The following is a 57,671-nucleotide window of genomic DNA, read 5'->3' as shown; positions in this document are numbered from 1 at the left end:
CACGCTCATCTGACCTCTGCCGACGGGTAACGGCACCGCGGTCGATCGCCACCGTCAAAAGGTTCTGACACTTCCCGTACAGAACCTCAGAATGGCTCTGTTCTGCCTTTTTTGAAGCATGGCGCGGGCCTTCCTGTGCCGAACACGTTAATTCGCTGTTAAATCCGCAATACACCCGGCGTCGTGTTCCCTTCCGGCCAGTAGGGTCCGGAGCGTGCTGATCAGCCCACATGAACAGGAGCGCCTGCTGCTGCACGTCGCCGCGTCGGTCGCGCAGGCGCGCCGCGGTCGCGGTCTGCGGCTCAACCATCCGGAGGCGACCGCGGTCATCGCGGTCCACGTGCTGGAGGGCGCGAGGGACGGGCGGTCGGTCGCCGAGTTGATGGAGTCCGGCCGGACGGTGCTGACACGGGAGGACGTCATGGAAGGCATTCCGGAGATGCTCGACTCGGTGCAGGTCGAGGCGACCTTCCCCGACGGCACCAAGCTCGTCACCGTCCACCGGCCGATCCCGTGAGCGGGCGTCCCCTCGTTCCGGGCGAGGTCGTCCCCGGAGACGGGCCGCCGGTCGCCCTCAACCCCGGACGGCCGCGCACGGCCGTCACCGTCGTCAACACCGGCGACCGGCCCGTCCAGGTCGGGTCGCACTACCACTTCGCGGTGGCGAACCCGGCACTGGAGTTCGACCGGTCCGCGGCCTGGGGACACCGGCTCGACGTCCCGGCGGGCACGTCGGTGCGGTTCGAGCCGGGCCTGACCCGGGAGGTCGCGCTGGTGCCGCTGGCCGGGAACCGGGTGGTGCCGGGTCTGCGGCCCGAGCAGGCCGGAGCGCTGGATGGCTGACCTGTCGCGGGCCCGGTACGCGCAGCTGTACGGCCCCACCGCCGGAGACCGGATACGGCTGGCCGACACCGACCTGTTCATCGAGGTGACCGAGGACCGGAGCCGCGGCGCGGGAGCGGGCGACGAGGCGGTCTTCGGGGGCGGCAAGGTGATCCGCGAGTCGATGGGGCAGGCGCGCACCACGCGCGCGGACGGCGCCCTCGACCTGGTCGTCACCGGGGCCGTGGTGCTGGACCACTGGGGCGTCGTCAAGGCCGACGTCGGGATCCGCGACGGCAGGATCGTCGCGCTCGGCAAGGCCGGCAACCCCGACACCATGGACGGCGTCCACCCGGACCTGGTGATCGGGCCGTCCACCGAGGTGCTGGCGGGCAACGGCCGCATCCTGACCGCCGGGGCGGTGGACTCCCACGTCCATCTCATCTGCCCGCAGCTGCTGGAGGAGGCGCTCGGCGCCGGGGTCACCACCGTGATCGGAGGCGGGACCGGCCCGGCCGAGGGGACGAAGGCCACGACCGTGACCGGAGCCTGGTACCTGGCCCGGATGCTGGAGTCGCTCGACTCGTGGCCGGTGAACGTCGCCCTCCTCGGCAAGGGCAACACGGTCGGCGAGGAGGCGCTCTGGGAGCAGCTGCGCGCCGGGGCGTCCGGCTTCAAGCTGCACGAGGACTGGGGTTCGACCCCGGCGGCCATCGACGCCTGCCTGCGGGTCGCCGACGCGTCCGGGGTGCAGGTCGCCCTGCACTCCGACACCCTGAACGAGGCGGGGTACGTCGAGTCGACGCTCGGCGCCATCGCCGGCCGGTCGATCCACGCGTACCACACCGAGGGCGCGGGCGGCGGGCACGCGCCCGACATCATCACCATCGCCGCGCACCCCAACGTGCTGCCCTCCTCCACCAACCCGACCCGGCCGCACACCGTCAACACCCTCGACGAGCACCTCGACATGCTCATGGTGTGCCACCATCTGAACCCGTCGGTGCCCGAGGACCTGGCCTTCGCCGAGTCGCGCATCCGGCCGACGACCATGGCCGCCGAGGACGTCCTGCACGACCTCGGAGCGATCGCGATGATCGGGTCGGACTCGCAGGCCATGGGTCGGATCGGCGAGACGGTGATCCGCACCTGGCAGACGGCGCACGTCATGAAGCTCCGCCGCGGCTCACCGGGCGAGGGCGGCGCCGCGGAGCCGGCCGACAACCTGCGGGCCCGCCGCTACGTCGCCAAGTACACGATCAACCCGGCCATCGCGCACGGCCTCGACGGCGAGATCGGCTCGGTGGAGCCGGGCAAGCTCGCCGACCTGGTGCTGTGGCATCCCGCCTTCTTCGGCGTCCGCCCGCAGGCGGTCGTCAAGGGCGGGGTCATCGCCTGGGCGGCGATGGGCGACGCCAACGCCTCGATCCCCACGCCGCAGCCGGTGCTGCCCCGGCCGATGTTCGGTGCCGCGCCGCGCACCGCCGCCGCCACCTCGGTGCACTTCGTGGCCCCCGCCGCGATCGACGCGGGCCTGGCCGACCGGCTCGCGGTGGACCGCGCTCTGGTGCCGGTCAAGGACACGCGCCTGGTGGGCAAGGCGGACATGGTGCTCAACGACGCGCTCCCCCGGATCGACGTCGACCCGGACACCTTCACGGTGTCGATCGACGGCGACGACGTCGAGCCCTCCCCCGCGACCGAGCTGCCGATGGCGCAGCGCTACTTCCTGTTCTGATGGCGCTGCCGGCACCGCTGCTCCTTCTCGCCGACTCCCGGCTCCCGGCGGGCGGCCACGCCCACTCCGGCGGGCTGGAACCGGCGGCGGAGGCGGGCGCGGTCACCGACCTCCCGACGCTCACGGCCTTCCTGCGCGGGCGCCTCGCCACCACCGGACTGGTCGCCGCCGCGCTCTCGGCCGCCGCCTGCGCCCACGCGGCCCGCACCGTGGACGGAGCGGCGCGTACGCGCGGCGAAGCCGGCGGGGACGACGGGGACGGCGGCCTTGGCGGGCACGAGGCATGGTCGGTGCTCGACGCCGAAGCCGACGCCAGGATGCCCTCCCCCGCCGGGCGCGGGGCCTCCCGGGCCCAGGGCCGGTCGCTGCTGCGCGCCGTCCGCGCCATGTCGCCGCACCCGGTACTGGACGCCCTCGCGGCCTTCTCCGCTCCGCACCACCCGCTCGTCCTCGGCGCCGCCGTCGCCGTCACCGGAGGCTCCCCCGCGGACGCCGCCTCGATCGGCGCGTACGGGGCGGTCACCGGTCCCGCGTCCGCGGCCGTGCGCCTGCTCGGGCTCGACCCGCTGGCCGTGCACCGCGCGCTCGCGGAGCTGGCTCCGCAGGTGGACGCGGTCGCCGCCGAGGCCGCCGGGCACGCGCGGGGTGATCCCCGGGAGCTTCCGGCCGCTTCGGCGCCCGCCCTCGACATCTTCGCCGAACTGCACCTCCAGGCGGACCTGCGCCTGTTCGAATCCTGACCCCGCGGCAGAGACCACCACACACGGCCACCACACGAGCAGGGCGGCGATCGTCCCGACCGGGACGCGCCGCCGGAGAGGACCTCGCGAATGGGCGCGAACCACGATCACGATCCCCACCCGGCGCCGCCGGCCCGCGGGCGGGCCCTGCGGCTGGGCGTCGGCGGTCCGGTCGGCAGCGGCAAGACCGCGCTGGTGGCGGCGCTGTGCCGGACGCTCCGCGACGACCTCCACCTCGCTGTGGTGACCAACGACATCTACACGACCGAGGACGCCGACTTCCTGCGGCGCAACGCGGTGCTGTCGGACGACCGGATCGCGGCCGTCCGGACCGGATGCTGCCCGCACACGGCCATCCGCGACGACATCTCCGCCAACCTCGACGCCGTCGAGTCGCTGGAGCGACGGCACGCGCCGCTCGACCTCGTCATCGTGGAGAGCGGCGGCGACAACCTGACCGCGACGTTCAGCCGGGGACTCGTCGACCGGCAGATCTTCGTCCTCGACGTCTCCGGCGGCGACAAGGTCCCCCGCAAAGGGGGGCCCGGGGTGAGCGGCGCGGACCTGCTGGTCGTCAACAAGACCGACCTGGCCCCGCTCGTCGGCGCCGACCTGGGCGTGATGGACCGCGACGCGGCGCAGGTGCGCCGCGGAAAGCCGGTGATCTTCAGTTCGCTGCGGGAGCGTCCCGGTGCTCCGGAGGTGGCCGGCTGGGTCCGGTCCGTCCTCGCCGAGACGCACGCGGCCCGGTCCGAGGCGGGCACCGCGCGGCCGGCGGTCGCTCCCGGGGCTCCGTGACCCGGCACTACACGGCGCGCGCCGCCGTCCACGTCGAACTCGACGCCGACGGGCGGACCCGGCTGACGACGCTGCGCTCCGACGGGCCGTACGCGCTGCGCGCCGCCCCAGACGCCGTCTACCTGGTCGGGGCCGCCGCGGGGCCCCTCGGAGGAGACGAGCTGCACCTCGAACTGGACGTCGCGGCGGGCGCCGCCCTCGCCGTCCGGTCCGTCGCGAGCGCGCTGCTGCTCCCCGGCGCCGGCGAGTCCCGAGCGTACGTGCGGGCCGCGGTCGGACCGGGCGGCCACCTGGACCTCGCCTTGGAGCCGGCGGTCGCGGCGGCGGGCTGCCACCACCGTTCGGTCACCGAGATCGCGCTCGCGGACGGCGCCACCCTGCGGTGGCGCGAGGAGCTCGTCCTGGGCCGGCACGGCGAACCGCCGGGCCGCTACACCGCCCGCGTCGACGTCACCCGCGGCGGCGACCCGGTCCTGCGGCATGAGCTGCGGCTGCCCGACCGCACCCTGCACACCAGCGGCGCCGTGCTGGGCGGCGCGACCTGCACCGGAAGCGTGCTGCTCGTCGGTCCCGGACTGGCGAAGGAGCCCCATGCCGCCGAAGGGCTCGCGGTCATGCCGCTCGCGGGACCGGGGGTCCTGGTCGCCGCGCTCGCGGCCGACTCCGCGGCGCTCCGCCGCCGGCTCGTCCACGGCGAGAGCCTCGCGAGCGGCTGAGAACACCGGGCCTGCACCGGGAAAGCCCCGCCTGTGAGGTTCAGTTGACGCACCGGATACAAAGCAGAATTACCGAGGACACAGCTCGCGGCTTGCATTAACCCGACTCACACGGTGAGCGATCCGCCCACCGGTTTCGGGGCCTGTCCGCAAGGAGTGGTACGTGCTCAGGAAATCTCTGCCGGTATTGGCCTCCATGGCCGCCGCGACACTGCTGTCCCTGGCCGCCTGCGGCGACTCGGAATCATCGGGCGGAACGGCGGCGGCGAGCGGGAACACCATCAAGGTCGGTGTCCTGCACTCGCTGAGCGGGACCATGGCCATCAGCGAGGTCACCGTCAAGAATTCCGAGCTGATGGCGATCGACGAGATCAACGCCGCCGGCGGAGTCCTCGGCAAGAAGCTCCAGCCGGTCGTCGAGGACGGCGCCTCCGACTGGCCCACCTTCGCCGAGAAGGCGCAGAAGCTCATCCGCAAGGACAAGGTCGCGACCGTCTTCGGCGGCTGGACGTCGGCCAGCCGCAAGGCGATGCTGCCCGTCTTCGAGCGCAACAAGGCACTGCTGTGGTATCCGGTGCAATACGAGGGCCTGGAAAGCTCGCCGTACATCTATTACACCGGCGCGACCACGAACCAGCAGATCGTGCCCGCCCTGGACTACCTCAAGGAGAAGGGCAAGAAGAAGATATTCCTCGTCGGCAGCGACTACGTCTTCCCGCGCACCGCGAACAAGGAGATCAAAGCCTACGCCAAGGCCAATGGCATGACCATTCTCGGCGAGGAGTACACCCCGCTGGGAGCGACGGAGTACAGCACGCTCGTCAACAAGGTCATGCAGGCGAAGCCGGACGCGGTGTTCAACACCCTCAACGGTGACAGCAACGTCGCGTTCTTCAAGCAGCTCAAGAGCGCCGGCGCGACGGCGTCGTCCCTGCCGGTGATGTCGGTGAGCATCGCCGAGGAGGAGGTCAAGGGCATCGGGGTGGACAACGTCGCGGGCCAGCTCGTCGCCTGGAACTACTACATGACGACCCCGGGCAAGACCAACGACGCGTTCGTGAAGGCGTTCAAGGCCAAGTACGGCGCGGACAAGGTGACCTCCGACCCGATGGAGGCGGGCTACAACGCCGTCAAGCTGTGGGCGGCGGCCGTCCAGAAGGCCGGGACGACCGAGGTCGAGGCGGTGAAGAAGGCCGCGGGCGGCATCTCCCTCGACCTGCCGGAAGGCAAGGTGACGATCGACGGCGCCAACCACCACATGTACAAGACCGCCCGCATCGGCGTGATCCAGCCCGACGGCACGATCAAGGAGGTGTGGGACTCCGGCAAGCCGATCGCACCGGACCCCTACCTCAAGAGCTACCCGTGGGCCGCCGGCCTGTCCTGACCCGTCCCGCCGCCGTCATCGGGCGGGGCCCCGGCCGGCCCGATGACGGCGCGGCCCGACGGACCCGTCGACCAAGGGCACCGAGGAGTCGCATGGAAGCCCTGCTCAGCCAGTTGCCGATCGGCCTCAGCATCGCAGCCGTCCTGATGCTGGTGGCCCTCGGCCTGACCTTCACCTTCGGCCAGATGGGCGTGATCAACATGGCCCACGGCGAGTTCATGATGGCGGGCGCCTACACGGCGTACGTCCTGCAGGACTGGACCGGAAGAGAGGCGGTCCTGGCGGCGCTCCCGGTCGCGTTCGCCGTCGCCGGCGCGATGGGCCTGGTCCTGGAGCGGGCGGCCGTCCGCCGCTTCTACGGCCGGCCGCTCGACACCCTGCTGCTCACCTGGGGGGTCAGCCTCGTCCTCCAGCAGCTCGCGCGCGACATCTTCGGCGCGCCCAACGTCCAGGTGCGCGCCCCCGGCTGGCTGGACGGCGGCGTCCGGATGTTCGGGTCGCAGCTGCCCTACACCCGGCTGTTCATCATCGTCCTCGCCGCGGTCTCGGCGCTCGCGATCTGGGGCTACCAGAACCGGACGCGGCAGGGCCGGCGGATGCGCTCGGTGATGCAGAACCGCCAGCTCGCCGCGTGCAGCGGCATCAACACCGGACGGGTCGACCAGCTCACCTTCTTCATCGGGTCCGGCCTCGCCGGGATCGCGGGCGTCGCGCTGACGCTGATCGGCCCGATCGGCCCCAACCTCGGCACCTACTACATCGTCGACGCCTTCCTGGTCGTGGTCGCCGGCGGCCTCGGCCGGCTCCGCGGTGCGGTCATCGCCGCGCTGGCCCTCGGGCTGCTGGACTCCTACGCCGAGTTCTGGACCGACGCCAGCCTGGCCAAGGTGATCGGCTTCGTGGCGATCGTGGTGTTCCTGCAGGCACGCCCGCAGGGCCTGTTCGTCCTGCGCAGCCGGGCGCTGACATGACCGCGCGGATGCGCGGACCCGCGCTCTTCACGGCCGTCGCGCTGCTGGTCCTCGTGGTCGCGCCGGCCGTCCTGGACCCGTTCCGGCTGGGCCTGCTCGCCAAGTACCTGTGCTTCGCGATCGCCGCGCTCGGCATCGGGCTCGCCTGGGGCCAGGGCGGCATGCTCACCCTCGGGCAGGGCGTGTTCTTCGGGCTCGGCGGCTACTCGATGGCGATGTACCTCAAGCTCCACGACGCCGGGCCCGGCAACCTCCCCGACTTCATGGTGTGGAGCGGCGTGGAGCGGTTGCCGCTGCTGTGGAAGCCCTTCTCCAGTCCCGTGTTCGCCATCGCGGCCGCGGTGGTCGTGCCCGCCGCCGCGGCCGCGCTCCTGGGACTCCTGGTGTTCCGCCAGCGCGTGCGCGGCGCCTACTTCGCCATCCTCAGCCAGGCCTTGGCGGCCGCCTTCACGATCTGGCTGGTCGGTCAGCAGGGTCTCACCGGCGGCACCAACGGGCTGACCCACTTCTACGACGTCTTCGGCCGGGACCCGGAGACCGACGGCGCCAAGCGCGTCTTCTACTTCGCGGTGGCCCTCGTGCTGGGCGCCCTGTACCTCCTCGCCCGCCAGCTGATGAAGAGCCGCTTCGGCCGGCTGCTGGTCGCGGTGCGCGACGGCGAGGACCGGGTCCGGTTCCTCGGCTACAACCCCGCCACCGTCAAGACCGTGGCCTTCGCCGTCTCCGCCGCGATGGCGGGCATCGCCGGCGCCCTGTACGTCCCGGTCGTCGGCATCATCTCGCCCTCGCTGCTCGGCGTCGTCCCGTCCATCGAGCTCGTGGTCGCGGTCGCCATCGGCGGACGGTTCTCGCTGGCCGGGGCGGCCCTCGGCGGGGTCCTGCTCAACTGGGCGCACACCACCTTCAGCGAGCAGTACCCGAGCGGCTGGGTCTACCTGCAGGGCCTGATGTTCATCCTCGTCATCATGGTGGCGCCCGGCGGCGTCGCCGGTGCCGCCCGCTGGGCCGGCGAGGCGATCGCACGGCGCCGGCAGGGTCCCGGTCCGTCCTCCGTCCCGGAACCGGCGGGGTCCACCGCGCACGGACAGAAGGAGGTGGCCGCTCCATGACGTCTCCCTTCCCTCCCGCCGAAGCACCCGCGTCCGACGCCCCCGCGGACCCGGCGGCCCCCGCTCTTCTGGAGATCCGCGGGCTGGAGGTCGTCTTCGGCGGGTTCCGCGCCCTCAACGGCGTCGATCTCACCGTGCGGCAGGGCGAACTCCGCTTCCTGATCGGGCCCAACGGAGCCGGGAAGACCACGCTGATCGACGTGATCACCGGCCTGACCCGGCCGGCGGGCGGATCGGTGGGCTTCGCCGGCACCTCCCTACTGGGACGGCGGGAGCACCGCATCGTGCGGCTCGGAATCGGGCGGACGTTCCAGACCTCCGTGGTCTTCGAGGAACTCACGGTGGCCGAGAACATCGACCTGGCCGCCTGCTTCCGCCGCCCGCTGGCCACGCTGCTCCGGCAGCGGCGCGGCACGTCCGAGGCCGTCGCGACCGCGCTGGAGCGGACCGGGCTGGCCGACATGGCGGACCGGCCCGCCGGAGTGCTGTCGCACGGCCAGCGGCAGTGGCTGGAGATCGGCATGCTGATCGCGCAGCGGCCCCGGTTGCTGCTGCTCGACGAACCCGTGGCGGGCATGAGCCGCACCGAACGCGAGCGGACGGGCGAGCTGCTCGTCGAGATCGCGAAGGACCACACGGTCATCGTCGTCGAGCACGACATGGAGTTCCTCCGGATGTACGCGTCCCAGGTGACCGTCCTGCACGAGGGCAGCGTGCTCATGGAAGGGGACGTCGCCGCGGTCCAGGCCGATCCCCGCGTCCAGGAGGTCTACCTCGGCCGGTCGAGAGATGAGAAGACGCCATGAGCGACGTGAGCGGGAAGCAGCGGGCGCCGCTCCAGGGAACGGGCGGCGGCCTCAGCACGAGCGGGGAGGCGGCATGGCCGAGATGATGCTCCAGGTCAGCGGACTGCAAGCTGCGTACGGACGGTCGCAGGTGCTGTTCGGAGTGGACCTGACCGTACGTCCGGGCGAACTCGTCACCGTCATGGGCCGCAACGGGGTCGGGAAGACCACCCTGCTCAACTCGATCATGGGTCTCCTCCCCCCGACGGCCGGCACGGTCACCTTCGACGGCACCGACGTGACACGGATGCGCACCTTCCAGCGCGTCCGCTCGGGCATGGGCTACGTGCCGCAAGGGCACGAGACGTTCCCGCAGCTCACCGTCTGGGAGAACCTCCAGGTGACCCTGGAGGCCACAGGGCGGACCGACCGGACCGCCATCGACGACGCCCTGGAGGTCTTCCCACGGCTCACCGGGCTGCTGAAACGCCGGGCCGGATTCCTGTCGGGCGGGCAGCAGCAGCAACTCGCGATCGCCCGCGCCCTGGTGACCCGGCCGCGCCTCCTCATCCTCGACGAGCCGACCGAGGGCGTCCAGCCGTCGATCATCCGCGAGATCGAGGAGGCCATCGAGGGACTCCACCGGGACCGCGACCTCGCGGTCCTGCTCGTCGAGCAGTACTTCGACCTGGCCCTCCGCCTGGCCGACGCCTTCGTGATCCTCGACGGCGGCACGGTCCGGCACTCCGGAACGGCCGCCGACCTGCACACCGACGAGGTGAAGGACCTTCTCGCCGTCTGAACGGACACGGACGCCGGCCGCGCCCGCCACGCGCGAGAGCGAGGAAGGGCGCGGCCGCCACGGCGCGGCTCATGGGTGCGGGGTTGGCCCGCGACGCCCAGACCCGTGACGGCGAACAGGACCTCGAGAGCCTGTTCCGCGACTTGAACCGAACGGCGAGCGAGTTCCTCCCGGCTGTGACCGGCAAGGCCGAAAGGGCAGGGGCGCCACCCACGGCTGCCCGGACTTGAGCACTCGGGTGAACTGGTTGCGCGGATAGGGGGTGCCGCTACGCTGCCATGCCGCGCCCGGCAGCGTGGCGGCGATCGCCTCGACCAGGCAGACCGCGGTGGTCGTCGGAGACGTGCAACTGGACGCCGGCTCAGGCGTTCACGATGCAGCCATCACGCTGAGTTGAGGCCGGCCGCGATGACCGTGGTCAGGCGGGTCAGGTAGGCGTCGTCGACGGGGCTCCCGGTCAGCAGCAGGCGGCCCAGCAACGGCGAGATCAGCAGGTCGAGACCGAGTTCGCGGTCGATGTCCGCGGGCAGTTCGCCGCGTTCGATCCCCCGGCGCAGCACGGCGTCGGCAGCGGCGCGGCGTGGTCCGGCCACCGCCTCGCGGAGCGCGGCGCCGAGTTCGGGATTGCGCGTGGCCTCGGCCATCATGTCCAGCGCTATCCGTTTGATCCGCGGATCGGCGACCTGCGCGATGATCACATCCAGGAAGCCGCGCACATCGCCGGTCAGAGAACCGGAGTCCGGCACCTCCGGCACGCTCCGGCGCACCGCCGCCGCGAGCAGGTCGAGCAGCATGGCCTGCTTGGACGGCCAGCGGCGGTACACGGCGGCCTTGCCGACACCGGCCCGCCGGGCCACCGCGTCGACGGACATGCGGGCATATCCGGCCTCGGCCAACTCGTCGAACATCGCGGTGGCGATCGCGGTGGTGACGGACTCCTGGAGTACCGCGGCGCCGGCCGGCTCGCGCTTGCGTGGCATGCCCGCAGCATACAGCAGGACGGAACGGTTGCGTTCCAACGTTCAAGCTGGCTACGGTTCTGCCATATAACGTCGGAACGGTCCCGTTCCGACGCAGAGGAGGGGGAGTCGGTCATGAACATCCACCCGCTGCGCATCGGCCGCACCAAGGTCCCGTTCGGCCAGTTCTACGGTGGCCTGGAAGGGTTCTCCATCAGCGACTTCGCCGCGGACAAGGACCACTTCATCTGGGTGCCGATCCACGCCTACCTGCTCGAGCACCCGACCGCCGGCCCGATTCTGGTGGACACCGGGATCAGCCCGGAGCAGGCCGCGCACACCGACTACTACCGCGGCTCGATCATGGAGCACGTGATGGACACCGACGAGTACGACCTGCCGGACGAGGAGACCATGCCGGCCCAACTCGCGCGGCTCGGCTACCGCCCGGAGGACATCCGCGCAGTATTCATCACGCATTTCCATGAGGACCACGTCGGCGCGCTCAACCTGTTCGCACACGCCCCGGTGTACCTGGGCGCGGCCGAATACGCGGCGCGCGAGGACAAGGTGTTGGGCCTCGTGCCGCTGGCCTATCCGCCGTCGATCGCGGCGATCACCGATTGGCGCCCGCTCGAGTTCACCGGCCCGGCCCTCGGCGGCTTCACCGGCTCGGCGGACGTGTTCGGCGATGGCAGCGTCATCGCCCTGCCCACCCCAGGGCACAGCCCCGGCAGCACCAGCGTGCTGGTCGACCACCGGTTCCTCCTGACCGGGGACGCGATGTACACCATCCGGCATCTTGCGGTCGACCAGGTGCGCCCCATCCAGACCGGCGGCGAGACCCGCTACGTCGACTCGATCCGCCGCATTCAGTGGCTGCGCCGGGAACTCCCGGAACTGCTCGTCCTGACCTCGCACGACCACACCGAATACGGCGAGCGGCTGATCGACGGCCTGGCCACCGGCCGGCTGTCCGATGCGGACCTCGCCTGGGCCAAGGCCTACGAACGGGCCGCCTTCGACGAACTCGCCAACATCAACCCGGCCCGGCTCCCCCGCTTCGTGCCGGCGGCGGACGGCGGCCCCGTCGGGCACGCGAACTGATCGAACGTTCCCCGACGTCCGTCTTGAGACCTGTGGATCGGCCGGGAAGAGGCCGAGGCGCCCGCCTACGTCGCCCGGTTCCTCGACGACCAGCGCCCAATCCGGTCACGGGCGCCAATGCACGCCGCGTCCGACAATGCGACCACAGTCGCGACAAATCCAGTTCGGAACTCCCGAATCCATCCCCCGGAGCTTCTTCACGCCGTGTTCGTGGAGACAAGCCGAGTCGTGATAACGCGAATAACCCGCGCTCGGCAACCTGGGCGACCGGTGCATCTCCTTGCGGTACAACCACCGCTCTACCGCGTCCAGGAGCCGCTCGACAAGCCGGTCAAACCTATCGCCCATGAAGAGACGGTAACGCTTCGTCGCCTCGACGCCCCAGGGCGCCGAGCGGTTGGCTCCGGCCGCCCGTACCGAACCACTGAAACGCGTCGCATTCTGCCTGAGTGGGGAACACACAGTCACGGACCTGCGAATAAAGCGGGCGAGCACGAGGTAGACGGAGGTTGGAATGAAGGCGATCGTCGCGACTGATCAGTCTGCGGAAGCGGCTGGGATCAAGCTGGCGGAGCGGCCTGAGCCGACGCCGGCGATCAACGATGTCGTCGTTGAGGTCCATGCGTCCGGCTTCGTCCCGGCAGAGTGGGAGTGGCCCTCGACGTGGGTCGACCGCTCCGGTCACGACCGGGTCCAGGCGATCATCGGCCACGAGTTCGCCGGAGTGGTCACCTCCCTCGGATACGGCACGACGGGACTCTCGCCGGGCCAGCGGGTCTTCGGGATCACGGACTGGCACCGCGACGGAACCCTGGCCGAGTACGCGGCCGTGGAGGCGCGCAACCTCGCGCCGCTGCCCGGGGACGTCGACTTCACGGTGGGTGCGAGCCTGCCGATCTCCGGCCTGACCGCGTGGCAGGGCCTGTTCCAGCATGGTCGTCTTCAGGCCGGACAGAGCGTCCTGGCACACGGCGCCGCCGGCGCGGTCGGATCCATGGTGACGCAGCTCGCGCGGGAGTTCGGCGCCTACGTCATCGGTACCGGGCGGGCGGCGGACCGCCAGGCGGCGCTCGACTTCGGCGCGAACGAGTTCCTCGCCCTCGACGACGCGGATCTCGAAGACGTCGGAGGTGTCGACCTGGTCTTCGATGTCATCGGTGGTGACGTCCAGAGGCGTTCGGCGAGCATCATCCGGCCCGGCGGGACGCTGGTGTCGGTGGTCGGGCCCGCAGAGACTCGCCCTGCCGACGGTCTCGCGGTCGACTTCGTCGTCGAGTCCGTCCCGAGTCAGCTGGTGGAGATCGTCGACCGGGTGCGGGACGGACGCCTTCGCACGCACATCGGAACCGTCGCGACCCTCGACGACGCCGTCCCGGTGCTCAACCCGACCGAGCGGCGCAAGGGCAAGACGGTCATTCGCGTGCGCCCCTGAGCTTCCTGAACGGACGGAACGAGCCCCACGCCAGCGGATTCGTCAGCGTGGCCACTGCTTCCTGCAGCACGGAGTCGGGGCAGCAACCCAGTGCGTCGCGGCGACGCGTTCTCCATCGAATTCGGCCAGTGGGATGGACCAGTCGCCCGGCCTGCTGGAAGCGAGCTCTTGGCGGGACGACGAACCTCGACGCCCGCCCCTGATGCTCGCAAAGCTGCGGCGGTGCTGACGCACCGTCTCAGCGGGGCGCGTTGTCATCGGGCTGTCGGCCCGCCCGACGTGTGCAGGACGGTGACTGCTGCATGGCGCCCGTGGCGCCATGGCACCGGCCGGTTCGATGCCTCCATGGGACGCCGACACCCCACCACACCGACCGGGCGGTCACCTCGATTTGTAGAGGCGGCACCGCCTCCTCGGGGACGGCGTGCGGTTCGTCCCAGCCGGGCTCGGCACCGCCTGGCCCGAAGCCGGTCACGACGGCGGCGCCGCCAAGTCCGAGGTTGTGCTGCAGAGCGACCTCTGCTCTCTCGACCTGGCGCCGACCGACAGCGCCCCGCAACTGCCAGGTCAGTTCAGCGCATTGCGCCAGATCAGCGGCGCCCAGCGGATGCCTCTTCGCGATGAGCCTGCCCGACGGATGCACAACCGACCCGTCCCCCCGTAGGTGGTGGCCTCGCGCTCGACGAGCAGGTGCCGCTCTCCTTCCCGAACCGAGCGCGATCGGCCGCCTCCTGCGACAGGCGGACGCGAGACCCGGCCTGCGCTGCCGGAGTCGGGCGCGCGGATCAGGCGCGGAGGGCGTCGATCAGGGCATCGACGGCGGCGAGCGCGGCGGTCGTGTCGAGTCCGGTGCGGGAGACCAGGGAGAGGCCCTGGACGGTGAACAGCAGCAGTCGGGCCTGGGCCTCGGGGGTGGCGTCCTGGGTGACCTCGCCGTCGGCCTGCGCGCGCCGCAGCGCGTCGGCGACGATCTGGGTGAAGCGGGTGTGCGAGCGGGCCACGATCTCGCTGGCCTCGGCATCGTGCGGGACGAGTTCGGCGGTGGTGTTGCCGATCATGCACCCTTGGGGAGCGCCGACGTCGGAGGCGAATTCCTGCGCCCGGACCGGGTTGGCGAGCACCTCGCGCAGCGCCGGTAGCACCGGCCCGGCCTCCAGCGCCGCGACCAGCTCGCGTTCGTAGGTATCCCAGTAAAGCTGGACCGCCGCCAGGTAGAACTGCCGCTTGTCGCCGAAGGCGCCGTACAGGCTGCCCCGCTCCAGGGCCAGAGCGTCGACGAGGTCCTGGACGGAGGTGGCTCCGTAGCCCCGGGACCAGAACAGCAGGAGCGCGCGCTCCAGCGCCTGGTCCTTGTCGAATGCGCGGGGGCGTCCGGTCCGTGCCATGCCCCCAGGCTACGACTTTTTGACCGCGTGCACAAAAGCTCGTATGGTGACGCCCACAGGACTTCTTGAACAGCCACACATAAGTCCCTCGGCGCCCGGGCGCGCCGGGCGGCGAGAGGCAGGACGACATGGACTTCACCGGGAAGACGGCGCTGATCACCGGATCGGGCGCCATCGGCGGGCTCGGGCACGCGACGGCGCGGATTCTCGCCGCTGGCGGAGCGAACGTGATCATCACTGGCACCGACCCGGACCGCGGCGCCCAGGTCGTGGACGACGTGCGGAGCGCGGCCGCCTCCGCCGGAGCGGCCGGCACCGTGCGCTTCGTTCCCGCCGACCTGGCAGACCCGCAGGCCGTGCAGCGGCTGGCCGACGAGGCCGGGGCGGTGGACATCCTCATCAACAACGCGGGCGTCGTCCCGTTCAGCGCGACCGCCGACCAGGACATCGCCGACTACGACGCCGCCTTCGCGGTCAACGTGCGCGCACCGTTCGTCCTGACCGCCCGGCTCGCGCCGAAGATGGCCGCCGGCGGGGGCGGCAGCATCGTCAACGTCAGCTCCACCGCGGCCGGCCTGGGCATGCCGCCGATGGCGGTCTACGGCGCCACCAAGGCGGCGCTGGAGTCCCTGACCCGCACCTGGGCGGCCGAGTTCGCCACGTCCAACGTGCGCGTCAACGCCGTGGCGCCCGGTCCGATAACCACCTCCAAGGTGGTGGCGGCCATGGGGCCCGACCTCGGCGGCATGGGGCTGACCACCGCCCTGAAGCGCGCCGCCGACCCGGCCGAGGTCGCCCAGGTGATCGCCTTCATCGCGGGCGACCAGGCCAGCTACATGACCGGTGCCATCGTGGCCGCCGACGGCGGCCGCACCGCCATCTGACCCGCGCCACGCCTGCCGCCGACACGGCAAGGGCGGCATGGCGTTCTCCGAGATGGCGGGGACGACCGTCATCGTTGCCGGCTAACAAACCACGCATCCTGGCGAGTGAGAGGAATGAATTCGATGGGTCGTCTTGAGGGAAAGCACGCACTGATCACGGGCGGGACGGGCGGCATCGGGCTCGCGACCGCCAAGGAGTTCCTCGCCGAGGGAGCGACCGTCGCGATCACTGGACGCTCGCAGGAACGGCTGGACGAGGCCGCCCGGCAGCTGGACGGCCCGCTGCTGCCCGTCCTCAGCGACGCCGGCGACACCCCCGGCCAGGCGGCGCTCGCGGCACAGCTGCGGCGGGAGTGGCCCAAGCTCGACATCTTGATGAGCAACGCCGCCGACGTCACCCACCTCCCGATCGAAGCATGGACCGAAGAGGCATTCGACAAACTCGTCGCCACCAACCTCAAGGCGCCGTTCTTCCTGATCAAGGACCTGCTGCCGCTCTTCTCACGGCAGGCCTCGGTCATCCTCGTCGGCTCGGTCTCCGCGTTCATCGGGCACGAGAACGCAGCGGTCTATGGCGCCGCCAAGGCCGGCCTGCTCTCCCTCTCCCGCGGGCTGACCTATGAGCTGAAGGACCGGGGTATCCGTGTCAACGGGCTGAGCCCGGGGCCGACCGTCACCGACACCTTCAAGCCGCTCGGCCCAGAGCGACAGGCCGCCATCTACGACGAAATCCGGAGGACCGTGCCCCTCCACCGCCTCGGCACCGCCACCGAGTTGGCCAAGGCGGCCGTCTACCTGGCCTCGGACGAGTCGGCCTACACAGCCGGCACCGTGCTGCGCGTTGACGGCGGCATCGGGGAGCTCGCGTACTGATCTCCTGCACCGCGACTCACTGAGGCCGGCGTCGCCCCTCTCGCGCGCACCGGTCGACACTGCGGCGGCCTCCCGTCCCCACTGGGCTCACCATGAGCGTCATCCCCCACCGCCACGGGTGCTTCCTGGCGTGACCTGCCAGAACGCTAGGCAGCGTGGCAGACGGTTGGGGGCGGGAGCGAACGCCGGGCTGAAGGTCCGGCAGACTCGGCGGCCGCCATACGCTGGGCCGCTCCTGCAGCATCGGGACTCTGGTCAGCACCACCTGGATGCCGGTGCGGACCTTGCCGTGACGGCCGTAGACCAGGCACCGTGCCCAACACTCGTATGGCCAAATTTCTGACCGCCTGCTTCACCTACGAGGCGGTCGGACGGGTAGTGGCACGCGTTCGGGCGCCGGATCGATCCCGGCGCGACGGCGCCCGATCGTCCCGCCACCATCCCCGCGTGCGTGGTGCGTCAAGGGGCATCGTTCCCGTCCCGCTTCCCTAAGGTGACGGTGCGTGCTCCTGGAGAGAAGCGGGTGAAGGACTGCTCCCAGTGCTCGTCAGGCCAGTGGTACGTCACATGGCCCCTGGCGGGGCGGTAGTGCGCCGTGTACACCGTGCCCAGCCACTGGTCGTAGCCGTACTGGTAAAGCGGTGGTCGCAGCATCGCCGTCACGTCAACGCCCGCCGCCTGCACGGTGGCCAGTCGCTTGCGGGTCCGAGTGGATCGCTCCTGCTCGTCTGGAATCGGTAGGTGCTGGTGGTTGGTGGCGCAACCGTCGGGCTCTTCGATCAGCGGGATGTCGGGCCCCACGAAGACCGTCGCGGCCTGGTCCGGGTCGACTAGGGTGACGTTCTGCGGGATCGCGACGGGTATGGTGCGCAGTCTGCCGATCGCTTCGTCGACGGTCTGGCAGGTTTCCAGCAAATAGCGCAGCACAAGGGGGATGGCGAATCCCGGCCCGTGGACGAACCGTCCGCCGAAGGTGAGCGAGATCGCGAGACCGGCGTCGTTCATGCCGTCCAGCAAGCCCCACCCCGCTTCTTGCATGCCGATCACGGGCCGCAGGAAATGGGAGGAGACGATGGTGGCTTCGCAGTGGTCGGGGGCGAAGTCGTAGTTCCTGAGCAACGCGCCCCTGCCGCCGATCTGGGTGCAGCCGGAGAAGAACGGCCGCACCGCGGCCAGCGTGAGAACGGTGCCCGCCCAGGGAGTGGCCAGTTGGCCGGCGAGCCGGTCAAGTGCTGGGACCAGCTCGGGCATGTGGACCTCGAACAGCCTCCGCGCCCGTACCGCACCCTGCGGGGTCCGGCCTTCCTCGGTCAGCCGGCTCTCCGCGCCCATCATTATCGGCCGGACGTGCGCGGCCCATCGCCCATCGCCGCCGTCGCCGATCTCGATCGCATGGAACGTCTTGATGTATTGGCTCATGGCAGGAGACTCAACTATTTTTTCGGCCCTTTTTTCAATCCGTACGGGCGTCTCCAGTAGGGACGCATACCAGGGTCAGACGGGCTTCGTGCATGTCGTCGACGGAACCAGTGAGCCTTTTCAGCGGGATGGCCTTGGCGATGCGACCGGTGCGGAAGGGGCAGCGCAGCGTTCGCAGGATTCACCATGACTTGAGCTGGGCGTTCCCTCGTTCTGCGGGCGCGCGGAGCTCGGCGTGTCGACGGTCGGCGTCCTTCTGTGGTTCGGACTTGTCGCGTCCCTTGTAGGGCGTGAGGGCCGTGCGCGCTGGCGCCCTGGTGGGCATTGTCGGCCAGCACGAGCAATCCGGTGGTGGCGAACGTCCGGATGACGCCCTAGATGCGGCCCGCGGCCAGGTCGTGGACCGATCCGCGCAGCGGCCCCGACACCCACAGCAGGGCATCGTCTGGGGCGGCGATGACCTGGTGCTTCATGCCGTGGGGTGATGCTTTCCCAAGTAGTACGGCCGGTCGGCGACGACCCGGTCGATCGCTGGCGGCACCGAGTTGGGGCGACCAGGTCGCCAGCGCGTCGCGATGGCCTCGTTGACGTAGCGCCACGCGTTGGTGGTGGAGACGACGAAGCCCGCGTCCAGTTCGGCGAAGGTCTCGCCTTTGCGCAGTTGGGCCAGGGTCATCAACGCCTGCAGCGCGGGCGTCAACCGCCCCTACCCGGGGCTCCTCGACGTTCCGCAGCAACCACACCGACCGCGACCATCACGTCATCACCCTGAGCGCCTCGGTGTCTCGTCAGTTCCTGTCGGCGATCGCCACGTCGGTGTTGCGACGTCGCGCGTAGTAATCCGTTTTGTGTCACCACGGCTCTCTGCCAGCATGAAGCCCATGCGCCACCCTCTCGACACGCTGGACTGGCCGATTTCCACCGACCGACTGCTGTTGCGCCGAGCCACCCCCGACGACCTGGACGCGACCTGGGTCTTCCGGCAACTGCCGGAGGTTCACGATTGGGTCGGGGCCGCCACGGCGACGTACGACGACTACCGTGAGCGTTTTCTCCGTAAGGAGCGACTCTCAGACCTGATCGTCGTCGAACTGGACGGCCGGGTGATCGGCGATCTGACGCTGCAGGTCCAGGACGCTTGGGCCCAGGAGGAGGTCGCTGACCAGGCGAAAAGCGTCCAAGGAGAGCTCGGATGGACGTTGGATCCCTCCTACGGCGGCAAGGGCTACGCCACCGAAGCGGTACGCGCCCTCATCGACGTCGCCTTCAGGAGTCTTGGCCTGCGCCGCCTGCACGCGGAGTGTTTCTACGACAACGAACCTTCGTGGCGGCTGATGGAGCGGGTTGGGATGCGCCGCGAACAGCACACGGTGAAAGACTCTCTCCACCGCACCAAGGGATGGCTCGACGGTCTCTCATACGCGCTCCTGGCCGAGGAATGGCCCGTGTCCGAGTGATGGACCGCCGTGCTGTCCGATCTCAGCAGCGTTGACACAGTCTCATCGACTGACGCACTGCTAGGCCCGGCGGCAGTGCCCGGCTCTTGCTGCCGTTCTTCTTGCGGTGCCGGCGGGCGACGCCGGCGGCGTAGGCCAAGGTCTGGCGCGATAACGGCAGCGAAGCACGACACAAAAACATGCGTACCGCTGACGCAGACGAGCGATTGTGAGGGATCAACCCTCCCGCCAGGGGCTTCTCAACGTCCCGGGAGCCACACCGACCGCGACCATCACGTGATCAGCAGTCCCCGCCCCGCCGCTGACAAAGGGCTCAGTACACGTGCGCGACCGCCCGTTCCACGACCCGGCGTTGGGAGCCCACACCACACCGCGCTAGGTGTCATGATCGTCGCTGCGGCCGCCGAGCACCAAGTCCGAGCTCCGCTGAAGCCGCCCGCGCCTGCCCCGAACTGGCAACACCGTTTGGAGCAGTGGAGCCGCGGACTCGGCCGGGACGATCGCGGCGGCCGTTGTCGGCGGAGTACGCGAGATCGTCATCGTCAGCCTGCCGCGATGCAGCTGTGCACCCGCCGACCTCCCCCGAAAGATTGGGCGTACTCGGAGTCATAGGCCAGGAGAGCACCACCTCATGCCCGTGCAGTCGCAGAAGGAGTACCGGGAACCGTGCCGGCGGTGAGGGACATTCCTCGCCCCGGTAGCCGGACGGATGCACCATCCCGTCGGCATGGACTCCCACCTACCCGCGCGTGAGCGGTGAGCCGCCAGCGATCCAGCGCATCAGGACTGAGGTTCGCGGTGGCGCAGTCCAGCCGGTGGAGCCACCGGCCGCCTACGCCTCCGTCCCTCGTCTGCAGCTCAGCGGCGATTGCACTGTGGAGCCATGGGAGCCGCCGTCCTCGAGTGATCCCAGACAATGACGGCTCGCATTGGCGCCCCGCGTCGGTCGTGCTCGGCCGACACGTCAGGCCGCCGACCAAGGACGGCGGACGGAGCGCGGGCACTGCCGTAGAGGCGACCGCGCTCTGTGGCGGCTGCGCTCAGCGACACCAGCGATTGCAGAATCATGCGACGTCGTCGGTGGTCATTCGCCGAATCCGCTGATCAGCGCCGTGGCGGGCGCTCCGGATTCGGCGTCCGCGCCCGCTCACCCCTGCCACTCGGCAGTGAAGCGGGACGAAACCCGCTGTTCGGCGGTCGGCCGGACCGCGTGCGACCCGCCGGTGGCCGAGGCCCCCGGCGGGTCGCGTCCGGCTGGTCAGTTGTAGAAGGTCGCGCTGTGGATGTCCACCGGGTTGGCGGTGTCGCCGGTGGCCACGCCATAGACGGCCACGAACGCGGAGCCGGTCGAGACCAGGCCCGTGTAGTCACCGAGCATCCGGCCGGAACTCGTCGACGGGACCGCCCGCGCGTCGAACGGGCCCTCGATGTGCCGCTCGCGCCACGCCCCAGGCTTCGTGCAGTCGCTCCCGCAGGTCACGGCCCAGAAGTCGGTGGGCAGCGTGGCGGCCGAGGTGTTGTTGCGGAAGTCGTAGTACGTGACCGCCAGGGCGCCGCCGGGAGACACGGCGATCGCCGGGACCGCGGCCGAACCGGTGGGGGTCTTGTCGACGCGGACCGGGCTGGACCAGGTCTTGCCGTCGTCCGCGGACCGGGCGTACGCCACGTGGAAGGTGCCGTCGGTGTCCTGGGTCGGCCAGACCGCGTTCACGACCTTGCTGTTCGGCTGGGCCGCCAGCAGCGGCAGCGTCGCGTTGCGCACCGGGTCACCCGAGTCGTCCGGGTCAGGGATCTTGGTGCCCACCGCGAAGGGGGCCGCCACGTTCAGCGTCGGCGCCGACCAGGTGCTGCCGCCGTCGGTCGAGCGGATGACCTGGGTCGCGGCGGTGGTGTTGGTCTCCTGGTGCAGGCCCATCACCAGCGTCCCGTCTGCCATCGGGACCAACTCGGTGCCAATGGCGCCGCTGTTGGCGGGGAAGTCGTACACCTTCTTCGTGGTCCAGGTGCGCCCGTCGTCGGTCGACTTCGCCATGTAGACCGGCTGCACCCAGTCGCCGTTCGACTGGGTGTCGACCCGGTCCCACACCGCGTAGACCACACCCGGGTGGTACGGATCGGCGGTGATCGCCGGACGGTCGTTGAAGAACTCGGGGTCGTCGTCCCGCTGCAGCGTCGCGGGGGCGTCCCAGTGCTTGCCGCCGTCACCGGACCGCGAAACGAGGATGGCCGTCACCTCGCCGGTGCGCGACAGCGAGAACGACGCGGCGATCGCCGCACCGGACGGCGTGACCGTGATCCAGTGGTCGGTCGTCACGTCGTAGTCTCCGCCGTTGGCCGCGGTTCCGCCGTTGCAGCGGGAGAACGCGGGCTGGTTAGCCGACGGATGCCAGGTCGCACCGTAATCGTCGGAAACGGCGGTGACGGCCCCGTTGCTGCCGTACCGGTTCCACCGGTCCTGCTGGTACACCGTGACGAGATGCCACGGCCGCTTCGGGTCCCGCGCCACCATCGGCTGGACCTCGGTGTTCGGGTTGAGCACGTAGCCGTCGCCCGCGGGCAGGCCACAGCCCGCCGGCAGCGCACTGGTGCCCGAGACGGGCACCACGCCGGCGGGGTCGGAACCATCGGCTAAGGCGGGCTGAGCCGCAGCGATGCAGGCGAGCACGGTGGCCGCAGCGGCCACCACCAACCTGGGACGTCGTTTCAACGGTGTCTTCCTCACTTCGGGGGGTGTCGCCGCAGAGGCGCCGGGACGTGCGGAAGCCGCCACCGGCGCGTTCCCAGCGGCGCCAAACGGCACGACCGACCCTACAGTTCCATGATCAAAAATGTGCCGTGGTCGGCGGAGCCGACGGCATCGGTAGGAGGTGTGATCGGGGAGCGCACAATGGCCGGTGCGAAGGACTCCAAGATCGGTCTGCGTCACGAGCGGGTCATCTCGACGTTCGTCATGCTCAGCCAGAACCGAGGGCAGGCGGTCAAGCACACCGCGCCGAGTGCGGTGCGTCGGCGGGTGGGTTGGTGCTACTGGTGAACACCTGCTGGTAGTCCCATTCGGTGGCCAGGGTGCGGTTGAAGCGTTCGACCTTGCCGTTTGCGGGGCAGTGCGAGCGGACGAGTTCGTGGCGTACGCCCGGTTCGGTCTGGGCGGCGAAGTCGCGGCCGGTGCAACACCTCAGCCGGATGCGCACGGGTGGCGCTGACCCGCAGGCAGCGGGACTCGCGCCCAAGGCGTAGTCCGTTCTGACCGGCGGCCGACGGGACGTGACGGCGGCGCCGATGTGCCGAGTCGCCGGCATGCCGGGCAGCCAGGACGGCGCCTCGCCCGCCAAAGGCTCACCGTCGTCCGACGCCCCCGGGACGGCTAGCAACGGGACGATGCCTTTGTCGGGCCCGGCCAGCGAGCCACGCGCGGGGCTCGGCGTGGCTCGCCGGGCGATCCGCCCCTCCGATCGGACGCGGAGCCTGTCGGAACCGCCGCCCCACTCCGCCAGCAGCGTGCGCAGCTCGGCGCGCGCCTCGACGAGGTACGCGGTCGGGGCGTGTTGAACCAGGTCCGCACCATGTTCGGTGCAGACGGTCCTTGGGGGCGCCCCGGCGGCTCGGCGGGCGCGGTCGCCAGCGATGAGCGCGGCGATACATACGCCGGTGCAGGTCGACGGATGCTCCGCGAACACGAGCAGCAAGCCGCGCCCAACAACCAGGCGGACGCTCGGGCGCCCGATGCCGGGACCCACGCTGGGGCTGTCCCCCGCAGAGCATGACGGCATCCCGCTCCCGAGGCTAGGCCCCGCCAGGAACAGGAGGCGCGGCAGCACGCCATCGCCTCCTCTGCGGCACGTCCAACTGCATAACTGCGCACGCGTGGCGGCCACGGTACCTCCGGCGTCGCTCTACCGCCGCATGCGGCCCGGTGCGGATCTGTTCGACGACCCGATCGGCCGTGTCCTGTACGGCCTCCTGGGCTGAAACGCGGCGTCAAGTGAACGGCTCCGGGAGGATCGGGCAGCGCTCGTGACATCGACCGGTGTCAGTCGCCGTCGAGGATGAAGCCGGCCAGCGCGGCGGCGACGGCTTCGGGCTGCTCATCGGGGATGAAGTGTCCGGCGTCGGGCACGACGACCCCGGTCGCGTCGTCGGCCCATGGGCTGATGGAGGCCGCCATGTCCGGGATGGAGCCGTGGCTGCTGGAGATCCCGAGGACGGGCACGCTGAGGTGCCGCCGCTCGAGCGCCTCGTGGTTCTTGCGCGCCGACTCGGCTGCGTCCCGGTAGTAGGCGAGGGAAGCGCGGAGGCCACCGTCGACGGCGACGGCCGCTGCGTAGTGATCGAGCTCGGCGTCGTCGAACGTGTCGGGTGAGAGGACCTTCGTTTTCAGGAACCAGCCGACGTAGTCCCGTTCGCGGCCGGCGAGCAGCGTCTCGGGCAGGTCGGGCACAAGGTGGAACGCGAAATGCCAGGTCTTCCACGCCCTATCCGGGTCGGTGGGAATCGCTTCCGGAAGGGTGATGCCGGGAATGCCGGCGTCGAGTAGAGCGACCCCGCGCAGTTGGCTCTCGAATCGAAGTGCGAGGGAGAAGGCGACCCAGGCGCCGATGTCGTGCGCGGCCAGCCAGTAAGTCGACACTCCGAGAGCCTTCACGGCCGCGTGGACGTGCGCGGCGACCGTGTGCGTGTCGTAGCTGCGCTCCGGACGCTCGGAATGGCCCTGACCCGGCAGGTCGATCGCGATGACGTGGAACCGGCCGGCGAGGCTGGGCATCACCTTTCGCCAAGCCCACCAGGTCTGCGGGAATCCGGCGAGCAGGACGACGGTCGGGCCGGCCGGCAGGCCGCCTTCGACGGCATGAAGGCGGACGCCGTCCGCGTTGACCCAGCGGTGAGTGAATCCCGCCAGGTCGTGAAGGGGCAGATCGGGGACAGGGTTGCTTTCGCAGGCGCGCCAAGCGCTGGTCGCGGGGTCAGTCACGGGGATTCTCCATCGGTGTTAGGTATGCCGGTTCGGTGCTTCGCCCGCGGGTTAGGCTCGCGGACACGGTGTAGATGACGAGAGCGGCCGGCGTGGTGCTCGAAATCCGGGTCCCGGGGGTCTGATCGATGAGGCCAGTAGCAGGACGGGGCCGACGAGCCCGGAATGGGGGAACACGGTCGCGCTGAGCTCGGTCCGGTTGCCGGGATCGCACAATGCGTCCGTGACGCCGAGGCCATAGCGGAGCGGAGTCCCGACAGCCGCTCTGGGGAAGACGGTGCCGACAACGGAAACAGGCGCGGAGTGAGTCCAGAGCGCCGCCTCGATGACGATCATTTTGATGGCCGGTAGGCCCGTCGGCGGTGCGATGAGCTGAGTCGGCGGTGCACTGATGAACAGGACGCGGCCAAGGTCGATATGCCCAGGTCGTCACGTAGAAACGCCGGGGTCAGAGACGAGAAGGAGCCGTTCACGCCGGAGGACGCGGCGACGAGCAACCACCGGCGGGAAACAAGCGAGCCCGACTCATGCCGGAGGGTCGGCGAATGCGAGGCGGCCCACGCGTCCTTCGACCCGCGAGCCAGGCAATCCTCGCGACGGCACAGACAACCAGGTAGCACCAGAACACGGTGCGCGTTGGTGCTTGGACGAACTGCGCGAGCAGGCCCGCGGCGATGGTGCCGAGACTCAGGCCACCGACGTCGGCGGCGGTAGCCGGCACAGCTCCACCCCTTCGGCCGGGCACGATCTCCGCGATCGATGACGTCGCTGTTGCGGTGATGAGGGCGGTCGCCGTACGGCTGAGGGCCCGTGAGATCAGCAGGATGGCGAGGCCGGTGGCGAGCGCGAATCCGAGAGAGCTGAGCGCTGTGAGCGCGAGCGCTGCGGTGATGACGGGCCCGAAGCCGAACTTCGACACCCACAGGATGGACAGCGTCATGGTCATCGTCTCGCCGGCCATGACGACGGTGCAGATGAGGACGACGACGGCCAGGGCCCCGTGGCCTGCTTGTCGCGCTGCCGCGAAGTGCGAGGGACGCCCTGCCATGACCATGCCCGGAGGCTAACACATCTTGAACTGTTTAGTTCAAGATAGGATGGTGTGCAGCGCAGCCCCGAGACATCGACACACCGGCAAGGACGTGCCACGTGGCAGGCAAGAAGCAGTTCGACATGGACGCGGCGCTTGACGCCGCGATGATCCAGTTCTGGCGCGCCGGCTACGCCGACACCTCGCTAGACGATCTGTCCCGGGCGACCGGCCTGAATCGCAGCTCCATCTACTCCTCGCTCGGCGACAAGGACACGCTCTTCCTGCGCTGCCTGGAGCGTTATGCCGCGCGCTACGGCGACAAGTACGACGCCGCCCTGTCGTGTGCGGCCTCGGAGCCCCTCACGGCCGTTCGTGCGTTCTTCGACGTCACCCTCGAGCGCATCGCCGATCCCGAACTGCCGGATGGATGCCTGGTCGCCCAATCGGCCATGGCGATCCCGGTGCTGAGCCCGAGCATCGCGGCGCACGCGAAGGAGGCGCTGGGCGTCCAGCGCCTGCGTCTACGCGCCGCCCTGAAGGCCGGCCGATTGACCGACCAGGACGCCGAGGCCTTCGCCGAACACGTGGCGGCCGTGAACCAGTCTCTCGCCGTCATGAGCAGAGCCGGGGCGAGCCCGGCGCAGCTCCTGGCCATTGTGGGCGTAACCGTCGACGCGCTCGCACAGGCGGTGCGCTCGCGCGACTAGCACCCCAGGTCGACATCAGCCGAACCGACCACCCGCGAAGTACGGGTCCAGGATCAACTGGCGATGGCGGGTGTGGTGTGGGCGAGGCATGCAGCCCTCGATCGCTTCCGGGTGGTGCTGGATCACTCTGAGCCGACACTTGATCATGCCGGTCAGTCGCTCCCGTCTCATCCCTGCGGGACCATGCGTCCCATGGACTCCGTGCGGATCAGACTCATGACACCGGACGACCTGCCCGCCGCCCAGCGCGCCTCCGACGCCGCCTTCCTGGAGGCGGACCGGATGCACCGGCGCTGGGACGAGCCGGAGCCCGAGCCGCTGGACGAGGCCGCCGCCCGCGCCTGGATCGAGGGGATCGGCCACCACGTCGCGACCGACCCGGGCGGCTGCTGGGTCGCCGAGGCGGACGGCGGCGAGATCGTCGGCCTCGCGGTCGCGCAGAACCGGGGCGGCGTCTGGTACCTGGCGGTCTTCAGCGTCCTGCCGGGCCTCCAGGGCAAGGGCGTCGGCCGCAGGCTCTTCGACGCCGCCCTGGCGCACGCGGGCGACCGTCCCGGCCTGATCTCCTCGTCCCCGCACCCGGCCGCGACCCGCCGCTACCGCCTCGCGGGTTTCGCACTGCACCCGCTGATGAGCATGACCGGACGCGTCGACCGCAGCGTCCTTCCCGCGATCGACGGCCTCCGCGAAGGACGCCCGGACGACTTCGAATGGATGGACGCGCTCGACATCACCCTGCGCGGCGGCCCCCATGGCGCCGACCATCCGCACATGCTGGAGCGGCGGCGGCTGATCGTCTCGTCCTCCCCCGGCGAGCGGCCCGGCTACGTCTACCTCGACAAGGACGAGGGGAATCCGATCCTGCTGGCCGCCGCCCAGGTCGAGACCGCCAAGCGGCTCCTGTGGGAGGCACTCGCGCACACCCGGCAGAAGGCCGTCATCAGCCACATCACGGCCGGGAACCCCTGGGCCATCGACATCGGCCTGGCCGCCCGCCTCGACCTCGGCCGGGATGGCTACCTCGCCCTGCGCGGGATTCCCGAACCGGCGCCCTATCTCGCAAGCAGGCATCATCTATGAATGATCAGAGTCAGGGCTGATGCCGGCTCGGCGGGTCTCTTCCACAGCCTGGCGGGCGATGGCCTCGCCGGGCTCGTCGCCCACCTCGGCGAAGCTTTCCACGGCCGCCAGCCCCACCGCGATCGCTTCCTCGAACCGCCGCGCCTGCCGCAGTGCGTTCCCCAGGTTGGTCAGCGCCGTGCCTTCGCCGTGCCGGTCGCCGAGCTCGCGGCAGATGGCCCAGTCCTGCTGGTGGGCGGCGATCGCCTCGTCGAAGCGCCCCATCTCGATCAGCGCGAGCCCCAGGTTGCCCAGCGCCGTGCCTTCGGCTTGTCGGTCGCCGGTCTCGTGGTAGAAGGCGGCGGCCTGCTGGTGGGCGGTGACCGCCTCGTCGAACCGCCCCACCTCGACCAGCGCGAGGCCTAGGTCGTTCAGCGCCCCACCTTCGCTGTGCCGGTCGCCGAGCTCGCGGAAGATGTCGGCAGCGTCCTGATGGGCGATGATCGCCTCCTCGAACCGCCCCACCTCGACCAGCGCGCTCCCCAGGCTGTTCAGTGCCGTGCCTTCGCCATGCCGGTCGCCGAGCTCCCGGAGGATGCCGGCGGCGTCCTGGTGGGCCGCGACCGCCTCCTCGAACCGCCCTACCTCGACCAGGGCGTTCCCCAGGTTGCCCAGCGCCCCGCCTTCGCTGCGCCGGTCGCCGAGCTCGCGGAAGATATCGGCAGCGTCCTGATGGGCGATGATCGCCTCCTCGAACCGCCCCACCCCGGCCAGCGCGCTCCCCAGGTTGTTCAGTCCCCCGCCTTCGCCATGCCGGTCGCCGGTCTCGCGGAAGATGGCCAGGTTCTGCTGGTGGGCGGTGATCGCCTCGTCGAACCGCCGCACCTGGGCCAGCGCGCTCCCCAGGTTGTTGAGCGCCCCGCCTTCGCTGCGCCGGTCGCCGAGCTCGCGGAAGATATCGGCAGCGTCCTGGTGGGCCGTGATCGCCTCCTCGAACTGCCGCGCCCCGACCAGTGCGAGCCCCAGGGTGCTCAATGCCCCGCCTTCGCCGTGCCGGTCGCCGGTGCGTGCGGCGGTGTCGCGGGCGAGGGTCGACAGGGTGATCCAGTCGTTGAACAGCCGCCGCCAATCCAGGAAGCGGGCCAAGGCCAGGGCCAGGGTGACGGTGGTCTTGGGGTGGCCGGTGTCGGCGGCGGTGCGTGCGGCCGCGGTCAGGTTGGGCAGTTCGGTGTCCAGCCACGCCAGCGCCTCCTCCCGGGTGGCGAACCCGCAGGCGGCCGGGTCGGCGGCGGTCGGGTCCAGATGGGCGTCGGCCGCTCTGGTGACGGCGAGGTAGTGGTCCAGCAGGCGGTGCAGGGCCTGCTCGCGGTGGTCGGTGTCAGCGTGTTGCAGGCCGAGGGTGGTGGCGTACTGGCGGACCAGGTCGTGCATCCGCCACCGGTCGGGGGCGGCTCCGCGTTCGATCAGGTGCGCACGGGCCAGGTCCTTCGACATCTTTCGGGTAGTTGGTTCGTCTTGATCGGTGAGGACGGCGGCTGCGGTGGTGGAGGTGTCGGGGCCGGGGTTGACGGTCAGCAGCCGGAACAGGTGCCGCTGGTCGGGGGTGAGGGTGCGGTAGGACAGCTCGAACGCGCGCCGCACGCCGTCGCGTCCGTACGCCAGTCCCTCGATGGGCTGGACCTGGCGGAGTTCACGGGTGAGGGCGATGGGGGTGTGGCCGGGGTCTTCGGCCAGCAGCGCTGCCGCGATCCGCAACGCCAAGGGCAGATACCCGCACGCCTCGGCCAGGGCGGCGGCGCCGACGGGGTCGGCGGGGATGCGGGTGTCGTGTGGGTGGGCGATGCGCAGCGTCTCGTCCAGCATCGCCACCGCGTCGTCGACGTCCAGGACGTTCAGGTCGAGCAGGCGGGCGTTGAGCATGGCCAGGGTGTGGCGGGAGGTGACGATCGCGGCGTTCATCCCGTCGGTGGGCAGCAGCAGTTCGGCCTGGTGGGGGGTGTTGACGTTGTCGGCGACCACCAGGACCCGCCGGCCGCTGGCGGCGAACTCGGTCAGGATCGACCGGAAGACGCGCGAGCGGTCCTGGGCGTGGGTCGGGATGTGCTCGCCCGGGACGCCGAGGGCGCCGAGCATGCCTTCCAGCACCTGACCGGGGTCGCGGCGGCGGTCGTCGTCGTAGCCGAACAGGTCGGCGAACAACACGCCGCCCGGAAACCAGCCGCGCCGCAGCGCCGCCCGCGCGGCCTGGACGGCCAGTTCGGTCTTGCCCACTCCCGCCAGGCCGCCGACCGCGGTCACCACGACCGCCCGCGCTCGCTCGGTCCCCGCCCGGTCTGCGGAAGCGGTGGGCGTCAGGGAGTCCAGCAGGCGGTCCAGGTCGCGTTGCCGTCCGGTGAAGGCGGGTGAGCCCGCGGGCAGTCCCGAGGTCGCCAAGGAGACCTGCGGCGGCAGCATGACCGTGATGTCGCGGCCCAGGATCGCCGGGCCGACCACGATTCCACCCGAGATCTCGTTCCGGGTCTGCGGCACCGGCACTCAAGCCTCCGCCGACGCATCGTCGGGCCGATCCCGTGAGCCGGGCCCGGCGGCCTCATCGGAGGGTTCTTCAGCGGGCCTGGGAGAGGCAGGCGAGGGCTGCGCGGCGCCGGGCGCAGGCGTTCCGTGAGAGGTCACCGGCCCGCTGATGTCACGGCCCATTACCAGCGGACCGTAGTTCATCCCGCCGCTGAAGGTGTTGGACACCGCCCCGTCCGCTGACTCATCCTCCGACTCCGGGCTGCCCGCGAACCCGGACTCGGTGCGGGACGGCGGGGCAGGGGCAGTCGGCGGCGTGGGGGCCGGCGGGCCGGAGGTGACCGGGCCGCTGATGTCGCGGCCCATCACCAGCGGGCCTGCGTTGGTTCCGCCGCTGAAGGTGTTGCTCGTGGCGGCGGCAGAAGGATGGGGCCGCAGGGGCAGGGCCATCACGAACGCGGCCAGCGCCGCGAACGCGCTGAGCACGCCGGCCAGCCATCCGGCCTGTTCCAGCCCCTGCACCAGCCAGAACACCGCCAGCACCACCGCGGCCACCACCGCGACCGCCACGCCCGCCCACACCAGCACGCGTCCGCTCATGGCGGCATCATCACCCTTGCCGTCCGGTCAGGACGCGTCCTCGGACACACACGCCCACAAACGGCCACGCCGAAAGCCCGAACCGGGGTGGCCGGGGGCCGGTCGAGCGGCTACGGATCTGTGCCAGCGGGACCGAGGCCCACCGTTATACGGGCCCAGAAGTTCCTGGCCGAAACCCCCGAGTCATCGACGGCGGCTGCCCCCGGCCCCGGCGCCGAGCAGCAAGAACTCACCGCTTAGCCTGCTGAAACAGGGTCACGCGGCGGCCGACCCGCACACCGCTTCGCTGCCCTGTGAATCTCTTTACATCAATCGATAGAGCTCATCGACCCCGACACCTGCTCCTCACGTCACTGGGTCCGTAGCGCACTGGAGTCCGTCATGCTCGCTGCCCGCCTGCACGGGTGGAACACCGCCCCGGCCGTCGAGGAAGTCGCTCCACCGCACCCCGGGGACGATGAGGTGACCGTCGACATCGAGGCCGCCGCCGTCACGCACCTGGACCTCACCCTGATGTCCGGGACCTTCGCCTACCGCCCCGAACTGCCGTTCATCCCCGGCGCCGCGGGCATCGGCACCGTCAGCGCGGGCGACGACTCCCTGCTCGGACGCCGAGTGCTGGTCCGGGGCGGCGGTATCGGCCTGGAACGGCCGGGTACCTGGGCCGAGCAGGTGACCGTCCCGCTCACCGCGGTACGGACCATCCCCGCCGACGCCGACGCCGCGCTCGCCGCCACCTGCTACTCCCCCATGACCACGGCCTGGGCCGCCGTCGACCCGGTCGGCCACGTCGCCGAGGGCGAACGCGTCCTGGTCACCGGCGCCTCCGGCGGCGTCGGCTCGCTGGCCGTCCAACTCGCCGCCCGGGCCGGCGCCCACGTGATCGCCCTGGTACGCGACGAGAACAAGGCCGCCTCCGTACCCCCGGCCGCCCATGAGGTCCTCATCGGCCGCGGCCCCGAGGCTCTGACCGCGGCGGCTGCCGACGGGGGCGTCGACCTGCTTCTCGACACCATCGGCGGCGACACCCTGCCCACCTTCCTGCCGGCCATGCGCCCGGGCGGACGGGCCGTTCTCATCGGCTACGTCGCCGGCAAGACCCTCACCCTCGACCTGCCTTCCCTCCTGGCCCAGGACATCAGACTGCTCCCCTTGAACATGGTCCGCCGCCCCGTCCCCGACGAGGTGTTCCACCGCCTGCTCACCGACCTGACCGAGCAGCGCCTGACCTTGAACACCACCGCCTACCCCATCACCCGCATAGCCCAGGCACTGCAGGCCCGCACCGGCGGCAGGGTGGCAGGGACCGTGGCCATCACCATGTGACGACCCTCAAGCCACGAGAACGGACATCCCGTCAGTGCCCTATATCCATAGACCCGCGGATCGCGCTGTCCGGCTATGGGGATCCCCGCCCGCCCGGTGCCTGCGCGAGGCTCATCCCGGGCGGGCGGTGGTACGGTGCGCCGTCTCCTGGTCCTTGGTGCGGTCGGCCGAAGCCCGCCGCGGCGTCCGGAGGTTCAGATGAGGCGGGCCGTCCAGAAGGCGGCGTGGATCGCGTCGAACACGCGGCCGGGCCTGTCGGCGGAACCGATGGTCCGCGCCGGGACGCCGGCCGCGTCCAGCTCGGCCTGCAGGGTGCTCCTCGATGGTTCCCTGCCCAGCGCGACGACCACGGCGTCGGCCTCCACCAGGCTCTCGGCGCCGTCCGACCGGACCCGCACGCCCTTGTCCTCGATCGCGGTGGCCTCGTGGCCGAGTCTCACCTCGGCACCGGCCTTGACGAGGAGTTTGGGCAGTTCCTCGGCGTCGTAGTGGACCTCGTCGCCGCGGATGAGCGAGTCGCCCCTCTCCAGCACGGTCACGCGGGTGCCCTCCAGTTCGGCGACGCGCATCGCGGTCTCGACGCCCTGGAAGCCGCCGCCGACGACGGCGACGGATCGTCCCGCCAGCGCGTCCGCGTGGGCGGTGACGTCGTTCGGGCCGATGACCAGCGCCGTGTCGGAGACCGGGCCGGGGAACGGCCGCTGCGGGGCGCCGGTGGCAAGGACGACCTCGTCGAATCCGTCGGCGAGGGCGGCCGCGTCGGCCGCGGCCCTCCTGATCTCGATGCCGCGCCGTTCCACCTCGTGCACCAGGTGCCGGCGCAGCTCGGCGATGTCGATCTTGAACGTCGAGCCGACGGCGTGGTTGAGGTCGCCGCCGAGCTCCCGCGGCTCGAACAGCACGACCCGGTGGCCCCGGTCGTGCAGGATCGCGGCGGCCCGCAGCCCGGCCGGCCCGCCGCCCGCGACGGCGACGCGCTTGGCGGCGGGCGCCGTCCCGATCGGGAAGCGCCCCTCCTCCACGACGGTCGGGTTGACGGTGCAGCCCACGCTGCGCTTGGCCTCCAGGCCCCGCACCAGGCAGCCGTCGTTGCAGCGGATGCAGGGGACGATCTCCAGGTGCCGTCCCGTGCGGGCCTTCTCGGGCCACTGGGGGTCGGCGAGCATGGCGCGTCCGACCGAGACGAGGTCGGCGCTGCCCGAGGCGATGATCTCGTCCGCCACCTCCGGGGAGACGAGCGAGCCCGAGGCGATGACCGGGATCGACACGGCGGGCTTGATCTTCTCCCAGCCCCAGCGGTGGAGCTGGCGCGGCATGAACCAGGAACTGGCCTCGTAGTGCTGCAGGGCGTGGTGGCCGCCGGAGGCGTGGACGACGTCGACGCCGTGCTCTTCCAGCAGCCGGCACAGCTCGACGGTCTCCTCGATCGTGATGCCGTCGGGCTCGTAGTCGGTGACCGAGAGCCGGACGCTCAGCGGGAAGTCGCGCGGCACGCGGGCGCGGACGCTGTCGACGATCTCCAGCAGGATGCGGCGGCGGTTCTCCGCGCTGCCGCCGTACTCGTCGGTCCGCTTGTTCGTGTGCGGGGACAGGAAGTTGGTGATCAGGTAGCCGTGCCCGGCGTGGATCTCCACGAGGTCGAAGCGCGCCGCGTGGGCTCGCGCCGCCGCCTCGCCGAAGCTGCGCACCACTCCCCCGATCTCCTCGATCGTCATGGGGGTGGGGCGGATGCCGAACGGCATCTCGGCGACGTCCCAGGAGGAGTCCGACGCCGACTTCATGGGAGCGGTGCCGAGGAAGCGCTGGCGGCCGCTGTGCACGAGCTGCAGCCCGGCGCGGGCGCCGCCGGCCCGGATCTCGTCGGCGAGCCAGCCGAGGCCCGCCACATGGTTCTGGTTGGAGGCGCCGGGCTGCCCGTGGATGGACTTGGCCGCGTCGTCGTCGACGTAGGTGTACTCGACCATGACGAGGCCGGCTCCGCCCTCGCCGAGCGTCCGGTAGTGGTCGATCGTGCGCTGGGTGACGGTCCCGTCGGGGTTGCAGGTGCCGGTCGTGTTGGGCGACTTGACGATGCGGTTGCGCACCTTCAGGGTGCCGATCGTGACGGGTTGAAAGAGGCTGTCGAATGCCATCGGTGCTCGCTTTCCTGGGTGTGTCCGGTAAGTCGGCGGCGGTCCGGTGGGTCAGCGGCGGCGGGCGAGCGTGGCGGTGGCGCAGCCGTCGCAGACGGGGGCGTCGCCGGCCGCGGGTTCGCGGTCCATCTCGAGGACGACGTAGGACTTCGCGCAGCGGTGGCACTCGGCCCGCGTCGCCGCGGCGTCCTCGACCTCCAGGCGCGGATCCGGCCTGGCGGGGACGGCGAGCGGGCGCGCCTTGACCGCCAACGCGTAGAGGACGACGCTCAGCACCAGCGCGACGACGGGCGCGCCCTCGGCGAGCAGTGCGGGCACGCCGGGGCCCTCCGCGCAGTAGATGCCGGCCCCGGCCGCGACCAGCCAGACGGCCAGCCCCCAGGTGACGCGGGGCAGCCGCAGCGCACGGAACTCCGGCCCGGAGGCGCGGTCCCCCGGCACGAGCGCGTAGTGGGTGACGGCGATGCCGACCCAGCTGACGAGGAACACGCCCTGCCAGGTGAGGGCCCTGTTCAGGTAGCTGAAGACGTCGGTGAGCATCAGCAGGAAGACCACGGCCGTGGTGGCGAGGACCAGGGGGATGCGTCCGAGCCGCCGCCCGGTCAGGCCGGCGATGAGGCGTTCCCAGTTCGAGGACGCCTGGTAGTAGTTCAGGCTGTTGATCCTGGCCTGCGACACGACGATGAGGACGAGCCCGGCCGCACCGAGGGTGGCGAGGATCGCCTCGACGACCCCCGTCTCGGCCGCCGGCCGGTCGGGGATGGCGGCGCGGACGAGGAAGATGCCCGCCGCTCCGTTGGCCGCGAACAGCAGGACGTAGAAGACCCAGCCGAAGGTGACGTGCTTGTGGAAGCGGTCGTCCTCGGGCTTGGCGAAGCGGGCGAAGTCCACCGTGGTGGGCATCGTGAGGTAGATGCCCATGTAGAGGATGACGCTCAGCAGCCAGCCCGGCATCGGGCGGGCCTCCGGCGGCACGATGCCCTGGAAGGAGAGCCAGCCGCCGCCGTCGAACCTGACCGCGGCGACGATCACGGCGACGACGATGCCCACGAGGTAGAGGGGCAGCAGGACGCCGTTGAGGCGGGCCATCCACGTCTGCACGCCGCCGAGCATCAGCGGGAGCATGACCAGGGCGACGATCGCGTACCAGACCCGGACGTCCCAGCCCGGGGTGTAGTGCTCGAACGCGACGGCCAGGGTGCTGCTCTCGAACACCGCGTAGTAGGTGGTGTTGGCCGCGACCAGGAGGGCGGTGAGCGAGGCGCCCACGACGCCGAACATCCGCCGCGACAGCAGCGTGCTGTTGAGGCCGCTGCGCCGGGCCCACCCGGCGAGCAGCATGTTGATCAGGCTGTAGACCGCCACCGAGACGCCGATGGCGGTCAGCGCGGCGGAGGTGCCGTAGAGGCCGGCGGCCAGGGCGCCGTAGAACAGCCAGACCATGGCGCTCAGCAGCGACCAGAAGGACATGGTGAGCTGCCAGCGCCCGACTCTGGCGGTGGGCGGGACGGCGTGGGTGGTGTAGTCGTCCGCGCGCTGCTCGGCGACGACGTCGGGGTCGTCGGTGGTGCTCGTCCGCAGCGGCGGGAGGGTGTTCTCCGGGGCCAGCGACATGGTCGCTCCAAGGGCATGAAGGGGTGAGTGGTTCCGGCCATCGGCCGGATGAATGCGTGCCGGGTGATGCATGTGCGGCCGCGGCCCCCGCGCAGCCGCCTTACGTCTTCGCTGGTCAGGACCTCAGTTCGGCCGGATCCAGGTCGGTACCGCCGGCGGGGCGCCCGATGCCGCGGACACCGAACCCGCTGTCGGTCCACACGCACTCGCCGGTCGTCAGCGGGGCCGCGTCGGAGGCGAGGTAGACGAAGGCCCCCGCGTGATCGGCCGGTTCGGGGATGAACCCCTGCGGGATGACCTGCTCCGCGCCGGGCAGGACGGCGTCGATCGGGTCCTGGCCGAGGGCGGTCAGTCCCTGCATGCGGGTCCTGGCCACCCCGACGGCCACGCCGTTCACCCTGATCCGCGGCGCGAACTCCCAGGCGAGCTGGCGGACGATGCCGAGGTTCGCGTGCTTGGTCGAGACGTACAGGACACCGTCGTCGACCGCGCGGTAGCTGGCGATGGAGCAGGAGAAGATCATGTTCCCGCCGGTCTCCAGCAGCGCGGGCAGCGCCGCGCGCGCGCCGAGCAGGTACCCCTTGACGTTGATGGCGTAGATCTCGTCGATCGCCGCCTCCAGCCGGTCCAGCGGGATGCCGGCCAGCGGGAGGTTGCCCGCCCCGACGCCGGCGTTGCCGACGAACACGTCGAGGCGGCCGAAGGCGTCCACCGCGTCCCGGACGGCCCGCTGGTTGTCGGCCAGGCTCTCCGCGAGCCCGACCGTGGCGTGCACGTCGTCTCCGAACTCCTCGGCGGTCGCCGTGGCGGCTTCGGCGTCGCGGTCCAGGATCGCGACCTTCGCTCCCGCCTCGACGTAGGCTTCCACCACCGCGCGCCCGATCCCGGCGGCACCGCCGGTGACGAGTGCGACCTTCCCCGCGAGCGCCGGCCCGCCGCTCTGACGGCCGGGTACGTGACGACTAGGCATGTACAGCTCCTCCGTTGACATCGATGACGGCTCCGGTCAGGAACCCGCTGCCCTCCCCCACCAGGGCCGGGACGAGTGAGGCGATCTCCTCGGGCGCGCCGAGCCGGCCGACGGGGATCCGCGCGGCCAGGTCCTGTTCGGTGAGCCCGGAGGCGGCGGCGTAGTCGAGCAGGTGCTCGGTGCGGACCGTCCCGGGGTTCAGCACGTTCGCGGTCACCCCGGTCCCCGCCGTCTCCACGGCGAGCTGGCGGGTGAAGCCGGCCAGGCCCGCCTTGGCCGCCACGTAGCCGATCGCGTTGCCCGCCTGCGGGGCGGCGGCGACGACGGAGCCGATGTTGAGGATGCGTCCCCAGCCCCGCCGCACCATCCCGTCCAGTACCGCCTGGCACATCAGGAACGGCACGGTGAGGTTCAGCTCGAGCTGCCGGTCCCAGTGCTCGCGCGAGGTGTCCGCGGTGGTCGTGGCGTCGACGAAGCCGCCCGCGTTGTTCACGAGGATGTCGACGCGGCCCGCCGCGTCGATGAGCGCGTCGCGGCCGGCCAGGGTCGTCAGGTCGCCCGCGCAGGCGGTGGCGGTGCCCTTCGCGCTCAGGCTCGCGGCCTGCGCCGCGAGGCGGTCGCGGTCCCGGCCGCCGAGGACGACCGCGGCGCCCTCGGCGACGAGCGCCCCGGCGATCGCGGCGCCGATGCCGCGACCGGCGCCGGTGACGACCGCCACCCGGCCGTCCAGCCGCCCGGTCATCCGGCGGCCCGCACGCGTCCTCCGGGGCGCGCGATGCCCCGGATGCCGAGGCCGCTGTCCGCGGTCACCATCGTGCCGGTCATCACGGCCGACTCGGAACGGGACGCCAGCAGGGTGAAGATGCCGCTGTAGGCGTCGATGCCGGGGATCTCCTGCAGCGGAAGCGCCTCCTTGGTGCCGTCGAGGACGGAGTCCGTCGCCGCCTGCCCGAGTGAGGCCGCCCCCCGCAGGCGGGTGGGCGCGACGCCGGGCGCGACGCCGTTCACCCGCACGTCCGGAGCGAGCTCGTACGCCAGCTGCCGGACGAGGCCCTCGACGGCGTGCTTGGACGCCGTGTAGAGGACGCCGCCGCCCGCGGCGTTGGATCCGGCGAACGATCCGGTGAGGATGACCGAGCCACGCGACTCCACGAGCGCGTCCAGCGCCGCCCGGACGCCCAGGATGGGCGCCAGGACGTTCACGCCGAACAGTTCCTCGAAGCCGGCCTGGAGCCGGTCGCCCGGGATGTCCTCCAGCGGACGCGCGGCGTCGGTGATCCCGGCGTTGCCGACGAAGACGTCGAGCCGGCCCCAGGTGTCCAGCGCGGTCCGGACGGCCTGGACGTTGCCGGCCCAGGACCGGACGTCGGCGACGAGCGGAACCACACGGTCTCCCAGCTCGGCTTTGAGCTCGGTGACCTTCTCCGACACGTCCACGGCGACGACGCGCGCCCCTTCGGCGGCGTACCGGGTGACGACGGCCCGGCCGATCCCGGAACCGGCCCCGGTGAAGACCACGACCTGCCCTTCCAGCGAACCCACAGCAGTTCCTCTCACTTCTCGACGAGCCACCACATATGCATGCAAAAGTACATTCAGTTTTGTATGCACATATGGAGCCCCAAAAGGACACCCCCGGTCGGCGGGCGGCCGGTCGGCACCCGGGAGCGCGTCGGCGCCCGAGGGACCGGCGGCCACCGCGGCGACCTCCCCACTCGAAGGTGCCCACACTTTTGCATACACTTCGAACGCGGAGCAAGGGTCGGAGGAAACCCGCAGGTAAAACTCTCCTCACCTGGCGTTCTCCCCACCTCCATCACCCCCTGCATCGCCGCTCCGTGGCCGCGGGATCGGCCGGAACCGGAACCGGCCGCCGGCCGCTTCGACCCGTCCCCAGCCGAAGTGCGCCGGCATGAGGATCGCCCCGTGCCGCGCGGTCCAGTCCAAGAGCCCGTGCCTTGCCGTGGCCGAAGCCGCGCGGTCCACGCAGAACCGCGAGCAGGTCAGGGGATGCGCGAACTGGTGCGGGTGGTGGATCAGGTCTCCGGACAGCACGGCGGTCTCCTGGCTCCCCCGTACGATCACGGCCGAGGAGCCGGGGGTGTGGCCCGGCACGGCACGGACCTCGATCCGGTCCCCGATCCGGAAGCCGTCCGCGACCGCGTCCAGGAGCCCGCGCTCGATCAGGGGCAGGACGCTGTCGGCGTACGAGCCGTACAGGAAGCCGGGGTCGCGGCCGTGCCCTTCGCGCGCCCAGTCCAGTTCATCCGCCAAGGCCAGGTACCTCGCCTCAGGAAAGGCCGGGATCCAGGACCCGCCGTCCCAGACGGTGTTCCAGCCGACGTGGTCGGCGTGCAGGTGGGTGAGGTGGACGGCGCCGACGTCGGTCACGGCGCGGCCGGTCCGCGCCAGCGCGGCGGGCAGCGCGCCGTCCGACCGCCGGTTCCAGCCGGGGCGAGACCGGGCCTTCCCGTCGCCCACGCCCGCGTCGACCAGCACGGTCTCGGCGTCGGTGGTGATCAGGTAGCCGCCGAACGTCAGATCGAGGCTCTGTCCTGGGCCCTGGTCGCCGCTGTCGGGGACCAGCAGATCGTCGGGCGCGAACCGCATGCTCGGGATGTCCGCCAGCCAGGTGACCGTGATCCCGCCGAGGTCCAGGCTCGGCGGGGGCGCCGCCGCGCTCACCGCGCCGCCCCGTCTCCGACCGCGGCGTCCGCCGTCGCGGGGACCGGGGTCCGGCCCCGGCGCGCCCCCGCGGTCTCCCGCAGCGCCGCCAGGCAGGCGAAGGAGACCACGCACACCAGCACGATGTACCCGGCGATCGACAGTCCGGAGTCGGTGCGGATCAGCAGCGAGCCGGCGATGATCGGCGCCATCCCGGCTCCGAAGACGTTGGAGATCGCGTAGGAGATGTTGACCGCCGAGTACCGCACGTCCGCCGGGAAGAGCTCGGCCAATAGCGTCGCCAGCGTCCCGTACGCGGCGCTGAACGGGATCGAGACCAGCAGGTAGCCGACCAGCATCGGGCCGGGCGAGCCGGTGTCGACCAGCAGCAGCCACGGGAACGCGGTCAGCGCCATGCCGACGACCCCGCCGGCGAAGACCGGCTTGCGGCCGATCCGGTCCGACAGCGCCCCGAAGTAGAGCAGGCAGGGCAGCACGACGGCCATCGAGACCAGCGTGAGGCTCAGCATCGTCCCGCGGCTCACCCCGACGTGGTCGGTGCCGTAGCTGAGCCCGAAGACCATGGTGGCGTAGAACATCGTGCCGGGCGCGAACCCGGCGGCGGCGCACAGCAGGATCGGTGCCCACGACCGCTTGGCGGCCTCGACCGCCGGCCGCCGAGCCGTGCCGCGTTCGTGCTTCACCTCGCGGAACTCCGGGCTCTCCTCGACCCGGAGCCGGATGAGGAAGCCGACCGCGACCAGCAGCGCGCTGAGCAGGAACGGCAGCCGCCAGCCCCACTGCTCCATGGCGTCCGCGGGCAGCAACTGGGTCAGCAGGAACACCAGGTTCGACAGGGCGAGCCCCACCGGGACGCCGACCTGGACCCAGCTCCCGAAGAACCCGCGGCGGGCGGGGTCGGAGTGCTCGACGGCCATCAGCACGGCCCCGCCGTACTCGCCGCCGAGCGCGATGCCCTGCGCGAAGCGGACCGCCACCAGCAGGATCGGCGCCCAGATGCCGACCTGGGCGTAGGTCGGCAGGAGCCCGATCACGAACGTGCAGGTGCCCATCATGGTCAGCGTGACGACGAGCACGGACTTGCGCCCCCTGCGGTCGCCGAGGTGCCCGAACAGCACGCCGCCGATCGGCCGCGCCACGAACCCGACCACGAACGTCGAGAACGCCAGCAGCGTGCCGACCGCGGGGGCGAAGTCCGGGAAGAACTGCTTGTTGAACACCAGCGCGGCTGCGGTGCTGTAGATGAAGAAGTCGTACCACTCGATGGCGGTGCCGGCGAAGCTCGCCGCGACCGCCCGGTTCCGTGGTCTGGTGTCGGTGCCCACGCGCGTCCTTCCGGTTAACAGCCCTCGGCGCTGTGGCCGAAACCCTAGGTGGGCCGGGCATAACGCACTAATAGCATTTGTCCAGGAAGGTATATCGATCTTGATATGTCGCGCCGAGCGCCCACCCACGGCCGGACCCACCACGTCGGGGCCGGGCGCCCGTGATGGCACGTGGCCACGCGTGCGCGGAAGGTACGCCGCATCAGGTGGGTCCGTGGCGGCTGCCCCCTGCTCGACGCCGGCCTTGCCGGCATTGGGCGCCGAGCGGGGAGCAGAGCGGTGTGGCCGTCAATGACGGCTCTATGGCCTTGTGGCACGCAGATGCCGTTGGCGGGGAGGAACATAGAGGGTGAGGGGTCGGTGATATCCGAAAGGGCAGCCATGCTGCACGGCATCGACGTGGCCTCTTACAACCCCATGTTCGACGCGGAGGGCCTGGACTTCGTCTTCGTCAAGGCGACCGAAGGACGTTCCTATATCAACCCGCGCCGGGCCGACCAGGCCGCGCGGGCCCGCCACGCCGGCTGCGTGGTCGGCTTCTACCACTTCCTGCACGGCCGCCGGGGACTGCGCCCAGCCCGCATCGCCGCCCAGGTCCGGTACTTCCTCGAGCACTGCGGCGCCGAGGACGGCGACATCCTGGCCCTGGACTGGGAGACCGACCCGAAAGGGCGGCTCGCCACCAGCGGGCAGAAGGACCAGTTCTTGCACGAAGTGAAGAAGCGGCGGCCCGGCCACCGACTCGTCCTGTACGCCAACCGCGACCTGTGGACCCGCAAGAGCACCGGCCACTACAACGCCGACGGGCTCTGGATCGCCGACTACCGCAAGGCCGGCGACCCGCTCGTCCACGACTGGCTCTTCCACCAGTACACCTCGGAACCTCTGGACAAGAACGTCGCGAAATTCAAGACCCGGGACGCGCTCAAACACTGGGCCTCTTCCGGCTGAGGCGCAGGCTAAGAAGTCTCAACAGAATGCGCAGGCCGAGTGACACGAGGCCCGCGTGCCGGGGCGCTCAAGGGCGGCCTGGAACCGGGCCGAGCCCGGCGAGCAGGCGCGATCCACGCACGGCACGGCTTGCGGCGGGTCCCCTCAGAAACCGGTGAGGGTGATCTTGCCGATGGCCTTGCCCGACTCCAGGATGCGGTGCGCCTCGCGGAGGTTGGCGGCGTTGAGGGGGCCGAGGTCGCGGGTCGCGGTGGTGACCAGGACGCCTTGGTCCACGAGCCGGGCGACCTGGGTGAGGATGCGATGCTGGGCGATCCGGTCGGGCGTCTCGAAGAGGGAGCGGGTGAACATGAACTCCCAGTGGAAGGAGATGCTCTTGGACTTCAGGACTCCGATCGGCAGCGTGTCGTGGTCGTCGATGGCGACGATGTGCCCGAACGGGTTCACCAGGTCGGCGTAGGCGGGCAGGTTGCGGTCGGTGCCGGCGGTGCTGAAGACGTAGTCCAGGCCCTGCGGGGCGGGGCCGGCGAGCTGCTGCTCCAGCGGCCTGTGGTGGTCGACGACGTGGTCGGCGCCCATCCGCCGGGCGAACTCGACGGTCTCCGGCCGGGACGCGGTGCCGATCACCGTCAGGCCGGTCAGGGTGCGGGCGAGCTGGGTCACCATGGCGCCGACGCCGCCCGCGGCGGCGGTGACCAGGATGGTTCCGGTCCGCTCGAACGGACGGTGGCGCAGCCCCATCTGCTCGAACAGTCCCTCCCATGCGGTCAGCGAGGTCAGCGGCAGCGCGGCCGCCTCGCCGAAGGACAGCGAGACCGGCTTGCGGGCGGCGATCCGCTCGTCGACGGCGTGGTAGCGGGCGTTCGCGCCCGGACGGTCGATCGCCCCGGCGTAGTACACCTCGTCGCCGACCTCGAAGAGCCCGACCCGGTCGCCGACCGCGACGACGGTGCCCGCCGCGTCCCAGCCCAGCACCTTCGGCTCCCCGCCCGGGTCGGTGTTGCGGCGCACCTTGTGATCGACCGGGTTGACGGCGACGGCCTCGACCCGCACCAGCAGGTCGTGCGGCCCGGGCTGCGGGACGGGCAGCTCGACGTCCAGCAGACTCTCGTCGTCCTCCAGCGGCAGACTCTTGCGGTACGCGACGGCGGGCATCGTGGTCTGGCTCGTGTCCAAGGCTCTTCTCCGTGGTTCAGGTCCGGTCGGTCTCGAAAGGGGTGCCGGCCGGGTGCAACTCGGGCCGGCGGGATACACATTCCCGTCCCGCCCAGGTCACACCGCCCTTGAGGACGCCGGTGAAGTGCCCGCCCACGATCGCGTCCCGCGGATCCAGGCGCCCGATCAGCAGGGTCATCGCGGTCAGGGCGGAGCCGAGCCCCGGGCCGTGCGAGACGAGAGCCGGATCGCACCTACGAGTACCTTGGAGCACCCGGCTGCGGCAGTTCGGGCCGCCTCGGGCCGCCTCGGGTTTTGTGGGCCGATAGCCTGCACGTGTGCAGAAACCGGTGTCTGGGAGCGACCAGGATGGCTGACGCCGAAGACGTTCGCCGGCTGGCACTCGCGCTACCTCACGTGGTCGAGATCGACAGCGACGGCTTCGATTTCCGGGTCGGCGGCAAAGGGTTCGTTTGGTCCTATCCCGAGCGCAGGCCGGGGAAGCCACGCGTCATCCGGACCGACATCGCCGTCCTGTACGTCGGCGACGAGGCAGAGAAGCAGGCGCTGCTGCTCGGTGAGCCGGAACGCTTCTTCACGACACCCGGCTACGACGGGATGCCCCTGGTCATGCTGCGCTTGGAGGAAGTGGACCCCGACCGTCTGGAAGAGCTCATCACCGACGCCTGGCGCATGCGTGCGCCGGACACGCTCGTCGGCGACCTGGACGCCGCAGCCGATCAGCCCGGCGCAGATCCAGCATGAGCAGAGCCGGATCGCGGCCGCAGTCAGCCGCCTCTGCTCAGGCAGCGGTGCCTGTCGTTTCGTCGGCTCTCATCGTCCGCGGCTGGCGTCGGTTTGGTGCTGACCGGGGCCGTTATGGCGGCTCTGGAGTGGTGATTCTGCTCTGGGCGTCGGCGATCAGGTTCGCTGCGTGCGGGCCGGCGGCGTAGCGGGCTGCCTCGAGGGTCTCAGTGGCCGCGGCGAGCGGGTCGGGATTGGTCGCGCGGTGTAGGGCGAGCCAGATCCACCGGTGCTCGCCTCCGGCGAGTTGGGACCGGCGGGCGCGCAGGTGGGCGTCGGGGTCAGGGCGCGGGCGCCGATGCTGGCGGCGATGTCGGGGTCGTCGTCCAAGCCCGCGTAGTCGGCCGCCTGCGCAGCGGCCCACCAGGCCAGGTCCCGCAGAGCCGGTTCGGGCAGCCCGGCCAGCGCCACCGACATAGGCGCTAGTTGCCACAACAGATGCCTAAGCAGCCGCTCCAGAGCGGCGTCCTTTGCCTCCACCACAGCCATCACTATTCGAATTAGATAGCAAATAGGCTCGGGATCCACGAAAACGAATGTATGCACAACCTCGTGACACGAAATGCGTTGACCGTGATCGATCCAGGAGGGTGCCCCGGAGACGCCGGTTAGCTGGACCGTGCGTCGACGGCGGATGGCAAGATCTCAGCATTGTGGGGGCTGGGTGAACTTGGCGCGCTAGATCAGCCATTGCTGCGGTCCGGACCGCAGCCCGGTCGGTTGGGCCCGTCTGGCCGCATGGTTTGTACGGGGCGGCGAGCTTGGGGAGGCCAACGTTTTGGCCTGCCGTCTTACAGCAACTCCTTCTCCCCCCTCGACAGGACAGCGCATAAAGCCACGACGGAGTCGTCCGCATCGCTGGAAACAATGGTAGGATCTGTCTCCTTTGAGTCGAGCAGCAATGGCGCGCCGATATCGGCGTCACGTCTCTGGCGGGCGTCGGCTGGCCAGTTGTGGAAGATTGCCCTGGGCGCAGCGGATTCCTGTCAGCATGTGGGAATGAATCGGTCGTTGTGGCTCCTCGGGCTGACGGGCGGGGCCCTGATCGTTGCCAGCACCGCGTACCTGCTGACGAGCGGTTTCTCCCTCGGCGACGCGGACAAGGTGTCCAGCGCCATGGGCGCGGCGGCGGGCGTGGTGTCGCTTGCCGTGACCTTGGCGTCGCTGAGACTCTCGCGGCGAGGGCAGAGGGATCCGGCCGAGGCGCTCGACATGCTGGCGAACCTGGTCCGCGAGCAGTGGACGTCGGAGCTGGCGAGGTCCAGGCGGGACGTCAGGGAGCCGCTGGCCGTCCCGCTGTTGGTACGCGGTTCTCATGACCCCTTGCGGGAGGCCGGCCCCGCGGCGCTCGGCGACCTTTCGGATATCGGTGAGATCTTCCAACGCCGGGTGCCGCCGCGTTTCGTCATCACCGGACCGGCGGGATCCGGCAAGACGACGGCCGCGGCACTGTTGCTGCTCGATCTCCTGGAGCGCCGCGAGCGGTCCGGGCCGGTCCCGGTACTGGTCTCCATGGCGGCCTGGGACCCCGCTCGACGGCCGTTCGAGGACTGGCTGGCCGAGCAGATCTCCCGCACGTACGCCCTCTCCCCCGAAGCCGCCCGCGAGCTCGTCGGCAGGCGGAAGGTCATCCCGATCCTGGACGGGTTCGACGAGTTGCCCGCGCAGAAGGCCGGCCAAGCCCTGCGCCGGATGAACGCGGGGCTGCACGGCGACGACCCGCTGGTCATCACCGCGCGGGAGGGCGCTCTGGACCGGGCCGCCCGCAGCAGGCAGGGCGAGGTCCTCCAGCACGCCACCGTCCTCCGGCTGGAGCCGGTCGGCCCTGCGCAGCTCGTCCGCTATCTGGAAGGTGTCCTCCCGCAGGAGCACTACCCCGGCTGGGACCGGTGGCGCGAGCGGCTTCTCGGCGAGTCCGGCGGCGCGCTCGAGCGGGCGCTGAGCCGGCCGGGGAACGTCGACCTCGTCCGCCGGGCGTACCTGGACGCTCGGCGTCCGCTGCCCGACCTCGGCTCCCTGACCGAACAAGAGATCATCGAGCGGTTGCTCTCCGACTGGATCGACCGGCTGTACCCGCGCTCGGGGCGGGGACGGTGGTGGCTGAGCACGGTCGCCCGGGAATGGCAGGGCGGGTTCGTCTGGTGGCGCCTCTACCAGCTCGTGCCGCGCTGGGCACTGGTCGTGTCGGTAGGCGTCCTCCATCTGTTCTTCTACGGCGTTTCGCTGGCGGCCTGCTTCGGCACGAAGGCCGCGACCGGCGATCTCGTCTCGGGCGTGGCGTCGCTGGAGTGGCTGGCCTGCTTGTCGCCGCGGGCTTCTGGGACGAGGTCGCCGACGTCAGAGGCGCCGCGCCGGAGACCACCGAGCCGCTCGCGCAACTGCGCCGCGAGGTTCGGGTTCGAGGCGCCGCCGCAGTCGTCATCGGCGTCGCCGTCGGACTCGGGACCGGGTTGTGGGGGCCGGACGCCGGCGTCCGAGGGGGCGTGTTCCTGGGGGTCGTGACGGCCTTCTTCGTGATGCTGGCTTCGTCCGTCGGGATCTACGCGGTGAGCGTCGTGATCCTCGCCGGCGGAGCGGACCTGCCGTGGTGGCCGCTGGCGGTTCTGGAAAGGGCTCGGCGTCTGGATGTGATGCGTGCGGTCGGCGGCGCCTACAGGTTCCGGCGGCAACAGGTTCAGGACCTTTTCGCCGCGACCGCGCCCGAGCAGCGCGGGGATGCGGGGTTCGAGGGCCGGCCGGACGAAACCACGGCACCCTCGAACGGATCCGCCCGAGCCGGGGCCACCGTGACACGGCCGGGAGGCCCCGCCTCCGCGGCCAGGGAGCATCCGGGTGCGCCGCCGCCACAGTCAGGACCGGCTACGGGAACGCCTGGCCGCCCGGTTCCCGACTTAACGCAACAGCCTTCGGCCGGGCCGGCGCAAGAGGCCCCGCGCGTAGGGGAACGTCCCGGCTGCGGGGCCGACGAGACCGGGACGCCGCCGGTTCCACCACCGCCCCCGGACGGTGACCGTCCGGTGTCCCGGCGCGAGCGCCTCGACGCGTTCGCGCGCGAGGCCGTCCTGCGCGAGGTGCTCGTCCTGCCGGAGATGCTGCGCCGTGTCGACCAGCGCGACCCCGTCGCCTCCCGGGCGAGGCTGCGGACACTGGCCGCGTCGCTGCTCGACCACGACCCGCTCGCCGTGGAGGCACCCGCCCGCGATCGCGGGCAGCGGTTCGACGAGGCGCTCGATGCCTTCGAGAAGGCGGCGGCCCTGCCGTTCCTCAGCCGGTTCGTCACCGCCTACATCATCACCGCGGGGGCGGCGGGCACCGCATTGGCCGGGTTGTTCGTGGCCCAGCGGTGGTGGCCTTGGGCACCCGACGCGACCTTCGCCGCGTCCGTGGTGCTGCTTCTCTCCGTGTTCCTATGGCTGTCGTTCCGCAGGAACGCGGCGCAGCGCCGGGCACTGCGCTCGCGCGATCCGGCCGAATGGCTCCAGTTGGACGAGCTGCCGCACCTGAGGCTCGTGCTGGACCGCACCTACAGGGACTGGATCCGGGCCATGGCCCGGGACGGCCTGCTGCCGATGCTGACCGACCGGCTCGGCGAGGAGCCGCCCGCGTACACGACCGAGCGGCACGGCCTGGAACTCGAACCGCTCAGCGGAACCGACGACCGCGACGACCATTTCGTCGAAACCGCTGCCAGCCGCCGCGTCTCCCTGCTCATCGAGGAGCTGAGCAGCGCCAGCATCGGCCTGAGCGGCGCTCGCGGCGCGGGCAAGAGCACGGTCCTGCGGCACCTGTGCGACCCGGAGCGGCATCCGGACAACGACCTGCGGCTCCTCGTCCACGCTCCGACCGCCTACGACTCCCGCGAGTTCCTGACGCACCTGTTCATCCGGGTATGCGAGCGGGTCGTCGGGAGCCAGGGTCCTCGGCCCGCACCCGTCAGGCGGCTCCGGATGCTCGCGATGCGCGTGTTCCCCTGGGTCTGCGCCGGTGCGGGGCTCGTACTGATCGTCGGGACGCTCTACCGAGGACGGATCCGCGCGCTGGCGGACCGTCTGCCGGACGGTGGGCGGGCCTATGTGCTCGTAGGCGGCGGTCTGTTGATCCTGGCGGGCCTGGCGGTCGCGCTGCTCGTGAACCGCCGGCCGCGGTTGCGGAGCATGACGCGGGCGCAGGTCGTCGCGCACGCCCACCTGCGGCGGCTGCGCTACCAGCAGGCGGTGACGCGGACGGCGGTCGGCGAGACGGCGATCCCGGGAGGCGGGAAGATCGGCGGCCAGCTCGCGGTGCAGCAGACCGAGCAGGCCCAGAGCCTGCCCGGCCTGGTCGCCGGGTTCCAGGAGTTGCTCACGATGGTCGGCACCGAGCGCCGCGCCGGCCGCAACAAGGTCGTCATCGGGGTGGACGAGCTCGACAAGATCGCCACGGCGGGCGAGGCGGAGCAGTTCCTCAACGACCTCAAGGTGATCTTCGGGGTGCCCGGCTGCTACTTCCTGGTGACCGTCTCGGAGGACGCCCTGGCCGCGTTCGGACGGCGCAGCCTGGCGGTCCGCGACACCTTCGACAGCGCCTTCGACACGGTCGTGGAGATCCCGCCGCTGCGGGGACAGGAGGCTCTGGACCTGCTGAGCCGGCGCGGCGTCCCGCTCCCGGTGCCGTACGTGTGGCTCTGCCATGTCATGACCGCGGGGCTGGCCCGCGACCTCGTCCGGTCGGTGCGCGGGCTCGCCGCCGTGTCGGCCGAGTGGCGGGAGGAGCCGTCACCGGACGGGCGTACGGGCGAGTCCCGGCGGGAACTGGAGCATCTGGCCCGCCGGATGATCGCCGAGGACGTCGCGGCGGTCATGGAGGCGCAGCTGCGCGGAGCGGCCGCTGATGCCGAGGGGACGGTAGCCCTGCTGGAATGGCTGGCCGCCTGTGCCGACCTCTCCATCACCGCGGCCGACATCGAGACGGGCATCGCCGCGATGCCGGCGGGCGAGCTGAGCTTCGCCGCGCGGACCTTCGCCGTGCAGACGAGGACGTACCTGGCGATCACCGCGATCCTCGTCCGGCTGTTCGTCGAGCACCCGAAGAAGACGGCGGAGTGGCTGCGCGACCTCGCCGAGCAGCCGCGGGACCAGCATCCGCTCGATCGGCTCGCCGAGATCAGAGGGCTTCTCGCGAACCATCCGCACCTGGCCTGGCACGCGGTGCTCAGGCTCCGCCGCGAAGTCGCGTGGCCGGTCCCGCAACCGCCCCTCGACCTGGCCGCCGCTCCGCCGCCGGAGTGAGCCGGCACCGACGATCTCGCGTGATCGGCGGGCAGTATCTTGGCGCCGTGGATTACCTGGTTGAACTCCGGCGTGAGCTGGATGCCTTCGGTGCGGCGCTGGATGGTGATCTGTCGGCTCCTGTCGAGCATTGCGGCGGTTGGAGGTTGGCGGATCTGGCCGTGCACATGGGAGCAGGGAACCTCTGGGTCGTCGCGGCCGTGCGGGACGGGCACGGCGATGGCTATGACGAAGGCGCCGCGCCCCGTGACCGGGCCGGTCTCAAGGCTTGGTACGCCGCGACGGCGGATGCTCTCGTGCAGGCGCTGTCGGTCGATCCATCGACCGGGGCGTGGACGTTCTTCCCGCCGCACACGGTGGGGTTCTGGCGTCGGCGCCGCAGCCAGGAGACGCTGATGCACCGGTGGGACGCCGAGCACGCGCTCGGCTCGACGAAGCCGATGGACGCGCTGCTCGCCGCCGACGGTGTCGCCGAGGTCTTCGACACGATGGCGCCCCGCATGATCGCCAAGGGGGCCGCCACCCCTCCCGAGCAGGCCGTACGGATCACCGCCACCGACTCCGGCCGCCGCTGGACTTACGGGAAGGGTGAGCCGGTCGCGGAGGTCTCGGGAACCGCCGAGGACCTGCTGCTGATGCTGTGGGGGCGCAAGCCTCGGGATACCGGATCGGTGACCTGGGACGGGGACCGTGAGGCGGGGGCGCGTGTGCTGGCCGGGCCGCTGGTCCCCTGACTCGCGCTTCCCTGGCCGGTTACGCGGTCTTCCCCGGCGGAACGCCCTGCTGATCGGTTCCGCCGCTGGCAGCCGTGCGACAACCGGTTCGGTGAGCGGACCCGCACGGTTTGACGGCACCCCCGCCTGCCTGATCATTCCCCCGAAGTCCGCGTCCCACATCGCGCCAGGAGGTCCGTTGTCGCTCTCCATGCGGGGTCCCAACAGGCGGCGAACCCTCGCCGCCGTCGTCAACGTGCTCATGCTCGCGATGGTCATGGTCGCCGCCTCCACGGCGCAGGCTTCGCCGCGCCCTCTGAACGTCCCCTCCAAGGCGGCTGCGACGCCCCCGGCGATGTCATGCGCGCAAGCGGCACGGCTGGATCTGACCGGTGTTCAGGGCGCACCGGCGAACATCGCCTCGGCGACCATCGTCGCCGCCGCCGACAACCCCCTCGGCAAGTGGGAGGCCTGCGAGGTCAAGGGGGTCATCGCGCCCCAGATCCAATTCGATCTACTGCTGCCCACCCAGACGTGGGCAGGGCGCTACCTGCAGACCGGCTGCGGCGGCTTCTGCGGCAACGCCCGCCTGGATGCCCAGGCGACCTACGGCTGCACCCCGCTCACCAACGGAACGTTCGCGGTGGCCTGGGACAACGAGGGCCACTACGGAACCAGCATGACCGACGGGCTCTTCGGCGCCGACCCGCAACTGCGGGTCGACTTCGGCTACCGCTCCCAGCACCTGACGTCCATCGTGGCCAAGGAGATCGTCAAACGGTTCTACGGCCGGCCCGCGTCGCACTCGTACTTCACGGGCTGCTCGGAGGGCGGGGACCAGGCCATGACCGAGGCACAGCGCTACCCCGAGGACTTCGACGGCATCGTCGCCGGCGCCCCCGCCTCGAACATGACCGCGCTGGGAATCTGGGACCAGGGGTGGAACGGCAAGGCGGTACTGGACGCCAATGGCAACTCGACCCTCACCCAGAACGACCTCCAGTCGCTGCATGCGGCCGTGGTCAGCGCTTGTGACGCCCAGGACGGAACCCGAGACGGGCTGATCAGCGACTCGCTGAACTGCTCGTTCGATCCGAAGAGCATCGCCTGCCCGAGCGACGGCAGCGGCTCGTCCGGCTTCTGCCTCAACCCGGCTCAACTCGAGTCGGTCCGCAAGATCTACGGTGGGGCGCGGGACGACAGGAACCGGCTGATGTACCCGGGTGCCCAGCCCCGCGGCTCGGAAGGCAACTGGGCGGGCTGGCTCGTTCCCCTCGCCCAGGGCGTGCCGTCGAACCAGGCGGGCTTCGCCGTCAACACGTTGCGCTGGCTCGCCTATCCCGATGCAAGGCCGTCGCTGACGCTGAAGGACGTCCAGTTCACCGAGGAGAACTTCCGGGAGATCATGGGCCGCGTTTCGGGAATCTACGACTCCACCGACCCGGACCTGAGCGCGTTCGGGCAGCACGGCGGCAAGCTGATCATGTGGCATGGTGAGGCCGACCCGGCGGTGCCGCCGGCCGGCACCATCGCGTACTACCAGGCGGTCACCGAGCGCATGGGCGGGTTGGCCCGCACCCAGGAGTTCGCCCGGCTGTTCATGCTGCCGGGCGTCGCCCACTGCAGCGGCGGCGAGGGGCCCGACAAGTTGAACGGACTCGGTGCGGTGGTCGACTGGGTCGAGAGCGGCCGGGCACCGAACAGCATGATCACGAGCAAGGTGGACTCCTCGGGATCGGTCACCGCGACCCGGCCCGCCTACCCGTGGCCGCTCATGGCCGTGGACACCACGGGGGGACCGGTCGATCAGGCGTCGAGCTACACGGCGCAGCGCCGTCCGTCGGCGAACCAGACCATCAGCTGGCTGGGCTCCTTCCGCTCGGGCTATGAGAAGACCTGCGGCTGGAGCAACGGCAAGTGGGTCTGCCGGAAGGGCAAGGCCTAGACGTTCCGCGCACGGACGCGCTGAACATACCGGGCACAGTCAGATGATCCCGGAATGAGGGAGGGTCGATCGCCCGTAGCCTCCCGGCATGGGGAGAATCCTGGTCGGCACCGCCTCGTGGACGGACAAGACGCTGCTCGCCTCCGGCTGGTACCCGCCGGAGGCCAAGACCGCCGAGGACCGGCTGCGCTACTACGCCTCCCAGTTCCCGCTGGTCGAGGTGGACGCCACCTACTACGCGCCCCCGGCGGAGCGGACCGTCCGCCTCTGGGCCGAGCGCACGCCGCCCGGTTTCGTGTTCAACGTCAAGGCGTTCTCGCTTCTCACCGGTCATCCGACCCGTCCCGGCTCCCTCTACAAGAACCTCCGCGACAAAGTCCCGAACAAACGCAACGTCTATCTGAAGGACGTTCCGGAAGAGGTGGAGAACGAGGTCTGGGACCGTTTCCTCAGCGCCCTCGAACCGCTCCACGAGACGGGCAAGCTCGGCCTGCTCCTCTTCCAGTTCCCGGTCTGGTTCCCGCCGGGCGAACGCAACCGCAAGCACATCCTCCGGGCGCGGGACCGCTGCGCCCCCATGCCGATCTGCGTCGAGTTCCGCAACGCCGCCTGGATGGACGACGAGCACCGCGACGCGACGCTCGCCTTCATGTCCGAGCACCGCATCCCCTATGTCGGCGTGGACATGCCGCAGGGCCACCGGTCATCGATGCCGCCGATCCTCGCGGCGACGGGAGACGCGGCCGTCGTCCGTTTCCACGGCCACAGCGAACGCTGGGACTCCTCGGACGTGCGCGAACGTTTCGGCTACCTCTACAGCGAAGCCGAGATGCGCTCATGGGTCCCCCGGATTCGCGAGCTGGCCGACGGCGTCGAAACGACCTATGTCGTCTTCAACAACTGCTGCGCCGACCATTCCCAACGCAACGCCGCCCGCTTCGCCCACCTTCTCCCCACCTGAGCCGGACGCCGCTCAACCCGTGGGAAGGCCCAGCTGGTCGCGTTCGAGCGCGGCGCGCAGCTCGGCCATGACCCGCGCGACCGTCGCCCCCGCCTCACCATCGAGCGCCCCTGCGAGCAGTTCGGCCAGCCCTTCGGTGAAGGTCGCCTCCGCCGCGTCGGCGAGCCGCGCGCCGTCGCCGGTCAGCTCGACCAGCGATGACCGGCGGTCCGCGGGGTTCGGCCGCCGGGCGACCCATCCCCGCCTCTCCAGGCGGTCGATGATCTTGCTGCTCGCCCCGATGCCGATGGCGAACTCCGCCGCGACGTCCGCCACCCGGGCCGCCGGGCGGTCGCGCAGGAAGCGAAGGGCCTCGTACTGCGAGGTGACGATGCCGTGCCGGTCGCGGAGCCGGTCGTTCAGGGCGTTGTAGAGGCGCGTCTCGCACCGGACGAGGTCGGAGAAGAACCCCGGCAGGTCGGCGGCGCCCGTTGACTTAGATGCCACGGCATATACTGTAGCGGCATATACTCGTCATGGGAGGCGACATGAGCAGGCAACAGCGGGCGGAACTCGACGCGGTGCTGCGGCGACCCCGCCCGGAGGGCCCGCGGACGGTGGAGGCGATCCGCGCCGGATTCCGCGCGATGATGGCGCAGCTGATCGTCCCGGACGGGATCCGCACCCGGTCGGCGCCGCTCGGAGACCGTCCCGCAGTGCTCGTCGAGCCCGCCGGGGGCGCGGAGCCGGGGGCCACGATCCTGTACTTCCACGGCGGCGGGTTCGTGTTCGGCTCGCCCGAAACCGCGATGCCGCTGACAGCGAACCTCGTCGTCCGCACCGGGTTCCGGGCCTACTCCCTGGACTACCGGCTCGCCCCCGAGCACCCGTTCCCCGCGGCGATCGACGACGCGGTGAGTGCCTACCGCGCCCTGCTCGACGGCGGCGCCGACCCCGCCGCCATCGCGTTCGCCGGGGACTCCGCCGGCGGCGGCCTCACCGTCACCGCCTGCCTCGCCGCCCGCGACGCGGGCCTGCCCGTGCCCGCCGCGATCGTCGCGTTCTCCCCCGGCCTCGACATGACCCGGACCGGCGAGAGCGTGACCGCCAAGGAGGCCGCCGACCCGTTCTTCACCCGCGAGTCACTGGAGCACACCGGTTCCATGTACCTGGCGGGACGCGACCCGAACCACCCGCTCCTCAGCCCCGCCACCCTCGCCGACCTGACCGGCTTCCCTCCGATGCTCCTGCAGGTCGGCACCAACGAAGTGCTGCTGGACGACTCAACCCGCCTCGCCGCCCGCGCCAGGGCCACCGGGGTCGACGTCATCCTCGACGTCACCGCCGACGTTCCCCACGTCTTCCAGGCATACACCGGCGCCTTGGACGAGGCCGACGAGGCCCTGGACCGCGCCGCCCTCTTCCTCACCCAGCACACCCGCCCCCGAACCACCACCCGCTGACACCCCGGCTCCGAGGATCATCTTCTTCACCTGAAGGACGGGGCCGGGAGTCGCACGGCGCTGCGGACCGGCGCGGCGGCGGTCGGCCGCCGCCGCTCCGACGTTGCTTCGGCGTTCACTGCCCGATCCACGGCGATTTGTCGTAACCGCTGTCGATGTGGTGGACGGTCTTGCTTCCCTTGGATCCCACCACGATTCTCCACCGGGCGACAGCACCCTGGACGATCACCAGGTACATGTCCGGCCTGCCGTTGTTGTTCCAGTCCGCGACGGCCTGTGCGCACGCCCCGAAGAGCTCGGCGAAATACGCCTCCATCTTCTGCTGGGTCGGTTTTGCGCCCAGTTCCTGCTTGCAGTGCTTCATGCAGGCCTGGTCGGTCGCGAACGACGGCGTCGAGAACGCGCGGGGCATCCTCGTGCCGTTGATCGTCACCCAGCCGTACGCGGTGCACTGGTGCGGAAGTTTGATCTCCGGGCCGGTCCCCTTGGCGATCGCGAGCAAGCCGTCCAGCAATTCACCCGTGACGGCGAGACGGTCGTATCGGAGCACCTCCTCGGCCGGGCTTCCGGGCGGGCACTTGAGGAGAAATGGGGTTCGCAGATCGAGCCACCGGGCCACCAGTTTGACCTGGTCGGCGTCGCCGAGGGCGAGCAGTGCGCGGAAGCCGGGCCAACCGAGGTCGTCCAGCAGCACGGCGAGGTATTTGACCGTCACCTTGGCGCGCAACGCCGCGAACACAGGCGGCTGCAGGCTGTCCCACAGTTCTTTGACGGTGATGAAGCCGTCCTGGCAGAACACCATGAGCGGCCACATCACCGAAGTGATGAGGTCCGTGTCCGCAGCGAAGTCGGTGAAGCCGAACGACAGCCCCCTGCAGCGCGCTTCGAGCATGTCGCCGGTGCACAGATCGATCACGTTCCGGGTGTCGCCGAGCAGCTTTCCGCAACCTTGGACGAGCGGCTGCAGCATGCCACCGACTTCGGGTTCCGCGGGCAGCTCGGCGATCCGCTTCTGGACCAGAATAATCAGATCAGCGCACTTCAGGTACTCCTTTTCCTGCTGTCCGCGCAGCTGGCCGATATAGGCCTCCACCTTCTCGCAGTTCTGCAGCAACAGGACGCACTGGGCTGCCGCCTTCTGGTAGGCCTGGCCGAACCCCTGCCAGGTCCCCGACTGCGATATGAATTGGCCGAGCAGATAATCGTACGTCTGCCCGGGCCCGGTTTCGGCGAAGCCCGCTCGGGTCGGGTCGCTGTCCAGCAGCTCCCGGTAGTCGTCCGTTCCGAGGCCGATCTCGATGCCCTCCGTCTCGGCGAGCGCCTCGTCGCACACGGCCCTGATCTGGAGCGCGAGCTGCTCGGCACAGCCGGAGACGACGGCCTTGAGCTTGTCCTTCAGCCCCTTCCATCGCGACGTGAGCTTCTGGACTCGCGTGCCCTCGCCCCGCAGGACCAGCTTCGCGACCTTGGCCTCGGACAACTCCGCGGTGACGATGAAGTGGAACGCCTGCCAGAGCGGATCTATGTTCGGCACGGCCATGGAGACCTCCCTCGCTGCCGGGGGCGGTCAGAGGGCCGGTGCGGCGGCGGCTCCGTTGGACGTGCCGTCGGGCGTCGGTTCGTCCGAGGGCAGGGGAAGCGGCGTGGTGCTGACGGCGGCGTGGTCGATCTGGTTGACGACCTGGGGGATCGGGAAGAGCCGCTGGTAGAGGCCGACGGCGGCGGCGTCCCCCTTCTGGACGAGCTGCAGGGCCAGCCGCAGCCTCTCGTTCTCGGCCTCCTGCCGGTCGTTGTCCAGCCGGCGGGCGCGCACCGCCTGCTCCTGCAGCCCCATGGAGTAGGCGTCCAGCGCGTCGCCCTCGCCGAGGAACGAGTCGACCACGACGCCGTCGGTGCGCAGCACCTGCTGGCCGACGCCGACGATGATGCCGGAAACGGTGTGCTCGCGGCCGTCCGGCGTGGTGTAGGCGGAGGTCAGCGTGGTGTCGATCTGGAACGGGCCGTTCTCGTCCGCGCCCGCCGGCCGGACGATCTCGGGCCGGGCCCTGCCCTCGTGGTCGGTGATGCCGCGCAGCGCGTCCAGGACCTGCTTGCGGACGGCGGGAACGGACGCGGGCTCGACGCAGTCGGCCAGCAGCCGGTCCAGATCGGTCAGCGCCACCTCGTCGCGGGACTCGGCGTGCCCGTTGAAGAACGCCACCCGCACGTCCACCAGGTGCAGCAGCGTGACGTACTCCTGGTTCATCTGCCGGAACACGAAGTTGAGGGTGCGGCTCGTGTTGACGTTCTCCAGCGTCCGCTCGACCGCCTGCTCCTCGCCCTGCTCCAGCTTGACGTCCAGGCTGGTGTCGATCTGCACGTCCCGTTTGGCCGAGGCGCGGGCGGTGTTCTGGCTGACCGCGTTGCTGATGTTCTTGGTCAGCTCCTCGCGGGCGCTGTTGGAGCTGCCCGACACCCCGCCCGACACCTTGGCGCTGGCGCTGCCCCAGCCCCAGTTGGCCTGGCCCTGTGCCTCCGCCTCGGCCCGGTACTCGAAGGTCTTGCCGGCGTTGGCCTGGTTGGACTGCTCGGAGCTGACCGTCCGGCCGAACTCGCTCTCGGTCTCGTCGGTGACCGAGTCCAGGATGGAGGAGGTCTTCTGCAGGCTCTCGGTGGAGCGCTTGTACGTGCTGATACGGATGCTGGTCCGCTCCCCCGGCAGCAGCGAGAACGTCTTGATCGTGCGTCCGCCCCCGTAGCGGGCGGGCAACGAGGTCAGCCGGTAGTGCTCCACCAGCACCAGGCCCGGCCGGCAGTGCGCCGGGGCGGGGACGAACCGGTAGGTGAAGGCGCCGGCCATGTCGCGCAGCACCACCAGCCGGCCGCCGGCGGTGAGCTCCTGGACGACGGTCGTCTCGTCCAGTCCCGCCACCGCGAGCGCCATCCCGGCCCGGGTCGCCTCATCGGACGCGGCCGGGACGTTCGGGAACACCGCGGGATCGAAGTACCCGGTGGCCTTCGCCGTCCGCCACGCCTCGGAGATCCGCTGCCGCGTCAGCGCGATCGGCGGCAGCCGGGTGCCGATCGTCTCCAGGCCGGTGTCGGGGTCCTCGTATCCGTGCAGGTAGATCAGCGGGGTCTTGTTCTCCGGCCGCTGCCGGTCCTGCTCCGTCAGCCACGTGAACGCCAGCGGCTGGTCGCTCAGTCTGAAGTAGAGCTTGCGCCCGCCGAGCGCCTGGGCGACCGGCTGCCCGAAGTCGACCGGCACCACCACGTCCTTGACCGCGACGCTGCCGCGGTAGTTCAGCCGGAACGTCAGCGACGTGCCCGGCACCGTGTCCTGCCACGACACGGCGCCGTTGCTGGAGACCTCCTGCTTCAGACTGATGACCCACGGCTGCAGGTCCCCGTCGTTGGCGCGCCCGAGCTGCAGCCGCTGCCCGGTCTCGTCGTAGATGTCGCAGGTCAGCTCCAGATCCGGGTCGGACAGGAGGTAGACCCAGCAGACCACCTCGGCGTTGTGGTCGACGGTCGGGGACAGCCAGTAGCTGATCCCCTTGTAGCGCAGCCAGGCGGCGGCGTCGACCGGCAGGTCGATCATGTGCTGCCCCCGATAGCTGGTCGCCCCGGGCAGGTCCTGCGGTGCAGCGGTCGGTTCCACGGTTCCCATGGGATGTCCTCCACGACGAGTGCGATCGCCTCACCATCGACCATCACCGCGAATCGGGAAATCCAGGGAAATACCTACCTTTAACCGACAAATAGCGCGAGACCCCGCATACGTGCCCGACAGGCGCAGACCAACGCCGACCACACGCCGCGCAGAGACGCGCCGAGCACGGCATCCCGACCCGGCCGCCGGAGGGACCGGACGGACGGAACGTTCACGGAGTTGCGAGTGCCACCAGGCAGGATGAACGCCCGCTAAGAGGTCGTCTTCCGCCAAGAACTCGAACACCGCGGGCCCATTTGCCGCCTCCGCGGTGGCGACGGCACCTCACCCTCCTACTCGGCAGCGTCCATGCTTGGCGGAGTGGCGGCGGTCCCTTCTTGGATTGACTTCGGCTGGTCTAGGGCTTTGCGCGGACGTGCGAGCAGGCGCGCTAAGCGTGATCGCCGGTGTGCCCGTTCGGGCA

The 57,671-nt window shown here is 70.7% G+C and carries 48 protein-coding genes and 5 pseudogenes; 27 read left to right on the top strand and 26 right to left on the bottom strand.

The features are described 5' to 3' along the window. Positions 1-214 precede the first annotated feature (214 nt). The 11 genes from ABZ914_RS01415 (at position 215) to urtE (ending at position 9,868) form a co-directional block, all read left to right on the top strand. Positions 215-517, top strand: coding sequence for an urease subunit gamma (locus ABZ914_RS01415; RefSeq protein ID WP_500190862.1), 303 nt, complete (start codon positions 215-217; stop codon positions 515-517). Beyond that, positions 514-843 (top strand): urease subunit beta, encoded by a 330-nt coding sequence (locus ABZ914_RS01410; protein WP_190861216.1) that lies wholly within the window; start codon positions 514-516, stop codon positions 841-843. Before ABZ914_RS01415 ends, ABZ914_RS01410 begins: the two co-directional genes overlap by 4 nt. Beyond that, positions 836-2,560 carry an urease subunit alpha gene (locus ABZ914_RS01405; protein WP_500190860.1) on the top strand — a complete coding sequence of 575 codons (1,725 nt, stop codon included), beginning with the start codon at positions 836-838 and terminating at the stop codon, positions 2,558-2,560. Before ABZ914_RS01410 ends, ABZ914_RS01405 begins: the two co-directional genes overlap by 8 nt. Next, entirely contained in the window at positions 2,560-3,300 is a 741-nt protein-coding gene (locus ABZ914_RS01400; RefSeq protein ID WP_500190858.1) for an urease accessory protein UreF, read from the top strand. The genes ABZ914_RS01405 and ABZ914_RS01400 overlap by 1 nt, the downstream gene beginning before the upstream one ends. A 90-nt stretch (positions 3,301-3,390) precedes the next feature. Next, positions 3,391-4,098, top strand: coding sequence for an urease accessory protein UreG (gene ureG / locus ABZ914_RS01395; protein ID WP_500190856.1), 708 nt, complete (start codon positions 3,391-3,393; stop codon positions 4,096-4,098). Continuing rightward, positions 4,095-4,814 carry an urease accessory protein UreD gene (locus tag ABZ914_RS01390; protein ID WP_500190855.1) on the top strand — a complete coding sequence of 240 codons (720 nt, stop codon included), beginning with the start codon at positions 4,095-4,097 and terminating at the stop codon, positions 4,812-4,814. The genes ureG and ABZ914_RS01390 overlap by 4 nt, the downstream gene beginning before the upstream one ends. Before the next feature lie 196 nt (positions 4,815-5,010). After that, positions 5,011-6,201, top strand: a complete 1,191-nt coding sequence (gene urtA, locus ABZ914_RS01385) for an urea ABC transporter substrate-binding protein (RefSeq protein ID WP_500190882.1) — start codon at positions 5,011-5,013, stop codon at positions 6,199-6,201. A 92-nt stretch (positions 6,202-6,293) separates the two neighbouring features. After that, on the top strand, positions 6,294-7,172 hold the full coding sequence (gene urtB, locus ABZ914_RS01380; protein ID WP_433154579.1) for an urea ABC transporter permease subunit UrtB: 879 nt from the start codon (positions 6,294-6,296) through the stop codon (positions 7,170-7,172). Between the two features lie 8 nt (positions 7,173-7,180). Then, on the top strand, positions 7,181-8,281 hold the full coding sequence (urtC, locus tag ABZ914_RS01375; RefSeq protein WP_500190853.1) for an urea ABC transporter permease subunit UrtC: 1,101 nt from the start codon (positions 7,181-7,183) through the stop codon (positions 8,279-8,281). After that, the gene (urtD, locus tag ABZ914_RS01370; protein ID WP_500190852.1) at positions 8,278-9,087 is read left to right on the top strand and encodes an urea ABC transporter ATP-binding protein UrtD; all 810 of its coding nucleotides are present in this window, start codon (positions 8,278-8,280) and stop codon (positions 9,085-9,087) included. The genes urtC and urtD overlap by 4 nt, the downstream gene beginning before the upstream one ends. Positions 9,088-9,160: 73 nt before the next feature. After that, entirely contained in the window at positions 9,161-9,868 is a 708-nt protein-coding gene (gene urtE, locus ABZ914_RS01365) for an urea ABC transporter ATP-binding subunit UrtE (protein WP_433154570.1), read from the top strand. Between the two features lie 198 nt (positions 9,869-10,066). Here the strand turns inward: urtE and ABZ914_RS01360 are convergent. Then, a pseudogene (locus ABZ914_RS01360) lies at positions 10,067-10,229 on the bottom strand (transposase); the annotation flags it as partial. Between the two features lie 22 nt (positions 10,230-10,251). Next, on the bottom strand, positions 10,252-10,887 hold the full coding sequence (locus ABZ914_RS01355; protein WP_500190850.1) for a TetR/AcrR family transcriptional regulator: 636 nt from the start codon (positions 10,885-10,887) through the stop codon (positions 10,252-10,254). 75 nt (positions 10,888-10,962) lie between these two features. Between ABZ914_RS01355 and ABZ914_RS01350 the strand changes: the two genes are divergently transcribed. Then, a complete protein-coding gene (locus tag ABZ914_RS01350; RefSeq protein ID WP_500190849.1) occupies positions 10,963-11,934 on the top strand; it encodes an N-acyl homoserine lactonase family protein in 972 nt (323 codons plus the stop codon). Between the two features lie 514 nt (positions 11,935-12,448). Then, positions 12,449-13,366 (top strand): NADP-dependent oxidoreductase, encoded by a 918-nt coding sequence (locus ABZ914_RS01345; protein WP_500190847.1) that lies wholly within the window; start codon positions 12,449-12,451, stop codon positions 13,364-13,366. 238 nt (positions 13,367-13,604) lie between these two features. Here the strand turns inward: ABZ914_RS01345 and ABZ914_RS01340 are convergent, their stop codons facing one another. Both ABZ914_RS01340 and ABZ914_RS01335 read right to left on the bottom strand, forming a co-directional pair. After that, positions 13,605-14,009 (bottom strand): thiolase C-terminal domain-containing protein, encoded by a 405-nt coding sequence (locus ABZ914_RS01340; protein WP_500190846.1) that lies wholly within the window; start codon positions 14,007-14,009, stop codon positions 13,605-13,607. 142 nt (positions 14,010-14,151) lie between these two features. Continuing rightward, positions 14,152-14,751: a TetR/AcrR family transcriptional regulator gene (locus tag ABZ914_RS01335; RefSeq protein ID WP_500190844.1), complete on the bottom strand. Its 600-nt coding sequence runs from the start codon at positions 14,749-14,751 to the stop codon at positions 14,152-14,154. 128 nt (positions 14,752-14,879) lie between these two features. Between ABZ914_RS01335 and ABZ914_RS01330 the strand changes: the two genes are divergently transcribed. Both ABZ914_RS01330 and ABZ914_RS01325 read left to right on the top strand, forming a co-directional pair. Further along, the gene (locus ABZ914_RS01330; protein WP_500190842.1) at positions 14,880-15,635 is read left to right on the top strand and encodes an SDR family NAD(P)-dependent oxidoreductase; all 756 of its coding nucleotides are present in this window, start codon (positions 14,880-14,882) and stop codon (positions 15,633-15,635) included. A 123-nt stretch (positions 15,636-15,758) separates the two neighbouring features. Beyond that, complete coding sequence (locus ABZ914_RS01325) at positions 15,759-16,508, top strand: SDR family oxidoreductase (RefSeq protein WP_500190841.1); 750 nt, start codon at positions 15,759-15,761, stop codon at positions 16,506-16,508. A gap of 459 nt (positions 16,509-16,967) precedes the next feature. Here the strand turns inward: ABZ914_RS01325 and ABZ914_RS01320 are convergent, their stop codons facing one another. From ABZ914_RS01320 to ABZ914_RS01305, 4 genes and pseudogenes are all read right to left on the bottom strand, one after another. Then, positions 16,968-17,927, bottom strand: coding sequence for a C45 family autoproteolytic acyltransferase/hydrolase (locus ABZ914_RS01320; RefSeq protein WP_500190839.1), 960 nt, complete (start codon positions 17,925-17,927; stop codon positions 16,968-16,970). Between the two features lie 184 nt (positions 17,928-18,111). Then, positions 18,112-18,225, bottom strand: a pseudogene (locus tag ABZ914_RS01315) (IS5/IS1182 family transposase); the annotation flags it as partial. 79 nt (positions 18,226-18,304) lie between these two features. Then, positions 18,305-18,456 (bottom strand): annotated as a pseudogene (locus ABZ914_RS01310) (transposase family protein); the annotation flags it as partial. Positions 18,457-18,510: 54 nt separating this feature from the next. Continuing rightward, a pseudogene (locus ABZ914_RS01305) lies at positions 18,511-18,630 on the bottom strand (transposase family protein); the annotation flags it as partial. A 178-nt stretch (positions 18,631-18,808) separates the two neighbouring features. Here ABZ914_RS01305 and ABZ914_RS01300 point away from each other — a divergent pair. Further along, entirely contained in the window at positions 18,809-19,384 is a 576-nt protein-coding gene (locus ABZ914_RS01300; protein ID WP_500190837.1) for a GNAT family N-acetyltransferase, read from the top strand. Between the two features lie 1,258 nt (positions 19,385-20,642). Here the strand turns inward: ABZ914_RS01300 and ABZ914_RS01295 are convergent. From ABZ914_RS01295 to ABZ914_RS01280, 4 genes and pseudogenes are all read right to left on the bottom strand, one after another. Continuing rightward, positions 20,643-21,989 carry a sialidase family protein gene (locus ABZ914_RS01295; RefSeq protein WP_500190835.1) on the bottom strand — a complete coding sequence of 449 codons (1,347 nt, stop codon included), beginning with the start codon at positions 21,987-21,989 and terminating at the stop codon, positions 20,643-20,645. Positions 21,990-22,407: 418 nt separating this feature from the next. Further along, positions 22,408-22,536, bottom strand: a pseudogene (locus tag ABZ914_RS01290) (IS481 family transposase); the annotation flags it as partial. Between the two features lie 878 nt (positions 22,537-23,414). Continuing rightward, entirely contained in the window at positions 23,415-24,353 is a 939-nt protein-coding gene (locus tag ABZ914_RS01285; RefSeq protein WP_500190834.1) for an alpha/beta fold hydrolase, read from the bottom strand. Positions 24,354-24,822: 469 nt separating this feature from the next. Continuing rightward, positions 24,823-25,407 carry an MFS transporter gene (locus tag ABZ914_RS01280; protein WP_500190833.1) on the bottom strand — a complete coding sequence of 195 codons (585 nt, stop codon included), beginning with the start codon at positions 25,405-25,407 and terminating at the stop codon, positions 24,823-24,825. 95 nt (positions 25,408-25,502) lie between these two features. Here ABZ914_RS01280 and ABZ914_RS01275 point away from each other — a divergent pair, with 95 nt between their 5' ends. Together ABZ914_RS01275 and ABZ914_RS01270 are read left to right on the top strand one after the other, a co-directional pair. Continuing rightward, positions 25,503-26,093, top strand: a complete 591-nt coding sequence (locus ABZ914_RS01275) for a TetR/AcrR family transcriptional regulator (protein WP_500190832.1) — start codon at positions 25,503-25,505, stop codon at positions 26,091-26,093. A 201-nt stretch (positions 26,094-26,294) separates the two neighbouring features. Then, positions 26,295-27,173, top strand: a complete 879-nt coding sequence (locus tag ABZ914_RS01270; protein WP_500190830.1) for a GNAT family N-acetyltransferase — start codon at positions 26,295-26,297, stop codon at positions 27,171-27,173. Here ABZ914_RS01270 and ABZ914_RS01265 read toward each other — a convergent pair. Together ABZ914_RS01265 and ABZ914_RS01260 are read right to left on the bottom strand one after the other, a co-directional pair. Next, positions 27,168-29,687 carry a tetratricopeptide repeat protein gene (locus tag ABZ914_RS01265; RefSeq protein ID WP_500190828.1) on the bottom strand — a complete coding sequence of 840 codons (2,520 nt, stop codon included), beginning with the start codon at positions 29,685-29,687 and terminating at the stop codon, positions 27,168-27,170. The genes ABZ914_RS01270 and ABZ914_RS01265 overlap by 6 nt on opposite strands. After that, entirely contained in the window at positions 29,688-30,266 is a 579-nt protein-coding gene (locus ABZ914_RS01260) for a hypothetical protein (protein ID WP_500190827.1), read from the bottom strand. Positions 30,267-30,647: 381 nt separating this feature from the next. On the opposite strand from ABZ914_RS01260, the gene ABZ914_RS01255 reads away from it, so the two are divergent. Continuing rightward, positions 30,648-31,592, top strand: a complete 945-nt coding sequence (locus tag ABZ914_RS01255; RefSeq protein ID WP_500190826.1) for a quinone oxidoreductase family protein — start codon at positions 30,648-30,650, stop codon at positions 31,590-31,592. A 194-nt stretch (positions 31,593-31,786) separates the two neighbouring features. Here the strand turns inward: ABZ914_RS01255 and ABZ914_RS01250 are convergent, their stop codons facing one another. From ABZ914_RS01250 to ABZ914_RS01220, 7 genes are all read right to left on the bottom strand, one after another. Then, complete coding sequence (locus ABZ914_RS01250; protein ID WP_500190824.1) at positions 31,787-33,724, bottom strand: oxidoreductase; 1,938 nt, start codon at positions 33,722-33,724, stop codon at positions 31,787-31,789. 51 nt (positions 33,725-33,775) lie between these two features. Then, on the bottom strand, positions 33,776-35,338 hold the full coding sequence (locus tag ABZ914_RS01245) for a purine-cytosine permease family protein (RefSeq protein ID WP_500190822.1): 1,563 nt from the start codon (positions 35,336-35,338) through the stop codon (positions 33,776-33,778). Positions 35,339-35,453: 115 nt separating this feature from the next. Next, positions 35,454-36,308 carry an SDR family oxidoreductase gene (locus ABZ914_RS01240; protein ID WP_500190821.1) on the bottom strand — a complete coding sequence of 285 codons (855 nt, stop codon included), beginning with the start codon at positions 36,306-36,308 and terminating at the stop codon, positions 35,454-35,456. Beyond that, on the bottom strand, positions 36,301-37,050 hold the full coding sequence (locus ABZ914_RS01235) for an SDR family NAD(P)-dependent oxidoreductase (RefSeq protein ID WP_500190819.1): 750 nt from the start codon (positions 37,048-37,050) through the stop codon (positions 36,301-36,303). Before ABZ914_RS01235 ends, ABZ914_RS01240 begins: the two co-directional genes overlap by 8 nt. After that, the gene (locus ABZ914_RS01230; RefSeq protein WP_433154499.1) at positions 37,047-37,850 is read right to left on the bottom strand and encodes an SDR family NAD(P)-dependent oxidoreductase; all 804 of its coding nucleotides are present in this window, start codon (positions 37,848-37,850) and stop codon (positions 37,047-37,049) included. The genes ABZ914_RS01235 and ABZ914_RS01230 overlap by 4 nt, the downstream gene beginning before the upstream one ends. A 249-nt stretch (positions 37,851-38,099) precedes the next feature. Beyond that, complete coding sequence (locus ABZ914_RS01225) at positions 38,100-38,993, bottom strand: MBL fold metallo-hydrolase (RefSeq protein WP_500190818.1); 894 nt, start codon at positions 38,991-38,993, stop codon at positions 38,100-38,102. Continuing rightward, positions 38,990-40,318 carry an MFS transporter gene (locus ABZ914_RS01220; protein WP_500190816.1) on the bottom strand — a complete coding sequence of 443 codons (1,329 nt, stop codon included), beginning with the start codon at positions 40,316-40,318 and terminating at the stop codon, positions 38,990-38,992. The genes ABZ914_RS01225 and ABZ914_RS01220 overlap by 4 nt, the downstream gene beginning before the upstream one ends. A gap of 381 nt (positions 40,319-40,699) precedes the next feature. Between ABZ914_RS01220 and ABZ914_RS01215 the strand changes: the two genes are divergently transcribed. Further along, positions 40,700-41,269: a glycoside hydrolase family 25 protein gene (locus tag ABZ914_RS01215; RefSeq protein WP_500190814.1), complete on the top strand. Its 570-nt coding sequence runs from the start codon at positions 40,700-40,702 to the stop codon at positions 41,267-41,269. A 144-nt stretch (positions 41,270-41,413) separates the two neighbouring features. Here the strand turns inward: ABZ914_RS01215 and ABZ914_RS01210 are convergent, their stop codons facing one another. Further along, complete coding sequence (locus tag ABZ914_RS01210) at positions 41,414-42,445, bottom strand: zinc-binding alcohol dehydrogenase family protein (protein ID WP_500190813.1); 1,032 nt, start codon at positions 42,443-42,445, stop codon at positions 41,414-41,416. Between the two features lie 16 nt (positions 42,446-42,461). Beyond that, entirely contained in the window at positions 42,462-42,623 is a 162-nt protein-coding gene (locus ABZ914_RS01205; protein ID WP_500190811.1) for a hypothetical protein, read from the bottom strand. Positions 42,624-42,793: 170 nt separating this feature from the next. On the opposite strand from ABZ914_RS01205, the gene ABZ914_RS01200 reads away from it, so the two are divergent. The 6 genes from ABZ914_RS01200 (at position 42,794) to ABZ914_RS01175 (ending at position 52,114) form a co-directional block, all read left to right on the top strand. Further along, entirely contained in the window at positions 42,794-43,189 is a 396-nt protein-coding gene (locus tag ABZ914_RS01200) for an MmcQ/YjbR family DNA-binding protein (RefSeq protein WP_500190810.1), read from the top strand. A gap of 1,038 nt (positions 43,190-44,227) precedes the next feature. After that, a complete protein-coding gene (locus ABZ914_RS01195; protein ID WP_500190808.1) occupies positions 44,228-45,730 on the top strand; it encodes an NACHT domain-containing protein in 1,503 nt (500 codons plus the stop codon). Between the two features lie 515 nt (positions 45,731-46,245). Next, entirely contained in the window at positions 46,246-48,495 is a 2,250-nt protein-coding gene (locus ABZ914_RS01190) for a hypothetical protein (RefSeq protein WP_500190807.1), read from the top strand. 47 nt (positions 48,496-48,542) lie between these two features. Next, entirely contained in the window at positions 48,543-49,229 is a 687-nt protein-coding gene (locus ABZ914_RS01185) for a maleylpyruvate isomerase family mycothiol-dependent enzyme (protein WP_500190806.1), read from the top strand. A gap of 178 nt (positions 49,230-49,407) precedes the next feature. Continuing rightward, complete coding sequence (locus ABZ914_RS01180) at positions 49,408-51,153, top strand: tannase/feruloyl esterase family alpha/beta hydrolase (protein WP_500190804.1); 1,746 nt, start codon at positions 49,408-49,410, stop codon at positions 51,151-51,153. 88 nt (positions 51,154-51,241) lie between these two features. After that, complete coding sequence (locus ABZ914_RS01175) at positions 51,242-52,114, top strand: DUF72 domain-containing protein (RefSeq protein ID WP_500190802.1); 873 nt, start codon at positions 51,242-51,244, stop codon at positions 52,112-52,114. Between the two features lie 12 nt (positions 52,115-52,126). On the opposite strand, the gene ABZ914_RS01170 is transcribed toward ABZ914_RS01175, so the two are convergent. Beyond that, on the bottom strand, positions 52,127-52,600 hold the full coding sequence (locus tag ABZ914_RS01170) for a MarR family winged helix-turn-helix transcriptional regulator (protein WP_500190800.1): 474 nt from the start codon (positions 52,598-52,600) through the stop codon (positions 52,127-52,129). Between the two features lie 41 nt (positions 52,601-52,641). Between ABZ914_RS01170 and ABZ914_RS01165 the strand changes: the two genes are divergently transcribed. Then, the gene (locus ABZ914_RS01165; RefSeq protein ID WP_500190798.1) at positions 52,642-53,556 is read left to right on the top strand and encodes an alpha/beta hydrolase; all 915 of its coding nucleotides are present in this window, start codon (positions 52,642-52,644) and stop codon (positions 53,554-53,556) included. A gap of 115 nt (positions 53,557-53,671) precedes the next feature. Here ABZ914_RS01165 and ABZ914_RS01160 read toward each other — a convergent pair whose 3' ends face one another. Together ABZ914_RS01160 and ABZ914_RS01155 are read right to left on the bottom strand one after the other, a co-directional pair. Next, complete coding sequence (locus tag ABZ914_RS01160; protein WP_500190796.1) at positions 53,672-55,096, bottom strand: hypothetical protein; 1,425 nt, start codon at positions 55,094-55,096, stop codon at positions 53,672-53,674. Positions 55,097-55,123: 27 nt separating this feature from the next. Further along, positions 55,124-57,205, bottom strand: a complete 2,082-nt coding sequence (locus ABZ914_RS01155) for a hypothetical protein (protein WP_500190794.1) — start codon at positions 57,203-57,205, stop codon at positions 55,124-55,126. Between the last annotated feature and the right edge of the window lie 466 nt (positions 57,206-57,671).

This window comes from Spirillospora sp. NPDC046719, from assembly GCF_040645715.1.
In the GTDB taxonomy this organism is placed as follows: Bacteria; Actinomycetota; Actinomycetes; order Streptosporangiales; family Streptosporangiaceae; genus Spirillospora.
The sequence above is the reverse complement of the archived record's forward strand: the minus strand, read 5'-3'. Positions and strand labels throughout refer to the sequence as shown.

Excerpts from the sequence above, each read along its gene's own strand:
- ABZ914_RS01405 (WP_500190860.1), top strand. The coding sequence starts at position 836 with ATGGCTGACCTGTCGCGGGCCCGGTACGCGCAGCTGTACGGCCCCACC.
- ABZ914_RS01195 (WP_500190808.1), top strand. The coding sequence starts at position 44,228 with ATGAATCGGTCGTTGTGGCTCCTCGGGCTGACGGGCGGGGCCCTGATC.
- urtA (WP_500190882.1), top strand. The coding sequence starts at position 5,011 with ATGGCCGCCGCGACACTGCTGTCCCTGGCCGCCTGCGGCGACTCGGAA.
- urtD (WP_500190852.1), top strand. The coding sequence starts at position 8,278 with ATGACGTCTCCCTTCCCTCCCGCCGAAGCACCCGCGTCCGACGCCCCC.
- ABZ914_RS01320 (WP_500190839.1), bottom strand. The coding sequence starts at position 17,927 with ATGAGCCAATACATCAAGACGTTCCATGCGATCGAGATCGGCGACGGC.
- ABZ914_RS01165 (WP_500190798.1), top strand. The coding sequence starts at position 52,642 with ATGAGCAGGCAACAGCGGGCGGAACTCGACGCGGTGCTGCGGCGACCC.
- ABZ914_RS01175 (WP_500190802.1), top strand. The coding sequence starts at position 51,242 with ATGGGGAGAATCCTGGTCGGCACCGCCTCGTGGACGGACAAGACGCTG.
- ABZ914_RS01300 (WP_500190837.1), top strand. The coding sequence starts at position 18,809 with ATGCGCCACCCTCTCGACACGCTGGACTGGCCGATTTCCACCGACCGA.
- ABZ914_RS01160 (WP_500190796.1), bottom strand. The coding sequence starts at position 55,096 with ATGGCCGTGCCGAACATAGATCCGCTCTGGCAGGCGTTCCACTTCATC.
- ABZ914_RS01345 (WP_500190847.1), top strand. The coding sequence starts at position 12,449 with ATGAAGGCGATCGTCGCGACTGATCAGTCTGCGGAAGCGGCTGGGATC.
- ABZ914_RS01350 (WP_500190849.1), top strand. The coding sequence starts at position 10,963 with ATGAACATCCACCCGCTGCGCATCGGCCGCACCAAGGTCCCGTTCGGC.
- ABZ914_RS01205 (WP_500190811.1), bottom strand. The coding sequence starts at position 42,623 with ATGACCCTGCTGATCGGGCGCCTGGATCCGCGGGACGCGATCGTGGGC.
- urtC (WP_500190853.1), top strand. The coding sequence starts at position 7,181 with ATGCGCGGACCCGCGCTCTTCACGGCCGTCGCGCTGCTGGTCCTCGTG.
- ABZ914_RS01335 (WP_500190844.1), bottom strand. The coding sequence starts at position 14,751 with ATGGCACGGACCGGACGCCCCCGCGCATTCGACAAGGACCAGGCGCTG.
- ABZ914_RS01245 (WP_500190822.1), bottom strand. The coding sequence starts at position 35,338 with ATGTCGCTGGCCCCGGAGAACACCCTCCCGCCGCTGCGGACGAGCACC.
- ureG (WP_500190856.1), top strand. The coding sequence starts at position 3,391 with ATGGGCGCGAACCACGATCACGATCCCCACCCGGCGCCGCCGGCCCGC.
- ABZ914_RS01325 (WP_500190841.1), top strand. The coding sequence starts at position 15,759 with ATGGGTCGTCTTGAGGGAAAGCACGCACTGATCACGGGCGGGACGGGC.
- ABZ914_RS01215 (WP_500190814.1), top strand. The coding sequence starts at position 40,700 with ATGCTGCACGGCATCGACGTGGCCTCTTACAACCCCATGTTCGACGCG.
- urtE (WP_433154570.1), top strand. The coding sequence starts at position 9,161 with ATGGCCGAGATGATGCTCCAGGTCAGCGGACTGCAAGCTGCGTACGGA.
- ABZ914_RS01330 (WP_500190842.1), top strand. The coding sequence starts at position 14,880 with ATGGACTTCACCGGGAAGACGGCGCTGATCACCGGATCGGGCGCCATC.
- ABZ914_RS01250 (WP_500190824.1), bottom strand. The coding sequence starts at position 33,724 with ATGGCATTCGACAGCCTCTTTCAACCCGTCACGATCGGCACCCTGAAG.
- ABZ914_RS01235 (WP_500190819.1), bottom strand. The coding sequence starts at position 37,050 with ATGACCGGGCGGCTGGACGGCCGGGTGGCGGTCGTCACCGGCGCCGGT.
- ABZ914_RS01280 (WP_500190833.1), bottom strand. The coding sequence starts at position 25,407 with ATGGTCATGGCAGGGCGTCCCTCGCACTTCGCGGCAGCGCGACAAGCA.
- urtB (WP_433154579.1), top strand. The coding sequence starts at position 6,294 with ATGGAAGCCCTGCTCAGCCAGTTGCCGATCGGCCTCAGCATCGCAGCC.
- ABZ914_RS01400 (WP_500190858.1), top strand. The coding sequence starts at position 2,560 with ATGGCGCTGCCGGCACCGCTGCTCCTTCTCGCCGACTCCCGGCTCCCG.
- ABZ914_RS01240 (WP_500190821.1), bottom strand. The coding sequence starts at position 36,308 with ATGCCTAGTCGTCACGTACCCGGCCGTCAGAGCGGCGGGCCGGCGCTC.
- ABZ914_RS01155 (WP_500190794.1), bottom strand. The coding sequence starts at position 57,205 with ATGGGAACCGTGGAACCGACCGCTGCACCGCAGGACCTGCCCGGGGCG.
- ABZ914_RS01200 (WP_500190810.1), top strand. The coding sequence starts at position 42,794 with ATGGCTGACGCCGAAGACGTTCGCCGGCTGGCACTCGCGCTACCTCAC.
- ABZ914_RS01260 (WP_500190827.1), bottom strand. The coding sequence starts at position 30,266 with ATGAGCGGACGCGTGCTGGTGTGGGCGGGCGTGGCGGTCGCGGTGGTG.
- ABZ914_RS01255 (WP_500190826.1), top strand. The coding sequence starts at position 30,648 with ATGCTCGCTGCCCGCCTGCACGGGTGGAACACCGCCCCGGCCGTCGAG.